The organism is Vibrio sp. 1402 (assembly GCF_033340275.1).
Genome location: NZ_JAWOWE010000011.1, coordinates 57,672 through 115,342, shown reverse-complemented (window position 1 = coordinate 115,342; position 57,671 = coordinate 57,672). Strand labels below are relative to the sequence as shown.

Below are 57,671 nucleotides of genomic sequence, written 5' to 3'. Positions count from 1 at the left end.
CATGGTGAGGTAAGCGCTAACCAAATCAGAGGCGGGCTCACCCATCATGTTGTCGGCTTGGCGGTAGGCGTACATTACTTCGACGCCAAATTGCGGGTTGTAGGCTTGCTCAGCAATTTCCACCTGAGTTTTATTGGCAGAAATGCTGACGTCGGCCATCTTAACCATCGGGTGTTGGCTGAGTTGCTGATAATGCTTGGTGGAACCCTGACTCGCAGCAAGTTTGCTGTTCAGTGTGTCCCAATTAAGTTGATTGCTCGCGTGCAGAGCCTGTTCGTTTGCTAACCAATCTGACCCCAACCATTCGGAGAGTTGAGAGATAAGACGACGTTGCATTTGTGCGTTGGCTTGCAGTTTCTCATCCAACTTGCTGACTTGAAGTTGGGCGTTAAGCAGATCTTGCGCTTCACTCTTACCAATCGAATAGTTGGTTTGAATAAAGCTTTCCATCTCCTTCATCAACTTGCGGTTCTCAAGCATGATTTGTTCAGCGCGTTGCTGGTAACCAAGTTCTAGCCAAAGTTGAGTCATGCTGTTGGCTACCTCAAGCTCACGAGCATGCACTTGAAGCCCAAGGCCGTCGGCTTGTTGGTTGGCTTTCTTCTGTTGCAAATCAAGGGTAGAGCCACGCTCAAACTGTTGCATTAAACCAACGGAGATGTTGGTCATTGGGTCTTCATCGAATTTGAAGCTGTCGACAGGCAAGCCACCAAAACCCACTTTCAGTTTTGGGTCCATCAAGGTCGCGCTCGCGACGCCCGTTTCACGCATGGCTGCAGATTGCGCTGAGTATTGCTTACGATTGCCATCGTTACTCAAAGCGACGTTGATCAGTTGGGCAAGCTTGGTCGTCGAAGCTCGCTCACTTGATGCGGAATTTTGTGCTGCGTGCGTCTCTTTACCAGCGGCGTTAACCAAGGTTGGCGCAGCGACCAGAGCCACCATAAAAATAGGTGCAGCTAAGCGGTATGGTTTGATATCCATAATCTAAATCCAGTGTTCGCCGGATCGATGGAGGTGCGGATTTTATTGCGGGAACAGTAAAGCCTTGTTACCTCATCGTTCAGGCGCATTAAAACAACCTGCGATACACGCGCAGGGTCGAATGCTAGGACAGATTTAGGCTATAGGAGGTCGGTATAGGTCGCGGCTGACGTGTACGACTGGGGAAGCAACTTCAGGAGTAATAGTTGCGCGATAGACGACGGGCATTGGGCTATTGATAGGATTCGGTAGGGGGACGAAAACTATCGTACACGCGGCAGTACAGCAGGTATGAACCATGCCGGAGCCTCCACCACAGTTCATGCTGGTTTCTCTTGCATCGCCATCTTCGGACATAGAACCGTCAGTCATGGAGACGTCCATCATGCCAGGCATACCGCAGTGTTCGCTGTCACTCATCATAGAAGGATGGTGAGCCATGCCAGTAGACATCATTTGAATATTCATCAACGGCTCACTGTTCACCACACTAGATACCAATAGTACTAGCGACGTGAAGAGAGTTAACCAGATTGTATGCAGCGATTTTAAGTGCATACCCTTTCCCATGTGTTTGATGAAAATGATGAAAACCCTTCGATTCTAAAGGTTAACCTAAGGGTAAGGTCAATCATTTATTACTCTTATTATCAAAATAGTCCAACCCTTCAGTTTTCGCACTTTTGAGGGAGTAAAACGTTTGTTAAACACCGAGTGTTGAAAGTTAGCGAAAGAAGCCCTCGCTTTTTATGACACGTGAAAAATGTGGTTTATAAGTTTTACATCACACTAACTTGTCTTACAAATGATTATCCTTATAGAATGCATGGTTTTACTTGTGCAGATTTGGATTTGCTTTGCTGCGGGGGTTGCATGATAGAAATTGTCATCGATGGAAAATATAGAATTGTAGAAGAGGGTCTAACCCTTTTAGAAGCAGCAAAAGTGTGTGGGGTCGAGATCCCATCGCTGTGCGGAATGAACAAAAGTAATGAAAAAGTACCGTGTGACTTGTGTGTAGTTGAAGTCGAAAGTGGCGGTACTAAGCGTGCGTGTGAGCTCGAAGTTTACCGCGGCCTTAATGTGGTCACGCAATCAGAACAATTAAGCGAGCACCGCAGAAAAGCACTCAACCGCATCATGACGGACCATTACGCCGATTGTGAAGCGCCATGTAAAACCGCGTGTCCTGCGGGCGTGGATATCCAATCGTACCTTTATCACATCGCACAGAACGACCATCAAAAAGCGATTGAAGTGATTAAGCGTACGCTTCCTATGCCGTTATCGATTGGCCGCGTATGCCCTGCATTTTGTGAGAGCGAATGTCGCCGTTCGCTAGTCGATGAGCCAATCGCAATTCGTCAGCTAAAACGTCATGCCGCGGATGCAGATCTGTCTGCGCATGAAGCCTATGTGCCAGAAAAGAAACCAAGCAAAGGTTTGAAGATTGCCGTCGTCGGCAGTGGTCCTGGTGGTCTCACGGCTGGCTACTATCTATCGAACGAAGGCTACGACGTTACGGTCTTTGAATCCATGCCAAAAGCGGGCGGTTGGTTGCGTTACGGTATTCCTGAATACCGTTTACCAAAAGACATTCTCGATAAAGAAATCGAACTGATGTGCCGTAATGGCATGCAAGTTCACACCAATCAAAAGCTGGGTGTGGATTTAACGCTTTCTCAATTGAGTGAAGAATACGACGCGGTGTGTTTGGCTGTCGGTGCGTCTCAAGCGGTCGAAATGCACTACACAGGCAGTGACCTTGAAGGTTGCTACTTAGGCGTTGATTACCTAAAAGATTACGTTACCGAGCAAAACTATGTAACAGGTCAGAAAGTCGCGGTGATCGGTGGTGGTAACACGGCAATTGACTGTGCTCGTACTGCGCGTCGCGCTGGTGCAGACACCACGTTGATTTATCGTCGTACACGTGACGAAATGCCGGCAGAATACTACGAGATTGTCGAAGCGGAACATGAAGGGGTGAAATTCCACTTCTTGACTAACCCTGCAGAAAACCTTGCCGATGAAACCGGACGTGTGAATGCGATTCGTCTAGAGCGCATGGCGTTGGGTGAGCCGGATGCATCTGGTCGTCGAAGCCCTAAACCAACCGGCGAGTTCTTCACCGAAGAGTTCGACACCGTAATTGCGGCAGTATCGCAAAAGCCAGACCTGAGCTTCCTAGAAGGTGAAGACTTATCTATTCCGCTTACGCGCTGGAACACCTCTGATGCAGATGAAAAGACCATGCACACCGGCACGGGTAACATCTTCAGTATTGGTGATTTCCGCCGTGGTCCAGCAACGGCAGTTGAAGCCGTGGGTGATGGCCGCGTTGCGGCAAAAGCCATTGTTCTGTTTTTGAATGGCGATATGGCCGATATGCCAAAGGCGGCGTTCAACTCGCGCAAAGAGAAGAAACTCTCTCAAGTCGATCCGCTTCACTTCGAGAACATCCAGAAAGTCGCTCGATCTATCATGCCAGAATTGACTCCAGCACAACGCGAGCAAAGCTTCGCTGAAGTGGAGTTGGGCTTTGATAACGAAGAAGCGATGCAGGAAGCCGCGCGCTGTCTAGAATGTGGTTGTCAGGCAAATACCGATTGTGCGCTGCGTGATTACTCCACCGAATATGAAGCCGAGCAAAGCTTTGACTTCTCCTTGCAGATTAAATCGCATCAAGATTGGTTAGATCTCCGTGCGAAAGACTTGCGTCATAAGTACGAAGTTGACCGTAGCTCTGAGTTTATTGAGTTTGATGCTAACCGCTGTATTAGCTGTGGTCAGTGCATCCAAGCGTGTCGCGACAAAGCCGTGCACGGTGTACTGAACTTCGTGTGCGATAAACAAGGTCGTCCGGCATTACGTCCTGACGATCGTCCGCACTTTGGAAGTAACAAGAATGGCTTAACCCTAATGGGTGATTCGAACTGCGTGCAATGTGGCGCGTGTGTTCAAGTGTGTCCAACGGGCGCGATGGTCGATAGTCGTGACCGTTCACAAGGTCGTACTGAAGATCTGAAAGCGGTCGACACCATTTGTACATACTGTGGTGTGGGTTGTAAGTTGACTATGTTCGTGGACGAAACAACCAATACGATTCGTTACGTGAAAGGCGGTGACTCGCCGGTGAACCAAGGCATGCTGTGTGTGAAAGGGCGCTTTGGTTTTGATTTCATTGGCAGTGAAGAGCGTCTTACCACGCCATTGATTCGTAAAGATGGTTGGTTGCAGCCTGCAAGTTGGGAAGAGGCGATTCAACTGATTGCGAGCAAGTTCTCTGGCATCAAGCAAGATTTTGGCAGCAACGCATTAGCGGGTTTCTCTTCAGCGAAAACCACCAACGAAGACAACTACGCGTTCCAAAAATTTGTCCGTCGTGAACTAGGCACTAACAACGTCGACCACTGTGCGCGTTTGTGTCACGCATCGAGTGTAACCGGTCTTGAAGCGTCACTGGGTAGTGGTGCAATGACCAACGACATTCCAAGCATTAAGCACTCTGATGTGATCTTTATTATTGGTTCGGATACCACATCGGCGCACCCGATTATCGCTTCACACATCAAACAAGCCATTCGTCATCACGGCGCTCGTTTGATTGTAGCTGACCCGAAACGTGTCGATATGGCAGAGCATGCTGAGTTGTACATGGCGCACCGTCCGGGTACGGATGTGATGCTCCTGAACGGCGTCATGCAACAGATCATCAAGAACGGTTGGTACGATCAAGAGTACATCGAAGAACGTGTCGACGGCTTTGATACCTTACTGCAAGAGGTGATGTCGCCAGCTTACAACCTCGATAAAGTGGAGTTGGTTACAGGCGTAAAAGCCGAAGACATTCAAGCAATGGCGCGCATGATCGGTACGGCAGATCGTACCGCTGTGTACTACTCGATGGGTATTACTCAGCACACGACAGGTCATGACAACGTGCGTTCTATCGCTAACCTGCAGCTGCTGTGTGGCAACATCGGTATTGAAGGTGGTGGCATTAACCCATTGCGTGGTCAATCTAACGTGCAAGGCGCGTGTGATATGGGCGCTTTGCCAAACAGCTTCCCGGGCTACCAAAAGGTATACAACCCAATTGTGCGTCAGAAGTTTGCGATTGAATGGAACGCGCCAAATCTGCCTTCTGAGCAAGGTCTAACCCTGACAGAAATCATTGATGCGGCTTGCCATCGTGACGTCCGTGGTATGTACATCATGGGTGAGAACCCAGTGTTGAGTGACCCGAACCAAGCGCATGTGATTGAAGGTTTAGAAACGCTCGACTTCTTGGTGGTTCAAGACATCTTCCTAACGGAGACTGCACAATACGCGGATGTGGTTCTGCCTTCTTGCTCGTTTGCAGAGAAAGCGGGTCACTTCACCAATACGGAGCGTCGTGTTCAGCGTGTGAATCCGGTTGTCACGGCACCGGGTGAGGCAAAAGAAGATTGGTGGATTATTCAAGAAATCGCCAATGCCATGGGCAGTGATTGGGATTACCACTGCGTGTCTGATATCACCAATGAAATTGCACGAGTGACGCCTCAATACGCGGGACTTCGTTGGGATGCCATTACGCCAAACGGTGTGCAATGGCCGAGCAACAAGAACAACCCGGCAGGTACTCGCATCATGCACCAAACCCAGTTTACTCGTGGTAAAGGGCAAATGGTGGGCGTACCGTTCCGTTATGCGGCTGAGCTGCCAGATGAAGAGTATCCACTGGTGCTTACTACAGGTCGTGTACTTGAGCAGTTCCACACTGGCACCATGACGCGCAAAACCAAAGGGTTGGATAACCTTGCTGGCCCTCGCGCAATGGTTAGCGTGGAAGACGCAGAAGCACTTGGCATCAGTAATGGTCAGCGTCTGACAGTGTCTACACGTCGCGGCAGCATTGAGATTGATGCCTTTGTGACTAAGCGTATTCAAAAAGGTGTGGTGTTCATTCCATTCCACTTTGTTGAATCGCCGGTGAACCGTTTAACGACAACGGCGACTGACCCGCATGCGAAAATCCCTGAGTTCAAGGTCGCAGCGGTTAAAGTGGAAGTGAGCGAGAAAACAACGCAGACAGAGTCTCTCGAAGATAGTTACCAACACGTTTAAATTCGGTGAGTCGCGTTGTTGTGGTCACTGACAATTTGAGCCTAGTTGATGGGCGGATAATCTAATCTTGATTTCCGCTCTCACTACATTCACTCGGATTGTCTTTTTCTTCAAACTCCTTTTACTTTTCTGTTATCACCGCGCTCCGGTTAGTTTTCCCTTCTTACTTCTTACTGTCTCTATGGCGTATTTTTGTTCAAGCCCATGATGAGAGTGCAATAAAGTTTGTTGTTGAGCTTGTCATAGAATTGACTGTCTCTGACTGTCCTCTGTTATTTGGGCAAGTTCTATAACCTAAACTTTGCTCGCTTCCTATACTGAATTAACGAAGCAAGATTTTTATAACAACAAGAGGAAGCTTGTATGACAAGAACAACCTCATTTGCACTCGTTTTATTACTTATGTGCGCATACTTTGGTTACAACCGTTATTATGTATACCCCCAGCAGTTGGAAACACAGGCGAAGTCCATGCTAATACAAATGGCAAATCGCGAAGAGTGGGTCGATGTGTTTGAGATGATGAATCGCGTAGACGCGCACAAGGGCCATTTGGAACTTGTTGCTGACGTGACATCCTCTGATGGTCAGCGTGCGTACAGTGAAGGTATTATCACGTATACGGATCGCGAAGGCGTTGTCTGTAAACAGGTAGTGTTCAACTTTAAAATAAACTCTTTGAAAAACTACAATATTTCCGATTTACGAGATTGTTCCTACGGCGAGTACTATTAATATTGTCTGAGAGTTGAGCTCGATAGCACAGTGTATGAATACACAAACAAAAAATAGCCCTTCGTTGGGGCTATTTTTGTTTTTAAGGAATGAACGCAATATCGTGGGATTAGTCGAGTGATTTTTTGAAGCGAAATGAAGCGACAATAAGGCCGATAACGGTGAATCCAAGTAACCAAACTGTATCTCGCCATAGCTCCATTAGGTCTGCACCACGCAACACCACACCACGAATAATGCGCATAAAGTGAGTGGCAGGCAGGGCTTCTGATATCCATTGTGCCGCGACGGGCATTCCTTCATAAGGGAACATAAATCCGGACAGAAGAATCGACGGCAAAAGAATAAACACCGTCATTTGCATTGCTTGAAGCTGTGTCGTCGCAATGGTGGATATCACCAGACCTAAGGTTAAACTCGCGGCGATAAACAACAGCGTGCCAAACAATATCTGACTAATGGCGCCGTTTATCGGCACACCAAATATCCAGTGCCCCAAGCCTAAAATGATAAACACCTGTATCAGACCAACAAAGATGTAGGGAATGATCTTCGCCACCATGAGTTCGATGGAGTGGATTGGCGTAGTAATCAGTAACTCTAAATTGCCGCGTTCCCGCTCACGAACAATGGCTGCACTAGTGAACAAGATCATCGTCATAGTCAGAATCACGCCCAATAAACCGGGGACAATGTTCACCGCCGAGCGCCGACTCGGGTTGTAATACAGCGCAACTTCAAAGGTTTTGGTTGGGGCAGGGCGTATCTCAAAATCAAAATCCGTTAACGGCATGGTTTGTAGCGAGAGAATCGCAGAGCTGATCATGGTGTCTGAACCATCCACAATCCACTGTCCAAGTTCTCGACCTTGCACCATACGTTGGGTTAAGTCGCTAGGCAGAATCAAAGCCGCTCGTACCAAGCCGTCTTGAATGGCTTGCTCGGCTTCTGATGCGGTAGCGAAGGTTTCGACCACATCGACCACTTGTGTGACTTTGACGGACTCGGTAATCACGCGCCCGGCAGTACTGCCACTTTGATCGACGACGCCAACGGGAATGTTGCGAATATCGGTATTAATGGCAAAGCCGAACAGCAGGAGCTGAATCAACGGGATCATCACGACCATGCCAAAGGTAATGCGGTCACGTGAAAGCTGACGGATCTCTTTGATCATTACCGCTTTCATACGGGCAATAGATTTCATCATTGGCGACCTTCTCCCGTAACACTGACAAACACATCTTCCAAGCTCGGGCGAGCAATGTTCATCTCGCAGCCCTCAAGCTCTGGAAAGGTTTGGGTTAACCATTCGATCGGTTGTTCGATGTGCTGGTGGATCAAAATGCGTAAGCGAATGCCGAGCTGTGCGGCTGAGCGTACCTCTTCACGCTGAATGACTTTCTCTTTGAGCTCGCGTAAGTTATCCGCTTTGACTTCGACGATGTTAACGCCCATTTGCGCCATGAGTTCTTCTGGCTCACCATCGGCGCGGATTTCCCCGGCTTCCATAATAGCCAGACGATGACAGCGCTCTGCTTCGTCCATGTAGTGCGTTGTGACCAAAATCGTGGTGCCTTGGTCAGAGAGATCAAACAATTGCTCCCAGAAATCGCGTCGGTTCTCTGGGTCAACCGCAGATGTGGGTTCATCGAGAAACAACAGTTCTGGTTTGTGCATGGTCGCTGCGGCGAGAGACAAGCGTTGTTTCTGGCCGCCACTCATTCCGCCGACGCGCTGTTTACGCAACTGGTCGAGACCGTAGGTGGATAGTTGTTCTTCGATGCGAGCTTTTAGGGCCTTGGTTTCCATACCAAAGATTTGTCCAATAAACTCAAGATTCTCTTGAACCGTCAGATCATCATAAAGCGAGAACTTTTGCGTCATGTAGCCAATCTTGAGGCGCAGAAGCTCAGATTGTTTTGGGATCTCTAGCCCGAGTACATCGACATTGCCTTCGCTTGGGCTAAGTAAGCCAGTTAACACACGAATAGTTGTCGATTTGCCACAGCCGTTAGGACCAAGAAAACCATAAATACTGCCTTTGGGCACATTAAGCGTGATGTTGTTGATGGCGGTGAAGTCACCAAACTTCTTCACCACATTTTCAGCTTGAATCACGTATTCGGTCATTGGCTTACTCCACCAAATCCACTTGCGCTGGAATACCCGAAGGCAAGGATTGTGCGGAGTCTTGTAGGTCGACTTCTGCTAGGTACATCAAACGCGAGCGTTCTTCCTCGGTGAGCGCGAAATAAGGCGTGAATGAAGGCTCAGTCGCTACCCAACGAACGGTGCCGCTATATGGTTGCTCAACGCCATCTACATGCACGTTAACCGTTTTACCCGGCACAAAGTTGACTCGATAATTGGCAGGAACATAAACACGGGCGTATGGGACGCGGCTCGCTTGAATTACGGCAACAATGCCATTCACAGGAACGCGTTCACCAAGGTTAAACGGTAGGTTATCTAACAAGCCATCTCGCGTGGCCGTGATGGTGAGTTCTGCCAGCTTTTGTTCTTGCAGTGCTACATCGGCTTTTGCAGCCATGAGTGCGGCTTTCGCTTGTTCAATATCTTCAGGACGAGAGCCAGCGGTCAGTTTGCTGAACTCTTCTTGTGAGGAGTCTAGCTCTGCACGGGCAGAATCTCTGGCTGCTAAAGCGGTGTCTTTTTCTGATTGACTGATGAGTTTCTTGCGAACTAACTCCGCTTTACGTTGGTAGTTCTTTTGCGCTTCAACCAATTGAGCTTCCGCTCTGGCAACGCGTGCTTGCGCTGCTGCAATGTCTTCTGGTCGCTCACCATTGGTCAATTTTAAAAGATAAGCGTCAGCCTTGGCTTGTTCAGCTACGGCGTGAGCTAAAACGGCTTCTTGGTTCTTTGTATCGAGCTGAACCAGCACTTCTCCTTCGGTGACTTGGCTGCCTTCCTTAATGGGTAGGGCACGAATTATCTCGCTAGAGGTGGCAGTGAAGGTTACGCGGTCACGTTCTAATGTGCCAAGGGCTTGCTGTCCGTCATCTTTGGAACAGGCAGTTACAAGAGTCAGGGCTAGGGTGCCAAGAATGATTCGCTTCATCATGCGACGCTTCCTCTAAGAAGGTGAGCTCGAACTCGTATCAAGCTATAGAAGAGTATGGGACTGCATTCAGTGTAACGTGAGTCAGTTTTGTCCGGCTAGGAAGTTAATTCCTTCAATATTCATCAATTGATTAATTATTGAAACTGGCTTTATCCTGCTGAAGCCGTGCTTTACTTGGCTCTTTTAAGTTGATTACATGAATATCATTTAAACAAAAATCTTGCCTTTCATGTAGAGCACGCCGTCGCCAGATACTCTTACTTGTTCGCCAGTAACTTCACAATGCAAAATTCCTCCGCGCTGAGAAGCTTGATAAGCAACCAGTGATGTTTTGCCTAATTCTTCTGCCCAGAATGGTGCTAATCCAGCGTGAATCGAGCCGGTTACTGGGTCTTCGTCACCACCATTTGCAGGCCAAAAGTAACGAGATACAAAGTCTTGTTGATCGCCTTTTGCGGTAACGACCACATCGTAAGGAGCGAGTGTCTTGAGGTGCTCTGAACGGTATTGAACCTCAAGTACCTCCTGTTGGCTGTCGACCACCACGAAATACGCTTGAGGGCTAAGCAGTACGCGTTCCACATCGCAACTTAAGCCTTCAATTAATGCTAGGGGAATCTCAGAAACGGCTTTTGGAGGACGAGCAGGAAACGTCATCTCGATCTTACCTTGCGCATTCTTCTCCACGGTGAGGGTTCCTACTTCCAGAGTATGAAATTCAATCGTGCCATTAATGCCAAGCTCATCAAACAGCACTAACGAAGAGGCCAGTGTGGCGTGTCCACAAAAGTCGATTTCAGTTATAGGAGAGAACCAACGAATCTCATATCGGTTTGCGCCAATGGATTTTAGAAAAGCCGTTTCCGACAAGTTGTTTTCTGTCGCGATATTTTGCATCAATTCTGGGGCTAGCCATTCCTCTAACGGTATCACCGCTGCTGAGTTGCCTTTGAATTGCGTATCGGTGAAGGCGTCCACCACGTTGATATCCAATTCCATTTTCCTTCCTTGTTCCGTGAGCGATTAATTAGCATAAACCAAGTGCAATTAAGAGAGTAAGAAATTTGTGTTAGAATCTTAAAGTGTCAAAATTATAGATTATTTTGTGTTTTTTGATACTTACTGACAAGAATTCGGACTGCTGGGTACTTACACTAGTGTTGAATTCATTGAAAGGAAGAAAAACATGAAAGCGATCTACAAATCAGTTTTGGCATTGAGTGTTTTTGCGGTCGGTTCTGCCCATGCATTTGAACTCGTGAGTAGAGATATTCAAGAAGGCCACCCGATGGCGAAGACATTTGAATACTCTGGTTGGGGATGTGATGGCGGGAATCAATCACCACAATTGATGTGGAAAGAAGCTCCAAAGGGCACAAAAAGTTTTGCGATCACCGTGTATGACCCCGACGCGCCAACAGGCAGTGGTTTTTGGCATTGGATAGCGTTTAATATTCCATCCACCGTTAGCGAACTGCCTCGAGGCATTGATATGAACAAGTTAGGCGGCAAAGAATCTCGTATTGACTACGGCACAACGGGGTTCGGCGGCGCGTGTCCTCCAAAGAATGATGGGATGCATCGTTACCAGTTTACGGTGTGGGCATTGCCAACTGAAGAACTGAAATTGGATGAAAACACGCCACCAGCCATTGTAGGGTTTACTTTGAATAGTGTTGCTTTGGGTAAAGCGACATTAACCACGACTTACACGCGATAATTGAATATAAGGGGAGAGAATGGGTCACCAATATCAGGTTACGCTGTTTCGTGCGGGGCAGCAGCAGAAGCTTCGTAATGTCAGGATTCACTCCCCAAGCCTTATTCAGATTGTTAAGGGGAGTAAACATCTTTTCTGGAAAGATGAAGTACTCGACATCCATCATCCAAATATCATGCTTTGTGAAGCAAATGCATCCCTAAATTTTGAAAATCTTCCTCTACAAGGGCGATTTCTTTCTCGAATGTTCAGTTTTTACTGTGTGCCTAGCGATGAAATGTTGGAGCTAAGCATGAGCAACGCATTAGGAAACTATGTACCCGTTGTTGAGACAGATAAAGCATTGCAAGCGACGTTAAATGCTTTGTTTTCGTTTGAGCGGGAAAGCTTAAGTGAAGCGACACAACGCTATTGGATTATGGGCCTATATCAGCAGCTAGCTGAGAGAGGGTTATTGCATCGGTTATTCTCGAGTTCACATATCTCTTTTAGTCAGAAACTTAGTCGTTACTTATCGCGCTCTCCAGGGGAGGAGCATCCATTAGACATGGTCGCGGGGCACTTTGCTATGAGCCGAGCAACATTGATACGCAAACTGAAACAAGAAGGTACCCAGTATCGTGAAGTATTGGCGGAAGTGCGCTTAAATCACGCACTTTACTTGATGCAAAATGGCTCGTATAACGTTGCTATGCTCGCACAGTTGTGTGGTTATCAGTCAGAGGGGCGTTTTAGCCAACGCTTTAAAAGTAAGTTCGGCCTAACGCCCAGCGAGTATATTAAAACGGTAGTGAGTTAATGTTTTACCGCTTTTGTATTTTTTGTGCTTTTTAGGTTAGCCATAATATTTGGCTTTCATTCGCAATGCTACATTCACCAAAGCAATCAACACAGGCACTTCGATCAGCGGGCCAATGACACCAGCAAAAGCTTGGTCTGAGTTTAGTCCAAACACCGCGATAGAAACCGCAATAGCCAATTCAAAGTTGTTGCCTGTTGCCGTGAAAGCAATCGACGCGTTTTTGTCGTAGTCAATGCCCATTTTCTTACCAACGAAGAAGCTGACAAAGAACATCAACACAAAGTAAATAGCCAGTGGAATTGCTACACGGAATACATCCATTGGCAGTTCAAGAATCATCTCACCTTTTAAGCTGAACATCAGTACGATGGTCGCAAGTAGGGCGATAAGGGTAATTGGTGAAATGCGTGGGATGAACACGTCGTTGTACCATTGCTCACCTTTCGCAGCGACCAGCCATTTACGGCTTAGAAAGCCCGCTAGGAATGGGATACCAAGGTAAATCAGAACGCTTTCCGCGATGTCCATCATCGAGATATCAACCACGAAACCTTCGTAACCAAAGACTGGTGGCAACACAGTGATGAATAACCATGCCATCACACTGTAAGTCACGATTTGGAAAGCGCTGTTTAGTGCAACTAGGGCTGCACCGTATTCTTTGTTACCGCCACCGATATCGTTCCATACCAATACCATGGCAATACAACGAGCAAGACCAATCAGAATGATACCAACCATGTAACCCGGATGATCACCTAGGAAAGTCAATGCAAGGATGAACATCAAAATAGGGCCGACAATCCAGTTCATGACCAAAGACAGCGTGATCGCTTTTTTATCTTTCGTCACTGTGCCTAGCAAGTTGTAGTTCACCTTTGCGAGTGGCGGGTACATCATCAAAATCAAACCAATCGCTAGCGGTACGTTTGTGCTACCAACTGACATTGACTCGTTCCACTCAGCAACTTGAGGGAATACTGCGCCAATACCTACACCGATTGCCATTGCCACAAAAATCCACACCGTTAGGTAACGGTCCAAGAAGCTCATTTTGTCGCTGGCACTATTTAAAACTTGAGTAGTCATAGTGTTCTCTTATTCGTTTATCGTCGAAAGGCGATAGTTAAAGGTATAGTTTATCTCTGCACGCCTGAACAGCGTGCAAAGGGCATTAATCAAATAACTTGGAAAATCCTAGATTGAACTGATCAAACGCGTCGCGTTGAATGCGGTAACACACCTTAGGTGGGTTTGGCTCGGCGCTGATAAAGCCTGCTTGCTTTAGAATACGCAAGTGCTCGGAAACAGTAGATTGCGCAAGACCCAGTTCAGAAACCAAATCACTGTTCAAACAACCGCCCATGGTATCGAGCGTGTGCAGGATATGCAGAATGCGCAAACGTGCTGGATGCGACAAAGCTTTTGCTTGCGCTGCTAGAGTTTGTTCTTTCTCGAGCTGTTGTTGCGTTGTCTGAAAAACGACTTCGCACGTGTCCTTGCACTTATCACTCATTCGCTGGCCTTAATAGTTAATCGTCGAATTGCGATAAAGTGTACGCCTGCTCTGTGGAAGATGCAACAAAACGATGAAAAAATTAATCGTGAAATAACGATGGATAAAAAGTTGAAAAAATATATCTTTTAAAAACAGTGATATAATTAAAAACTAAGTAGGTTACTAAAAGTTAACTAATTGCACTATATTTCTAGGTTACCATAATAAACCACATCCGACGCACAATGGTTACTGCGTCATCTTGTGAACTTATTTAAAGGTAATCCCATGAGCAACGTACTGATCATCAATGCACACGAACCATCACCATATTCAGAAGGTCGTCTAAATGCTTCTCTTGTCGACAAAGCACAGACGCTTCTGCAAGCAAAAGGCCATGAGGTTCGCGTTGTGACAATGCAAGATGAGATCAACGTAGATGAGCAACTCGCACACTTTGAGTGGGCTGATCGCGTGATCATCCAAAGCCCAATCAACTGGATGTCTGTGCCTTGGTCATTCAAAAAATACATGGACGACGTGTTTACTGCGGGTATGGGCGGCGCACTATGTGCATTCGATGGCCGTAGCGCAGAAGAACCAAAGAAAAACTATGGTACAGGCGGCACTCAAACCAACAGCAAATACATGCTGTCACTGACATTCAACGCGCCAGAAGAATCGTTTGATGATGAGAGCGAATACCTATTCCAAGGTAAAGGCGTGGACGATTTGATGCTCCACATGCACGCTAACTTCCGCTTCTTTGGTATGTCAGCACTGCCTACATTTGCTTGTTACGACGTGATGAAGAACGCAGATATCGAAAACGATTTTGTTCGTTTCGAAGCTCACATTAACGAAAACTTCTAATCCTTTTAGAAAGATAGTGCGAACTGAATGATGAATTGAGATGGACTGCTGCATGCGGTCCATTTTTATTTGTTTGCGGCGAGGTGACGTTTTTATTACTCTAAAGCACTAAATGTATCTAGCTTACTTTTCGTTACCTAGATTAGGTGCGTATCTTGAGGTGTATTGTGGAAAGCAGAATCAGTGTAGATAGCAAAGGTCGTAAGTCAGTGGCGAACGTATGTGCGGAGCCATGTGCTATCGAGAAAGGGATGCGTCTAATTGGTGGTAAATGGAAAGGTTCTCTGATTTATCATTTGAAAGACGGCCCAGTTCGTTTCAATGACTTAGCACGCATGCTAGGCGGTGCAAGTAAAAAGATGATCGACCAACGCCTTAAAGAGCTAGAAGCGGAAGGTATGGTGGTGCGCAAAGTGATCAGCGACCGCCCAATTGCCGTAAGCTATGAACTAACAGAGTTCGGCCGTACCGCACTTAAGATTCTTGATGATTTGCGAATTTGGTCTGAAAAGCATCAAATTGAGCTTCGTTAAGACCAAAGTAGTTAATCGCAAACGTTACTCTCTTTTGAAAGCTGATTAACAATACATCGCCGTTTATACCCAAGTAACTTAGATGTGCTTCATTTAAATCGTAATTTGTTTCGTAAAACAACGTACTCTTTCGAGTCAGGCATATCGAGGCTACTTGAGCATAATCGTACTTTTTAAGTTTTTGATTTTTAGTTATTATTTTATCATACTTAATAAGTTGTAGAATAAATCACTCACTTCAGTTGAATTTAAAAAAGCACTATTTAATTCCAGTTTCTTTTCAAAATCGGAATATTTATCGAATTCCTCTTTCTCAACTAAACCTATTGGTGATTTGTCGTTAACGTGGTTTTCATATTTTTTGATGGTATATAATTTAGACTTTTCGTCAAAATATTGAATTATCTTAATGTTAACGTCAGGTCTCTCCGTATTATACGTGATCGTAATTTTTTCATAATCTTTATTAATCGGAGTCGTAAGCCCTGTAGGGTAGATGATTTTAAACCCATTAATGTCATTCTTCTTCGTGCTTTTATAATGTTTTGAGTATGAAAAGTTTTCAATTGCACTTTTAGTGACGATAATTGACTCACCTTTCTTTAAACCGTATTCGGTACATTCATAATCGTCGACAACCGTAGAATTTCTTTTCTTTTCAATCAGGTAGGACATGCTTGCAGATGTCCCTCCGTGTTCCGGTTTTTGTTGGTTTACAGAACAATAGAAATGACCTTTGTCCACCGTCATTGCGTTGACTTGTTCCGGATTTGAAATGGTGGGATGTATATCTTTTGCTGGATCGTTGTCGCTTCCTCCTGAACCGCATCCAACTAATCCGATACAAACGGCCATATAAAGCAAAGAGATTTTATTCATACTGTATTTCTCAATTAAGATGTGTGATTGCAAATAACGATTAATTACATTTTTATAAAGTGAAATGTTTTTTATTTTAATTGAACGGTGTTTTATTGGTAGTTTAATCGTTTGCTTTTATTTTGTCTCTTACGGTATCTATGTTTTCATTTATGGTATGAATTATTAGATTTGCACAATTGTGAGTTGCAATAGGATAATAATCGCTAGCCAACTACTTGTGTAGGTACCGTTATGATTTATATATCCGTTAAGTCTAAGTTTTTAGTCTTAATTTCATGTATTTATCGTGAAAGTGACTTAGAAGTAAATAACTAACGTTGTTTGAGGGGAGCCTGGGCTTCACTGATCTTGTTTTTCATCAAGGCGTTGTATAATGAACAAGGACTCTATTTCCAACTTGTTGATACATATCAGATCTCACGGATCTGATATGCATTCCAAGTTATTCTCACTAAGGCAAGAATCCTAGCTTATTTAAGGATAGAAAGTTTACTTGGGTGTAGAAGATATTAGTAATCCAATGTGCCACGGATAGGGTAGTTATTGTTTGGATCGCGAATCCATGCCAATCCGCGTGATAGCGCGCCAAGCTCAGGGCGAACAAACGGGTTGTTTGAAATATCCACCACGTGTAAGTCGCCGTGTTCATTCACCACAAACAGACCTGGTTCTGCGAAATTATGATCGGTTTCCTGTTCAGATCGAGGAATAGATACATACAAGCCTAGCGTTTTCATTTGTTCTTCGGTCAGGCCGTAAGCGATAGGGAAGCTGATTTCGAGTTTCTCTAGATGCCCCTCTAGCTGTGCTTTTGAGTCGCCAGAAACGGCAAGAATATCGACGCCAGCATCAGCGAAAGCCTGTTTGTAACTCTCAAGCTCGTTGAGGTACTTAGTACAAAGAGGGCAGTGTTTACCACGATAAACGAATACTGCTCGCCAAGTCGCATCACCTTGCGGCTGACCCAACGTTACGCTTGAACCATCTAGCAAAGTGGCTTGAAGATGAGGGAAGCTGTCGCCCGCTTTAAGTTTCACTGAAGTTGCCATATTGACTCCCGAATTGGTGGTGTATATCCATGAATGCCCCTTTCTCAACAAAGCGATTGGGGGATGAGACTTCAATGTAGACTCTGTTTTGCGGTGTTTCAACTAGTTAACTTTTAGTAACCTGCAATAAGGTAGTAGAGTGCAAAAGATGAAAAAGCAGAACTTAAGATACAACGAAGTGGGGGTGTAGTATCAGGAGCTAAGTTCTGCTTGAGGTTAGGCTATGACCACTGGAACATATCGTTAAGATAAACCAGAGTCATCACTTCTATTTTATTACTCGATTGAGCTAGGCGTTGCTGAAAAAAGTACGCCATCATTGGCTTCTTCATTTTTTCCTCCTTTAGCTGACGAGTAAATTATGTGTATAAAAGGGGATATAAAAAAGAGAGTGCTTTTGTTGGCTTTTTTCCTAATAACGTAAATATATGGGGCTTTAAAGCCGAATTTGGAGGTTAATTGTGGAAAAGGGGAACAGATAATTAGGAAGTTTTCTTATTTTATTACCGCCAACTTAAGTAAACTATTCCTATCCACAAACTTCACAGATCTAAGGTTGATTCAGTGTCTGATCTCAATTTGTTTCGCTATTACCAACGATTACTCTCGTTTAGCGTTGGTGATGAAACAAAAACCACGTTACAGGACATTGCCGACATCATGTTCACTTCTTCTCGGCATGCTCGTAGCCTGCTAACGCAGATGCAGCAGAAGGCGTGGTTGAGCTGGCACCCGAAAGCTGGGCGGAACCAACGATCGACTCTTATTCTGAATATGGAGTTAGACGTTTTAAAAGAGAGCTTGGCTCTTGAACGTATCAAGTTAGGCAAGTATGAAAAAGCACTGGCGATATTAGATGAAGACGAAATGGCATTTGGCCGTTTGTTAAAAACAACGTCTGGTGCTTCTGTGCAAGAAGGACAGCTCAATATTCAATTAACCTATAAGCGAATGTTTGAGCGCGTCGTTCCACATCAACTTCAGCGTAGCAGCGAACGTTTCTTATTAAGGCAAATCTATTGTTGCTTAGTTTCGAGTGATCACAATGGGAAAGTGCAACCAGAACTCGCACATCACTGGCGTTATGACGAAGACACCTACGAATGGACTTTCTACCTTCGTCCAGGTCTGACTTTTCATAATGGTAATTCCATTGATGCAGAAACAGTGGTTAGCTTGTTTGCAAAGTTGAGTTCACTACAGTACTACGAAAAAGAGTTGGCACATGTTGCTAACATTACTGCGCCAACGCCATTGAAAGTTGTTTTTAAGCTTAATCGAGCTGACTTGGGCTTTGCTGGACTTATTTCTGGAGTGAAATACGGCATTCAACCAGTAAGCCAAGTTAACGTAGCGAATAACAAGCTGGTGGTCGGAAGTGGCCCATTCTCTGTTGTCGAGCACAATGAAAGTCGTTTAAAACTGCAAGCATTTAATGGTTATTATGCATGTAGAGTTCTAACGGATTTGGTGACTATCTGGATTGTTAATGACGAGCAAATGGAGAACCCGTCATTGGCAGCAAATACGTTGCAAAGGGATACTTCGCCCGAGGAGGATTTGTGTGGACACTATATGTCGACGCAAAACCGAGAAAACTCATCGGCGAGCAAGCGTAGTCGAATAGAAGATGGTTGCTTATTCGCCTTATTTAATCAGCACGCTAAGCACAAACTCTCTTTAGCGCAGCGCCGTTATATTAGTGAGCTAATTCAACCTGAGCACTTGGCCGAAGTGATGCGCCGCGAGAATATTGTATTTGGGAGTATACCCGCTTATAACCTGCTACCAGGTTGGAAGCCAGTGCTCCGTCCGTTCAGTGAGCCGCTTAAGTTACCTAAACACATTACGATAGCCGGATATAACTATACCGCGTTGCGTCGCTGTGCGCGGGCTATTTCTAATCGTTTGGTGAGTGTTGGCAGTAAAGTAGAAATTGTTATGTATTCCTATCGTGAGCTGAACGAGAAAGCTAAGAATGGTGAGCTAAATGAGACGATGGTCGTGACGAACATAAACCTAGATGATAATCGTCATGCCTCAGCGTTCACGAACTTCTTCAGCAACGCTGTGCTATTCCACACTTTGGGAGAGAAGAACGCACAATGGTTAGATGAACAACTACAGAGAGTCAGATCTTTCGTTCCACTTGAGGACTACCTTAATGCATTGGAGCCAATTGCATCGACGTTGATCAGCGAATACTGGATTGCACCCATGTTCCACCATACACAAACTTTGCGTTTCCAAGGTGTTTTAGAAGACGTCGCTCTTACTAACTGGGGTTGGCCAGATATTCGCTCGGTGTGGTCTGCGGATTAACTGCCTTAGTTACATAGCAAAGTGCTGCTTCACGAATTCAATGAAGGCTCTGGTTTTCGCTGATTGATAGATAAGTTGTGGGTACACCAAGTAAACCGCGTTGTGCTGGTGGTCAGTTTCTTCCGATAGAACCTGCACTAGACGGCCGTGCTCAACGTCTTGTTCGACAAAGTAACTTGCTAACCGAGCAATGCCATTGCCAGACAGGGCTGATTCTTTGAGTAAGCGGTTTTCATTGCTTGAAAGCCAACCTTGGGTTTGAACTGTTCCCGTTTTTAACGGCCACTCTTTTTGATGCAATGTGGTTAAGCATTGATGCTCTTGTAAATCATCTAATGTCTCCGGCGTACCTTCTTCTTGCAGATACTGAGGAGAGGCAACCAGCCAGTGGTGGTAGTCCAAAAGGTGATGAGCAATCATATTCTCTGGCGGCGTTCTTGTCGCTCGAAACGCAAAATCAACGCTGGTTTCTGTCAGATTAAACGCTTGATAGCTAGAAAGAATCTCGAACTCTACGTTTGGATGTAAAGCGCGAAACGCCACACACAAATCATGCAGCACCGCTTCAGCAAACATCTTGGGAGCGGTAAGACGAATCAGACCGTCTATTTGTTCAGATCGCTGACTTAAACTCTTTTCCATTTCCATTACGCGGCGTTTGAGATCTTCCGCTTGTGCAAAGATCGATTCACCTTCTGCCGTCAATCTCACGCTGCGTGTGGTTCGAACAATCAAAGGCGTTGCGAGTTCCGATTCCAATCGCTTGATTTGTTCCGACAGGTAACTTTTAGAGATACCAAGTTGCTCTGCTGCTCTAGAAAAGTTGAGCGTTTGAGCCACTTCAGCAAACAGCATCAGTTTTTCGATTCTCTTATAATCTGCCATCTTTATTGCTCGCTTTAATTGTTCGGTAACGAGGATAATGAATTCGATTTTACGGTATTAAACTAATTTTTACGAACGGTAAGATGGTTCGAGTTAATTTAAGAAATTGAAGATGCAGAAATCGGAAAAGTGAGAATAACGATGAACAATCCAACACTACCGCTCGCCAAAACCTTACCTAACGTTAGCCGCTTGGTCTTCGGCTGTATGGGACTTGGAGGGGAGTGGAATCGCAACCCATTAACCGCCCAAGATGAAAACCAAGCTTATGCCGCTGTAGAGGCAGCATTAGAGGTTGGCATCAATCTCTTTGATCATGCGGATATCTACAAATTCGGTAAGGCTGAAGAAGTGTTTGGGCGCATCTTAGCCAATGACTCAACCTTACGAGAACGAATGTATCTGCAATCAAAGTGCGGCATCCGTCTAGGAGATGAGCAAGGTGTTAAGCAGTATGACTTCTCTGCCAAATGGGTGACGGCTTCTGTTGAGGGCATTCTTGAACGCCTTGGCGTGGAAAATCTTGATGTTTTGATGCTGCATCGTCCTTGAATTTGAAGAACTGGGCACAACGCTAAAAGCCCTGAAACAAGCTGGCAAAGTTAACCACTTCGGTGTTTCTAACATGAACAGTGCTCAAATTGACCTTCTTCAACAAGCAACGGGCGAAGTTGTTGTGGCGAACCAGTTGGAAATGAGTCTGGCTAAGTCTGACTTTATTAAGCAAGGCATGGGGCTTCCTTCGTCGGAATCTGACTACGTTGCGGGAACACTGGAACATGCCCGTAAGCATAATATCCAACTGCAAGCGTGGGGCAGTATGGCGCAAGGAAGATTCTCAGAGCGTGGTTTACATTCTGATGATCACAACACCAGACAGACGGCGGAGATGGTAATGGCGCTAGCAGCTGAATATGGCGTGTCGTCTGAGGCGATTGTTTTAGCCTTCCTAACGCGTCACCCAAACCAAATTCAGCCTGTTATTGGTACTGCAAACCCACAGCGTATTCGCGCTTGTGCTCAAGTAGAGAGCGTCACGCTATCACGTAGCCATTGGTATGGCTTGTTCGAGAAAACCCTTGGTCATGAGATCCCGTAGGAGAGAAAAATGAAATACGTACAAGTTCAAACTCTGATTCAAACGGCATTGGAAATTGCGACTGCTCGCAAGCAGAACATTGCGGTTGCCGTGGTTGATACACATGGAGAATTGCTCGGTTTTGCCCGAATGGATGATGTGAGTGTGCAAGCAGGTTTGTTGGCACATAACAAAGCTTACACCTCGGCTAGAGACTGTCAGCCTAGCGGCAATCTGGGTGCTTGGGCTCGTGAGACGGGTAAGCAGTTGAGTTATTGGACTGACCCGAAGATCACAGGCTTTATGGGTGGTGTACCTGTAGAACAAGAGGGGAAAGTCGTCGGTGCAATTGGTATCAGTGGTTTGGCTGAGCAAGATGATGAAGCACTTGCGATGGAAGTATTAAACGCGCGTTGAGTATAATGTTTATCAGTAGGTGTGATGCTTTGTCCAGCTTTGTACTCACTGTAGGGACTCAAGTTCACAGGCTTCGTCGAGTCACAATGCTATCTAATAGCCTGAAGTAAGCAGAAGTTGAAATCGCGAACTATGATTAATTTATTTGAAAGCTTTGAGGCCTAAATATGTTTCATAAGGTATTCGTTTCGCTATTTTTTGTTCTCCTCTCAGGCTGTGGTACGAGTGACAGCGCGTTAAAAGAGAGCGGTTATGATGAAGCTTATATCCAAGGCTTTCATGACGGTCGGCATAGTGGTATGCAAGAGGCAGGGAATGATTTTGAACACTATATTAAGGACGAAACAAGGTATCAAACCGACTCAGATTATCGGCAAGGCTGGGATGCTGGTGAGGTAGAGGGTAACAAGTTACAAAAGCAGGCAACCGCGATAGGACAAGGCATGATTGATAATTCATATGAAGAACGTGATGTCTTTGATCCTGATAAAGTGGCGAAAGATGCAATAAAAGGCGTTGATACATCGGAATTGAAAAGCCTAGAGTAACGGACTGATATAAAGAATAAAACTCGTCATTTGACGAGTTTTATTTTTGTCTAAACGATTCATGTTTCAACGCTCAACAGGGCATTCATCGTTTGGGTATGAGCAATGTCGTTAATCACCTTTCTTGTTCTTTTGTTCAAGGACTAACGATAATAGGCGAACGAGCAGGGACTGAGCTTCCGGTGAGAGCAATCTCGCCACGGCCGTTAGGTCATTTGCTGTGACATGCTGAACATCACGTACATCTAAAGCAATATCTAGGTCAGTCAAATGAAGCGAACGCAATATGGCACGATATTGTGAGAGTTTAAGATCGGACTCTCCGCGCTCGATCCTTTGATATGTTTTTACGCTCATTCCAGCGATGTTTGCCATTTGCTCACGGGAGAGGCCATTCGATTTTCGTCTTGCGATCAGTGCTTGAATTATAGGGTCTACCTGCATGTGCTCTCCTGAAAGGACAGTTTTGACCTAAACGTAGCAAGAAGTGGACCAGTTTAACCACCACATATTTACCTGCTTTGCAATCAGTATAAAAATAACTGTCTTATAAAAACGTAAATATTTTAGTCAGTTATTAACTCAATGGAAAAGTATCAATCATACAAATCAATAGAAACGAAAGCTTCTATTCGCAAAATGCAACGCATTTTAGATCATTTATTTAGTGAAATTGATCAGCAACATCGTGAGACTAAAGAGAATGTTGTGACACTGATTCAACAGTCACAACAGCGATTGATGAACTACAAAGAGCTTTACCTTCACAAAGAATCGATAAGTGAAGTAGAGCTGCGGATGGCGCATGAAAACATGAGTGAGACTGAGAAGCAGGTCGCCGATATGGGTATTCCAGTGTTAACTTATATCATTGGCGCGCTAGATAAAGCGTATTAACACAGTCGTAAAGTCGGGCGATACAAGATTTACGCAATTTCGATCAATTGATGACATCTAAAAGAAAGGATGCAAATGCTGGGGAACCACACCCAGCATTCGGACACTCATTTACCTATATTTTCGAACCGTAAATCAGTGTTTAGAGGTATGTGAACCGAACAGTGTCGGTACGCAGCGAATAATAGCGATATTGTCCGATCTAGGCTACGTCCTTGGAATCTAACACCTTCACTTAAACTGTAAATTAATCTGTACACCCAGCCAAATTGAGCCATTGAGCACGTTCTTCCTTCTCTTTAAGCGATAAAAGACTAATTAGTGACGAAAAAAACAACACATCTTAGGTAAAAGATAAGAGTTGTTAAAATATATCGCTATAAGATTGACCTTTTGCTTTTCAATCGTCCTGCTTATGCCTTACAATCTTTTCGAACCAAATCCATTCATAACGAATGGGGTTGATGAATTAAGATGAACAATTTTGCTTCGAACCCAAAGTTGCGCACATTTCATCAACGATGACATCGCCAAAAACGACTCTCAAGTGTTCATGTGCAAATGATTAACCACCTTTTGTTGCGTGTTTTCTTAGCCATACAGGGCTCTTGTAACATAGTGCTCTTGTAACCAAATTTTGACTAAGTCGGAGCGTTTTGTTGTGTGCTTTAGATAAAGCACAACTGGCGAGAAATTAACGGATTGAATTTAGAGGTATTAACCGTGAACCTAAAACTTGTCGGCAGCTCCCTGATCGTTGCAGGTACTGCTCTTGGCGCTGGTATGCTTGCTATACCAATGGTGCTTGCTCAATTTGGCCTCCTTTGGGGCACTCTTCTTATGTTGTTCATCTGGGCTGGAACGACTTATGCTGCGCTGCTCCTTCTTGAAGCCAGTTGCAAAGTAGGTGGTGGTGTGAGCATGAATGCAATTGCTCGCGAAACGCTTGGTAAAGGAGGCCAGTTGGTAACCAACAGCTTGCTTTACGCCCTGTTAGTTTGTCTATTAATGGCTTACATCATTGGTGCGGGTGATCTCGTACAAAAAGTAACAGCCTCAATTGGGCTTCCAACATCTACGATCTCAAGCCAAGTCGGTTTTACTCTTTTAGTTGGTATCATTGTTTCGGCAGGTACAGGGGTAGTAGATAAGCTGAATCGCGGTTTGTTCCTAGGCATGATCGTAGCGCTGATCCTGACACTTTTTGCGCTTGCACCAAGCGTCTCGTTTGAAGGACTTGATGAGGTTGTGAGCGACGATAAAATGGCACTTATCAAAACCAGTTCGGTGCTTTTCACCAGTTTCGGTTTTATGGTCGTGATCCCATCGCTTGTAACTTACAACAAAGAAGCGAGTAAAAAACAGCTGCGTAATATGATTATCGTGGGCTCAACTATTCCGCTTGTTTGTTACCTATTATGGTTGTTAGCGGTTGTCGGCAATCTACCACCTAATGAGCTTGTTCAATACTCCAACGTAACAGAGTTGATCTCGGTACTAGGTCAGCAATACGAGGGCTTAGAGTTCATCCTATCCATGTTTACTGGTTTGGCACTACTAACGTCGTTCTTAGGTGTTGCAATGGCGCTATACGATCAAAATGCAGACCTACTGAAAGCAAGTAAGCCAGTGATTTTTGTTACTACTTTTGTGCTACCACTATTAGGTGCTGTATTTGCGCCAGAACACTTCCTAGCTATTCTCAGCTACGCGGGGATTATTCTTGTGTTTCTCGCGGTCTTTGTTCCATTATCAATGACCATGAAAGTGCGTCGAGTGCCGGTAGAAGATGACAATATTTATGAAGCTGGTGGCGGCGCAATGGGAATGAGCATGATCTTCCTATTCGGCTGTTTCTTGCTGTTTGCCCAAGCAGTATAAAATCACGCTAGCTTATTTAAAAACTGAGCCGCTCGTATTCAAACGGGCGGCTTTTTTGTATTCATAGCCGAACCCAGGCCACTCAAAGTCATCAGCATTTGTGATGTTTGACGTTTCTCTGATAATCACGGTTAGCGCTGACTTTTTAGTAAAACTCCTTAGCGAAAGGCTGACATGTACAGTGATTCACCCTTCTATTATATCGATGTTGATATGAATAAGAGGCTCTGTTGTGTCAAAGCAATTATCTTTTGCCATGGTTGGCGTTATGTTGTCTTTAGGTGTGTTGAGTACAGAAGCGGTGGCTGACCCGAAGCATAAGCATGGACATCGGTACGATCACCATCATGCGCATCACCACCATCATAAACACAAGCGCAAGCACAAGCATAAACACAAACATCGTGACGTTATTTATGTGGAGACCCGACGACCAAGGCGCAGTTACTATTACCATGACCGAATTCCTCGGAATAGTACCTACATAAAGATTGGAGATTTCACTTATCTAAAAGTGGACGACCGCTATTATCGTCGTTCTAATGATCGCTATATCCATGTCGAGTTCAATTAAACTTGAAAGGACATATAGTCGGTGTTCTTGTAATGTTGAGCTTAATAGCAACAACATGGCACATGTAACATCGACCAATACTAGGGTAGAGGGTTAAAAACAAAAACAGCGAGTCGGTGCTCGCTGTTTTTGCTTAAATGAGTGTTAGACAGTAAATCTATTTAAGATTTGATCTTGTTTATGTACATCTTCTTGTTGCGCCTGCATCGCGTCGTTGGTTCGATTTGCCGATTCGGCGACTTGAGTCGATAGGTCTTTAATATTCACCGTATTGTTGTTGATCTCTTCAGCGACGAGGCTTTGCTCTTCCGCTGCTGAGGCAATTTGCAAGTTCATATCGGAAATACGCTGAATCGCATCACGAATGCGTTGTAACGCACTATTTGCTAAACCCGCTTTTTCAACGGCCTCTATAGCACTACCTTTGCTTTGATGCATGGCATTTGCCACAGATGAAGCGCCAGATTGTAGTTGCTCAATCATAGTACGAATCTCTGTTGTCGACTCTTGAGTTCGTTGTGCCAGTGTACGTACTTCATCTGCAACAACGGCGAAGCCTCGGCCAGATTCTCCCGCACGTGCAGCCTCGATTGCGGCATTCAACGCGAGTAAGTTCGTTTGGTCCGCAATATCGTTGATGACTTTTAGAATTGTTTCGATATTGGCGGTAGCAGATTCCAACACTTGTACTTCTTCGACTGCAAGGTCAATGCTATCGGAAAGCATGTTTATCGTTTGTGTCGATTCACCAACGATAGAAGACCCCTCAACCGTTGCTTGGTCGGCTTCTTTGGCTGCACTTGCCGCACCTTGCGCATTATTAGCAACCTCTGTCGCGGTGACAGACATCTCATGCATCGCGGTAGCAAGTTGTTCTAGCTCTTGCAGCTGAGTGTGAATTGCGCCTGCCGAGTCTTTTGCGCCCTCAGCGGTGATTTGAGTTCCGTTTAAAATTTGATCAGAAATACGTTTCGACTCAATGATTTGCTGTTGTAAGTTCTCCATGAACGTATTGAAGTTTGTGGCAAGCTCAGAAAACTCTTGGTCAGTATCTGTTTCGAGGCGTTGTGTAAGGTCGCCTTTCCCTGATGCTACATCTTTAATCGCATTGTTTAGCGTGTCCAAAGGACGCATGAGAGTGCGAATCAACAGAGTTAGGGCGATAATAGATGCAATCACGGCAATGATTGAATAAATAATAGCGTTGTTACGAAGCTCTCCTACGGCAGAATAGGCAACAGCTTCATCGATAACCGAACCTACGTACCAGTTCTCGCCAGGAATGTGAGTCAGGTTAACCATGTAGCGGTTGCCATCAATCTCAACATGTTGTGCTGATTGCGTAAGTTCGATTTGCGGGAGGTAGCTACCGACCTTCTCGCCGTTATACTTACTTTGAGGGTGAGCAATGGTTGTGCCATCAGCGGTGATCAGAAATAAGTAACCAGCATCAAACAGATTCACTTGGTTGACCAGATCAGAAAGGGTAGTTAATTCGAGGTCATAAAACATACCGGCTAAAAACTGGCCATTTTCTTTTACTGGCGTACCAACAGAGATGATAACGTTTTTCGAGGACGCATCGACGTACGGATCGGTTACGACCAAATCGCCTTTGCTCTTAGCTGCAATAAACCAAGGACGCTGACGTGGGTCGTAGTCTGGACCCGCATCCCAGCCGTCGTCATTTTCAATCACAAAGCCATTACTTTCATAACCAAAACCGATGGCAAGGAAGCTGCTTTTTGGCGTCGGTCTTTCAAGTATGTTTTGAACATAGCTATGTGAACTGGGATCAAGCTCAATCACTTCAGTAATGGAGCGAGCGAGATCCTTCTTTGCATTCATTTCTGATTGCACAGTGTTACCAACACTGGTCAATATCTCGTTTACACTTGAGTCGATTTGCTCCTGAGTTTGGGAGCGGATGGTCATAACTTGTTGTGTCGACAATAACGACACGGTAATTAGCAGCAAAAATGAAGAGGCTGTGACAACCTTATGTCTGAATTTCATGAGCTTTCCTCTGATTCTCCCGGTTGGTTCCACTTTGCTTTCGCCTCTTTTAAACCGAGCGAATTGGGCATAAAGAGAAACCTATTGTGTTTGGTTATATTTTTATCGACATCTTTGTCAAAAACATGAACTCATTTGTCGTCTTTTTTAACTAAATTTAAACAAACCGACAATTTACGTTAAAACTTGTGAGTGTGATCATGTTTGCGAGCTCAATTAATGAAATCGTCATAATGAAAAGAATTGCTTAACAAACAGTGGCATTAACTGGCTTTACAGGTGAGGTGATGAAAATTTTGTTGGTGCTGAAAGGTGTTTTGTTGAAGTTTTGTCTTTGTAAATTATGAGCTTTTTACTAAAAGCCTAATGTGGACGGAGTTTTAGGTATAAAAAAGGCCCCGACGATGCGGAGCCTTTGTTAATTGACGTCTCGATTTTAGAAAATAAGATGAGCAACGCCAGCAATCACAGGTAATGTGATTAACGTACGTAAAATGAAGATTACGAAGAGCTCTACAATGTTTACTGGAATTTTGCTGCCTAACAGTAGGGCACCTACTTCCGACATGTAGATAAGCTGAGTTACTGACATTGCTGCAATAACAAAACGTGTCATTTCGTTATCGATTGAGGCCGCTAAAATTGCTGGAATAAACATATCCGCAAAGCCAACAACGATTGTCTGTGATGCTGCAACAGCTTCAGGGACTTGCAGTAGCTCTAGGTATGGGATAAACGGTTGACCCAGAATTGCAAATACAGGCGTGTATTCTGCAATCACCAATGCAACGGTACCAAGACCCATCACTACAGGTAATACGCCAAATACCATGTCGACTGCGTTGTGTACGCCTTCTTTAAATACAGACTGAACCGATGTGACTTGACCAGCACGCTTAAGAGCTAGATCCATACCCCAAGAGAATGTGGTGTGGCCTTCTGGCACTGCATCTGCGTCTTTATCTGGGTTGCTGCCGTCAATGTAGCGATCTTTCTTCAGACTAAGCGGAGGCAGGCGAGGAATGATAATCGCAGCTACGATACCAGCTAGACAGATAGCGCCGTAGAAAGGCAAAAATAAGTGCTCTAGTTTTACCTGAGCGATAACAACTAAGCTAAACGTGATCGATACTGCTGAGAAAGTGGTCCCGACAACAGCCGCTTCACGCTGAGTGTAGAACTTATTTTCGTATTGCTGGCTGGTTAGCAAGATACCAACACTTCCGTCGCCTAACCAAGATGCCATACAGTCAATTGCACTGCGGCCAGGTAGGTTGAATACCGGACGCATTATTTTACTGAGTAACGCACCAAATAGCTCCAGAAGACCGAAGTTCAAAAGAAGCGGAAGCAGTAAACCCGCGAAAATGAAAACGGCAAACAGAGTAGGTAGAAGACCAGTAAGAACAAGCCCGCCAGTGTTCTCTTCCCAAATTGCTTTTGGACCCACTTGGAAGAACGTCATTAACACGGCAGCGCCGCCGATTAAACGAACAACGAGCCAAAGTGGAGATGGGTTGAAGAGACCGTTTAAAAAACCATTACGTAAAATTGCAGCTGGCTTAAAAATTTTGCAAAGAACAGAAGCAACGGCCATGAAAGCGATGATACTGGTGACGATAGCAATCAAGGCATCGCCTAACACCGCTGGGATGACTTTTGCCATCACGGCAACGGGAATGGTTAGGCCGCCATCGTAAGAGATCGGAGCCATAAAGAGTAGAAGACCAATTAGGGAAGGGATGAAAAACATCCAAAAGTTGCCCTTAGGAGCTTCAGTAGCATTAGTGGTGTTATGCATAGTTGTCTCGTGTTACTACTAGTCAATACTTGCCATTTCCATGACATAAATATTCACTAAACATCCGTATTTAATCACAGTTTTGCGGAGGGTACCCGCAAACTGCATCCATTGCAATACTATTCATTAAATACATCTAGTTATTCAGCCGATTTGTCGGGTAATTGGTCAAATAACGTCTAAGTGTATGCGAATATGTTGCTTGTGTTAGAAAATTGTAGCACGAGAGGTGAATTGCGCAGTGAATTATGGGGCGCATTGTGACTGGAATAATAAAATGGTAAATAAATGTGATTTTGATCTAACTAACTTCTTGGCCAGAAATTCAGTTAGCCTTATCTATTTTAAGGTTGTTAGTGGTGTCAAAATACCGTTCAGCGTTTCTTGTACCGTTGCAGTGTGAACCTATTGAGCCAAATCCGATTGAAGCATGTCGCTTCAATCGGATCGAAATTTTATGCTTTTTGTTGACGGCTAAGTATGTATAGGTAACTCCAGTAAATCAGAGCTGTAGAAAAAGCCAATATTGCTGGGAAAACCAGCGTATATAAACCATATACCGTAAATAGAGCCGCTCCCGCGACGCCGCCAAACAAAAAGCCAAAGAAAATGAATAGGAATAATTTTGCTTTACGTCGGTCAAATTGACGACCTCTCAAGCTCTCTCCAATCATAATCCCTAGATCGGTGATGATTCCGGTCATATGTGTGGTTCTGACTACTGCGCCGCTAAACGTGGTGATCATTGCGTTTTGTAATCCACATGCTGCTGATGCTAGATATTGGCCGTACAAATCCCCTTGCACCAAAAAGCCCAAGCTGAGTAAGAGCAAGCTCCCTTCTATGCACAGTGCAACACCATATCTTCGCCCTAGTTTTAACGCACTGCTTTCAATAAAAAAGCCGCTAAAGGCAGCGCCAATCAAAAAGCTAAATACGATGAAGAGCAGGTGAATGGAGCTATCCACACCTGTTAGCAAGCTGTTCCCTAGCTGAGTTACGGTTCCCGAAAGATGAGTTATCGCTTGGTGTTGAAAGCCGAGAAGACCAACGGCGTTGACGCAGCCCGCGAGAAGAGCTAGTAGAAACGCGCCATATTCCACCCAACGAGGAAGTCTGGAAATCACAATAAACCCCCACCAAATATTAGGAGCCGATTATAGCGCTCACACCGAGTTACGAAACCCTTTACAGTAAAACTCGATTGATCATTCTCAAAAAAATCTCACTTATAGGGCGGTTGTCCGAGCCAAAGTAAATACGTGAACGCGGATTGCTCGCTAGCAGATGTGTTCCGTTGTGCATTCGAAACTCACCCACCCGTGTTTCATTTGTTCATAGACTGAAACGGTAGGTTGGTGGAACTCTTTATCGGTAAATAGACCGACGGGAATGATCATGATTTCTGGGTATGCAGCAACGAACAACCTCATTGTCGTGCCGCAGGATGGACAAAAGTCATACTGAACCTCACTGCCATCATCGCCAATTCGGGTATAGCTAGTGACTTCACCGTTTAAAGTGACATGCTCTTTTTCAAAGCGAGCTTGTACCCCAAAAACACTGCCAGTTCGTTTTTGGCATTCGAAGCAATGGCAGACAGACGTGTGGGTGGGCTCTCCCTTACAACGGATCTCAACTAAACCGCAGGCGCACTCGCATGTATGAATGGTTTTTGTCATCGTGATTACCTATTTGTCCCAACACACCGATAGACCTAGAGCACAGAGCTTGTGTCACTGGCTCGTTATTAGCTCTGGACTTGAAACTATTTGGATACAATCAGTTTAGTTTAATTTTGAAACACTTGAAGAGGTGAAATCATTTGGGTATACAATGGTATACTCGCTTTTCGTTTATACCTTGAAACAAGGAAGTCTTCATGACTCACAAAAAAATCCTGCCGATACCACTTATTCTACTTATTCCAATCGTTTTATTGGTTGTGGTTGTGATCGCAGGTGTTTATCGTTTTAGTTTGTCTGATGACGAGATCATGGCTAAGTTTCCTCAAACAGAAGTAGAAACTAACGTTATTGTGCAAGAGACGCTTGGTATCACTGCACGTAATCCTTGGACGATCCAAGTCCCCGAGCAAAGTGCGGTCACTTTTCTTGATGAGTGGGATAAAGAAAACGGCTATTTGATCGGTGACTATGATGCAGGTGCGACAAAAGGTCAGGTACTTGTTCCAACTGCGTCGATTAGCCAGCGTGAGATTGAAGGTGTTTCATGGGTTGTTGCACCGATGATTGTAACGACACAAGGTAGCGGTTCGTTTAACTATGTTGGCTTGTTCAAGTTTGACCCCGTGCCGAGCCGAGTTGTCCTTTTAGACAGTGTTTTTGTTGGTGACCGCGTGAAATTTACTCAGCTCGAATGGAAAAGTGATACAACTATCACGCTTTCATATTTAGCGCACGGTGACGATCAAGCAATGGCAGACACGCCAAATCAATTCAATTCATCCACATTACAGCGTGTAGGGAATAACTTACATATGCAACAGTGATGAATTTTTTTTGAGTTCTGTAAAAATTCAGTATTTTCTGCGCTAGATCTCGAAATTTCCTAGTGATTTCTTATTCGGGAATGCATAAGCTATGAGCCTTGTTTGAAAGGAGATAGTAATTCCCGTGTCTACAAATGAAATTACAAGACGGTTGCCGAATCTGACAAGTCGTAGAGCGCTGCTGTTATACTCCTTGCCAGTTTTAGTTGCGATTGGTGTTTCTCACTCTCTCAAAGAGTCATCTTTAACCAAAACCATCGCATTGAACCTACCTGAATCTCAGGTCGTTGAAAAAATTCTTGATGCGACAACTGCCGAAGTTGTCACTCCCCCGAACTTCGAATATCAAATCCAAGCAGGTGACAACCTAAGCACTATTTTTAGTCAGCTCGGTTTCGGTTACAGCTCGTTAATGAAAGTAATGGAAACGGATTTGAACTACTTGGCACTTGATACACTTAAGCCGGGCAATACGCTCCGTTTCTGGCGTGATGATGCGACAGGCGAGTTAGCGAAAATGGAACTGCAATTTTCTATTGCAGATAAAGTGGTCTACAAGCTGAATAGTGATGGTAGCTATGACTTTACTGATATTTCCATTCCTGGCGTGTGGAGCCAAGAACCTTTAGTTGGCGTTATTCAAGGCAGTTTTTCTTCTTCTGCGAGTCGTTTAGGTTTAACGTCGGCGGAAGTGAGTCAAGTCGTAAGCTTACTCAAAGAACAACTTAACTTTGGACGTGATCTTCGTGCAGGTGATCGATTTGAAGTTGTTCGCCGCTCACAAAGCATCAATGGTGTACCAACAGGTAAGAACGAAATTGAGGCGATTAAGATTTATAATCGCGGCCGCGAGATCACCGCTTACCTTCATACTGATGGTCAATTCTACAATGCCAAAGGTGAAAGCTTACAGCGCGCATTCCAGCGTTACCCTGTAAGTAGTCGTTGGCGTATCAGTTCTGGCTTCAATCCTAATCGTTTACATCCAGTAACGGGGCGTGTTGCGCCGCACAACGGCACTGACTTTGCTGTACCAACCGGTACACCAGTCGTTTCTACTGGTGATGGTACAGTGATCATGACTCGTAAACACCCATATGCGGGTAACTACGTGGTTGTTGAGCACGGCAGCAAATACAAAACCCGTTACTTACACCTAAGTAAGATTTTGGTGAAGAAAGGGCAAAAGGTTTCTCGAGGCCAGCGTATCGGTCTTTCTGGTAAAACAGGTCGAGTGACTGGGCCACACCTTCACTATGAGTTGATTGAATACGGCCGTCCAGTTAACGCTATGCGAGCAAATATCCCAATGGCGAGTTCTGTTCCTAAGAAAGAGATGGCTACTTTTGTCGCGAACAGAGATGAAATGGATAGACTATTACGCGATAAAGAGAAAGCAGTGCTGTAATAAAGTACTTCGCTCAAAAAACAAAAAGAGACTAAGCATAGCTTGGTCTCTTTTACTTTGTGCATTAACTAGATTTGAATTCTATGACAGCAGTCTGTTCAGTACGTTAGGCACTCCGCACTTCACGTTCATTTATCAGGTGTACGATTTCTTCAACACTGTGTGGACGAGAGTAAAAATAACCTTGGATGTAGTGGCAGCCCATTTCAATTAACTTTTGTAGTGCTCTATCGTCTTCTACGCCTTCGGCAATCAAATCCACATCGAGCAGCTCTGCCAATTGCGCTATCAAAAACACTACTTGTTCAGAGGTTGTATTTGAGAGCATGTTCTGCACAAAGGTAGCATCGATTTTGATGCTATCAATCGGATAATTGTGTATATAGTTCAAGCTTGAGTATCCCGTACCAAAATCATCCAGTGCGACTTTAAAACCCAAGTATCGCAACGAGTTAAGTACCATCTGTTCACGGCCACTTTGTGAGAGTAAGACGGTCTCGGTGAGCTCTATAACAAAGTCTTTTGCTTCGTGCTGATACTTTTCAACCATGTTGGTTAAGTGATTAATATAACGGTTGGAATCAACCAACTCATACGCTGAGCAATTGATGGAGAGTTTGACTTTATAGCCTAGGTTCGCTTCGAGTTCTTGCTTTGCGATACACGCGAGTTCAATAATCCGTTCACCTAACTCGATAATCAGGCCTGATTGTTCGGCAGCTTCAATGAACTCCGCTGGAGAGATATTTCCATAGATATTGCTATTCCAACGAGTCAAAATTTCAAAGTAATTCCAGCGGTCGCTCGTGATATCGACGATCGGTTGAACCACTACATACAACTCATCGCTGTCTTGTATATCAGTACTTAGTTGGATTCGCATTGCCTCAATAAGCTGCGTCCTACGGTGGTATAACGCACTAAGGTGTGTGTCGTAATGCTGAATCCGTGTATCGCGGTGTTTTTTACAATCTTTGAGAGCGAGACTGGCATTCAAAATCAGCTCATCGCTGTTCAACATATGTACTGGGGCACGTGCAATACCAATACTAACGGTGAAAGAAATCCGGTTAGATTTGTCGCTGTAGCCGCTTTCAATTTTGTCGAGTACTTCCTGACACACGGCGACAGGATCTTCGTCGTACGTGATGAAGGCGAATTCATCTCCTGCAACACGGAACGCATTGTTTGGCGACGACAAGCTCTGTTGAATGGCGTTAGCTGTGAACTTAATGATTTGGTCGCCGATATAGTTTCCGTTGATATCATTGATCGATTTGAAATTATCGATATCAAGATACGCCAAACTGAATGGGCGAGTCGCCTGCTGCGTTAATGTCTCCAAGGTATCAGCTAAACAGCTACGGTTGAGCAGTCCAGTTAGGTTATCATGCGATACCTCATAGCTAAGCTGATTAAGAAGCTTATCTGAACGTTCACTGACCCACTTTTCACGTAAGCTATGAATAATGACATTGGCATAAAATCGGTGGAAGTCGAGGATATCTTGCGCTTCTTTCGCGTGGATGCTTCGGGTAAAGGTAGACAGTAAAATTCCCAGAACTTCGCCATTTTGTGTCTTCAATGGCAGGCCAATGTAAGCTTGAATGCCATCTTCTTGAAACATCTGATCTTCAGGAAAACGCTTGTATACCTGGTCTTGATAGAAAATATGTTCGCCAATGTCTTTCGCCATTTTTTCACAGGGGGTGCCTGAAAGGTGGTAGCTTAGGTTGTCTGTAATTTTTCCATTGCTGGCGAAGGAAATGGTATGAGCCGAATGCTGAAGATGCGCAACTTCTACAACGCAAGTGCAATGGCTCTGCAAGTGTTGATGAATATCTAGCGTGACTCGGTTTAGCTGAGCCGTGCCGTTTAGCTTCAATATCTCATCAATTTTGTGGAAACTGATTTGTACCTGACCCATTGAGCATTTCACCTAGCGTTGTTATTAACATATCGTGTAAGACACGACGAATTATTATTTGATATGCATCAAATAAACTATCGGTTACTAAGGCAGATTTTTCAAATTTTGTGAACGAACAAATCATTATTTTCATGTTTTTATGCTTGAACCTTTTAAAGCTAGAGCGATAAAAACGCTAAGCTAGGCTCGCTTCTCCTCTTCTAATCGTGATTTGAGATAATCGAGGAATAGCTTAGTTCGGGTATGCTGATAATCCAGCTTTGGATAGTAGGCATATACAGTGGCTTTATCCGCTGTGATATCGGGCAGGATAGGGACTAACGCGCCGGATTTGAGATCATCTTTGATCATGACGTTGTTCGTCATCAAAATACCCATGCCTCTTTTGGCACCATGAAACAGCGCTTCTGGGTTGGTCGTGGCAAAGTTACCGGACAAGCTGATACGCTTACCTCGATTTGTTTTGATTTCTCGTGAGGGCTTTTCACCCCAAATCAGGACATTATGCTCTGTCAGATCCTCAACGCATTGTGGTGTGCCATATTTCTTTAGGTAACTAGGTGCGGCGTAAAACTGGGCTTTATGTTCGAAAAGCGCAGTGGCTTTGAAACTTAGAGAGTTCAGTTGCTCTAATTCCCGGCTAATAAACAGGTCTAAGCTTAGCTCTGGCAATTGGCCTGGTAGCGTTGTTGTTAATTGAAGTGTGATGTCTGGATATTTCTCAAGAAAATCATCAAGATAATGAACTAGAAACTTGGAACCAACGGCCAGCGTTGCCCCAATTTTTAATAGCCCTGCTGGTGATTGGTTGACTGAGCGAGTCTCATCTAATACCGATTGCCATGAATCAAGCTGACTTTTTGCTCGTTGATAAAACAGAGCACCAGCTTCAGTTTGGCTAATTGAGCGGGTTGTACGTTTGAGTAGTTGAACGCCAATTTTATCTTCTAGCCATTGAACTCGCTTACTGATAGCTGAGCTGGTGGTATTGAGTTTCCGCGCTGCTGCATTAAAGCTACCTTCTTCGACCACACGAATATAACTCTTCACGCTTTGAATCCAGTCCATTGTATCTCCTTGGGAATTAATTCCTTTCCAACTTAGCTGATTATCATCTTTGAGTATCAAATATACACTGTTTGCCATCAATCTGTCACAAAGTAGGAGGAACGTTTGCGTAAAACACCATTGTTATTAGCTATGATGATCATTGCCACAGGCCAAGTTGGCGTTAGTATTTATCTTCCTTCTTTGCCATTGATTGGTCATGACTTGAATTTGCCGCAACATTCGATTCAGAATCTCGTCACGCTATTTCTCGTTGGCTTCGGTATCTCTCAGCTTTTTTACGGCCCATTGTCTGATGCGATTGGTCGTCGGCCGGTGTTTATTCTGGGGCAAAGTGTATATCTAGTTGGTACGGTTATTTGCATCGCGTTTTCGGACAATATTGTTGCCCTTGAAGCGGGACGGTTACTGCAAGGCCTAGGAGCGGGCAGCGCTTCGGTACTTGGTCGGTCAGTACTGCGTGATAGTTATGACGGTATGCAATTAACCAAAGCGCTATCTTATATTTCAGTCACTGCTTCAGTGATGCCAATTATTGCTCCGCTGTTTGGTGGCTGGATTGCTTTTCACCTGAGTTGGCATGCTGTCTTCGTGTTTGTGCTGATTTACTTAATGGCAATTTTTACACTTGGTTTATTGGTGCTGCCAGAAACGCTGCCTTATCCGAAGAGAAAATTTAAAGTAGGCGAAGTAAGCGCGAACTATTTGCGTCTGTTAACGAATACACAAGTGATTGGTAGTGCGAGCTACAACTGGCTTAGTTATTTATCGGCTCTGGTTACGCTCTCCCTGTATCCATTTTTAATGCAACAAGAGTTAGGATTAACGGCGGCAGATTACGGCTCTTTGATGATCATACCATCAGTTGGTTTGCTGACGGGTAGCTTAGTGCTGAACTTGATCAATGCTCGTTACAAAGCTCAGCAAATCTTGCTGATGAGTTTCGCGATTGTTGCTGTTGCAGGCTTCATGTTGTTGGTTACCCCCTTCAGTGTATTTTCATTGCTGACGGCATTCACGTGTTTAAGTTTTGCTCAAGGAATGTCATTCCCGGTCTCGATCAGTTTGCTACTTTCACCACATAAGCAACAGGCAGGCGCGGTTTCTGCGCTATCTGGTTCTATTCAAATGTGTTTAGCAGGTTTGTTTGGTGGGTACTTAGTAGACTCATGGGTTACGAATCAGCAGCAGCTTGGGGTGTTTTATTTGTTTATTGCGTTACTTTCTTGCTTTGTTCTTGTACTAAGCCAATTTCGTAAAGTGCCAGAAGGGACGGTTCAAGCAGAAACTTCCATCTGAATATACTTGCAACCAGAAGGTCGGCTTTCTAAAATGCGCAGCTAAATTAAGTCTGGCCTGTTGTGTATACTGAATGACTTGGTTTGAAAGGAAGAGGGCGAACCTTGATACTTCTCTCAAGCTTGGAATATATTTCTGCCCAATGGCTATCCGATCTCTAATCGTTAGGTGAAAGAATGCAACAAAACGAATTTGAAACACTGGTAAAAGAAATTACTCAGCAAGAAAGCATGCCAAAGGCACTTGAAATCTTGAAGGCGTGTGAGGAAGAAGAAGTTGCACAAGCGGCGCAATCCCTAACGGGTCAGTTTGGCCTTGCAGAAGTTGATGGTGAGAAACGTATTTACCATATTACCACTCAAGAAGATGAATCCGGAGAAGAGCAAGAATACGTAGAGCACGTCATGAATGAAGGCGATCACTTGATCAAGTTTGCTGCGTGGTTCTTTGAAACATTCTTTGAAATCAAACAGAAAGATACGTACGTCGCAGCGGGTAAAACATACCAACAACCTAAGCGATAGACGCTCATTTCAAGAAATCCACGAAAATCAAACTGAAAGTTAATTACAAAATAAATGTGACTGGAGTCTTGTTTTTATCTAATTGTGGTGTAAAATTACTACATAGTTAAGTCAATACATTCAGGAGAAGGTCATGGGTAACGAACTTGGTGGTGCTTATATTGGCCAGATGATTGCAAAAGACGCGATGCACAAAGCGCTTTACGGTAAAGCGAAGAAGAAAAAAGCTTCTGTTTTTGCTCGTGTTATTAAAAAACTGGCGAAATAATTTAAAAAGCCCTGATTGAAAAATCAGGGCTTTTTGCTTTTCTCTGTTTTGTTGTTAGTAAGTAGCCAACATATTGCACAACATTGGCAAAACGCTACTCAAAGATTGATGACATTTAAATCTAGAATTACGCGGATTGGCTTGGTATCTCCACAACATTGTTAGGCACTTTATCTAGCCCCTTTGCTGATAACCACTTTTCTAAATCGTCAGCGCCTCCAATATATTTTCCATCTAACCAAATTTGCGGCACTGTTACCGGTGTTTTTTCGCCAATGATGGCTTTTACTTCAGGAATCATGCGGTATAAGGCGGCGCTGTCTTTAACTACATCATGGTACTCATACTGAACGCCAGCCTCGTCAAGTAATTGTTTGGCTTTGACACAGTAAGGGCAAGTTGCTTTACCATAAACAATGTTGCCTTTTAGCTCATCGCGTTTTACCCACTCAGCAATAACAGACTGTACAAGCACACCCCGATTCAATGCTTCTCCTTGGCTGATAACTTTCCCTTCGACAAGAAGAATGGGTGCATGCCAAGCACCAGCTTTTAATGGTTCCCACCAGTGCGATAACCAATCTTTTACTTCAAGTTCAACGGGCACATCGGCTAGTTCGTTTTCAAAAGTATCCTTTAAAATATCTTTGGTTAATGTACATTCACCACAAGGAATATTGACTTTGAATGGGCCCCAACTACCAGCCCAGCGATACAGTGTAATTTTGATTGGTTGACTCATATGGGTTCCTCATTTCCTTTCCTGAAAATATAGAACTTTTAAATTAGATTTTTCTTTCAACTAACTTTGTCTTTTTCGCTTCCCAATGCGTAATAAACGCAATAGATGCAATAATAATCGCAGCACCTAACCATAAACGACCAGGTGGCACCCAACCAAACACCAACCAACCAGCAACAACATTCAAAGGCAGTTTGGCGTGATCAAATGGTTGCACAAATGAGGCGTCTGCTACTGCATATGCTTTAACGATAGCCCATTGAGCGAGTGCTGTAAGTGCACCTGCGGCTAAAAGCACACCCCATATCGTCCACGTATCTGGCATAGTAAACGTCGGTATCGCTAACAAGATATTAAATGGTGTTATCAGCAGCAATAAATAGACAACCATGGTTGATGGCGGATCGTTTACCGACATTTTTTTAACCATTAATGAATACGCTGCCCAGAAAAATGCGGCGCCAACAGGGAGCAGGGTCGCCCATGTAAATGAGTCTGCCCAAGGCTCAAGAATGATCATGGCACCAACAAACCCCGTCAATGTCGCTAACCAGCGTGCAGTACCTACTTTCTCTTTGAGTAACAAGCCAGAACCAACTGTGGCAAATAACGGGGAGGTCATGAGAAGTGCAATACCTTGCCAAATTGGAACTGGGTAAGCGAGAGCCCATAACCAAAGTTGAATCCCGATAACAGAGAGAAAAATGCGGAATGCATGCCAGCCAAAGTGTTGGGTTCTTAAAGAACGTCTAATCCCAAGTGTACGTAGGTAGGGCAGAATAACAAATAAGGCGATTGCATATTGGAATAACGCAAATGTGGTGGAAGAGACACCAAAGTTGATGCTAGCAATTTGGGCGAAGCTGTTCACTATGGCGAATGCCAAGCCAGCTGTTAGCATCCAGGACGCACCTTGAACAGGATGATGATTCAATTGAAAAATTCCAGTTTGATAGAGGTGGCGGGATCATACGTCCTATTGTTTTTCGCGCCAATAAAAAAATGCCTCCCAGAGGGAGGCGACATTACCAATTCAAAGGACGTGCCTGTTATAACAGGTACAAAGAACGAGAAGCACAAACGCTGCCATGCATTTGCATAAATAATATTGCAGAACACGTGCCAACTTTTATCTGTTTGATTTTAAATGTTTTTTTGGTTTTTCTATGTTGTCGATTAGATCAAACGCACTAACTTAGTGAGCAATCGCATTAAAAGAGGGCAGAAGTAGGCGTCGTTACGGTCGTTTTTCATTGCTGAGCGATGCTTCGATAGTGTGAAAACTTATCGAGTTGTGTTGGGTTACATAAAAAATGGCCAGCAAAGGTGCTGGCCAAGTGGACTCGCTCTTAGGACAAGAGTGAATTAGAAATCGTAACGTACGCCTAGGCGCAGTGTATCTTCGCCTTCTGTTACTAGACCTGTTGTTGCATCTTTTGCTTCATCAAGTTGGTTGATGTAGTAAGACAGGTAAGTACGGAAGTTGCTGTTTAGTTTGTAGTAACCAACAAGCTCGATACCTTCAACGGTGTCGTACTTTGAACCGTTGTCTGGATCATTCTCTTGAGCTGTGTATAGAGCTGCAAGCGTCACTTTGCTTGCTACTTTGTAGCTTGCGACTAGCTCGTAAGCCGTAAAGTCTTCAGAGTCAGTCAGGGAACCTTGAGAATAAGTACCTGCTAGGTAAAGGTTGTCCATCGAGTAAGCGATACCACCTAGAATTTGATCTTCAGAGTTATCTTTATCTACATCGCCACCAGAGTATGCAAGACCAAAGTCGAGGCCCATTGGTAGTGAGTACATTCCAGAGATGCCGTATTTATCTTCGTTATCGCTAGAGTTTGCTTGGTAGGTTGCTTGAAGTTGTAGTGCATCAAACGCACCACGGTATGCGAAAACGCTGTCTTGCTTATCAGACGACGAATCAATAACTTGCTGAACACCAGAGAATTCAGTGATATCCGTCATGTCAGAGATGATGACTGCAGCCATGTCTTGACGACCTACAGAGAAAGCACCGATATCAGAGTCGACGCCTGCATACATGTAGCGGTTTTTGAATTCACTCTTGCCCGTTTTTTGTTCGGCTTCGTAAACACCGAAAGCAGAAAGGCCGTTGCCGATGTCTGTTTTACCTTTTAGGTTAAGACGAGCACGGCTTTTATCTTCCATAGAACCTTCAACTTCAGCACCGTCTGAACCGATGAAGTCACCACGAAACTCAACGCGGCCGCCAACTTTTAATTCAGTACCGTCGTTTTTGTATACAGTTGCTGCGAATGATGGTGCTGATACCAATGCTGTAAGAATTGCAGTAGTTAGTGCTGCCTTTTTCATTTTCTTATTACCCTAGTTGTAATCGATGGGCTTTCTTGCCCGATGTGTTGATGACGCTAAGGTAAAGGCTGAAAATGAAAGATAGATTTCTGTTAAGTTATGATTTGATTGCACTTTTATTGCTGGCGAGAATAAGTGCCCCTTCTCATACCACTTATAAAAAGAAAGGTTTATCTTTTTTGAGGTTTTTTCCTCTCCGTTGAAGACTGTGTTTTTTTCAAAAAGTTCCTGAATTGTTTCTTGACCCTAAATGTAAGTAAACATTTCAATTTGGCAGGGAAGTTTGGCCTAAAAATAGCGAATCATCAGCTATTTGTGAGCTAACTCTCTCTAAAGCATTTCTTATTGTAAGGTTTTTATTTCTCGATTTCTTGAAGGCTAAGTAAACGATTGCTTTTTAGGTTTTGTCTGAGATCTTTTCACTCGGTTGTCAGGAACTAATCAAATAAAGTGTTGGCAGTTGTTACACAAAGGTAAAACTAATCTGGTGGAAACGATGCCTCGGATAGCCTTTGTATTCCTCTCTTTGTTCATCATTTCGTTTTTACGAAAGTGAACCAAAGCCGGGTCTAAAACTGACTAACCAACTAATAAGTAATGGATTTAGAAATGAATAAAAAATTATTAGCAGCGGCAATCGCGGCAGCAACTTTCGGTACTCAAGCAGTTGCAGTGGAACTATATAATAACGATGGCACAACATTTTCGATGGGCGGCCACGTTTCTGTTAATTTAAATGGATCAGAGCAAGGTGACACGGATGTGGGTACTAACTCTCCTCGTATCAATATCTCTGCGACACAGGATTTGGGTAATGGCTTCACCGCAGACGCACGTGGTGAATGGGCGCTAAACTACTTAGACGGTGGTGAAGAGTCGTTTAAAACTCGTCTAGGTTACTTAGGTATAACGCATGAGGTTTATGGTCGTGCAGTAGGTGGTACGCAATGGTCACCTTACTACGATGTCGCAGGTATTGCAGATATGCCAATCGCGTTTGCCAACGACTTCATCTATGACGATCATGGAAACCTTGGCACTGGCCGTGCGGATAAAATGCTTTCTTACCGTAATGCCATCGAGTTGGGTGAAGCGGGTGTGATCAACTTTGGTCTTGGTTGGCAGGGTGCAAACGATGATTACACGCGCAACGATGCTGGAGTTATAACTGGCGGTGCTAAATACGATGACCGTGTGCAAGCTGCGCTTTCTTACTCAATCATGGGCGCTAAAATCGGTTATTCATACAATGGCGGTGATTTCCAGCACCCTGCATATGCAGGTAAGCACACGGCGGAATCACACGTTGTATCAGCATCTTACGGTGCGTACGGCCAAGGCCTATTCCTTGCTGCGGTTTATGGTTCAAACGAAAACATGAACTTCAGTGCAAAAGGCGACCGTTTAGAAGAAAGTGATGTGTACGAAGCGATCATCGCATACGCTCTGGCGAACAGCCTAAACTTGAGTGTTAACTATGAGATGGTGGAAGGTAAAGAGTTTAAGAGCTCTAAAACAGAAACTGCTCGTGAAGAAATGGCACTACAAGCAGAATATAACTTCACGCCTAAATTTGTTGGTTACGCGGGTTACCAGTTTGACCTAAATGACGACAATGGTCGTGAAACTGATGACAAATGGGCGTTAGGTGCTCGTTACTACCTATAATAGGGTTTAGCGAGAACTATTATTCAAGCTCATTGATCTAAAGCCAGCCTCGTGCTGGCTTTTTTGTCTATTTGTTTTACAAATACTTTGCTGTTTCAATTAGATGATACAAAACTCAAAACGGGGTGAATGTCTTATTTTTTACACTAGAGGTTGCTATTTAGTGTCGTTAAGTCAATAGGTTAGATTATGATGGGATTTTTGTTTTGCAGGGAAGAATGATGAGTGTTATTCAAGTTGAAGAAAAGAAAGTAGAAGTGGGTAAAGTGCTTTGTGTTGGACGAAATTACGTTGAACATATTCATGAGCTTAATAATGCAATGCCTGAGCAAATGGTGGTATTTAATAAACCCGCAACTTCCGTATCAACAACTCTGCGTTCATTCCATCAAGAGCCCCTTCATTATGAGGCTGAAATCTGCTTTTTGATCAAGGATGGACGTTATTCAGCGGTTGGTTTGGGATTGGATCTGACCAAGCGTGGTTTGCAATCCTCGCTTAAAAATCAGGGGTTGCCGTGGGAGCGTGCTAAGGCATTTGATGGCTCTGCTGTGTTTAGTCGGTTTGTCTCTTTGGATAACATTGATATCAATGATCTTAACCTTGAGCTCTTAATCAACTGTGTTCGTGTACAAAAAGGTCACGTTAACCAAATGCTCTATCCGCCGCTAACTATCCTGGATGAATTAACCAGTTACACAACACTTCAAGATGGCGATGTAGTGATGACTGGTACACCAAAGGGCGTTGGTGAGGTACATGAAGGTGACATCTTCCTTGGTCGATTAAAGTGTGGCGATGTCACCTTGTTGGAGATTGAGTGGTTGGCGGATTAAAGCCAAATTCGCAGAACGAGAAATACCACCATACTGATGACCGTCGTTAAAAGAACATTTTTAGTAAAATACGCGATTAAAGCAGCCAGTACGGCAGCCAGTAAAAATGGGTTTTGCACATTGACGCTGAGCTCCCCATCGGGAATGAAAACGATAGGTGCCCAGATCGCAGTCAGTACTGCGGGGCTAGCGTAATTGAGTACTTTTTGAGTGCGCGTCCCTAATCGCAATGGTAGCTTGGGTTCTAAAAACAAGTAGCGGCTGGTGAAAACAAGTACCGTCATCAGCAAAATAGCCAACATGATCATTAGCGTTTCTCCTTTACTTGTTCCACAAAGTAACCAGTAAGCATGGCTAAAATGCTCGAAATCATCAAACTTCCCTCAATTTGATAATAGGTTAGGGCAACTGAGCTCACCAAAGCTACAATAACACTCGCGAGCACCGCTGCATTTTTAATGGTGGGTACTACTATCGCGATAAAAGTAGCGGCTACAGCAAATTCCAAACCCATTTCGTTCAGTTCAGGGATTAGACTTCCCGCAATAATGCCCGTCAATGTCGCGACATTCCAAAACAGGTAAAAACTCAGACCAGCCCCAAGTGCATACCAGCGATTAAACTGTTTATCGGAATGGTGGCCTACAATCGCAAACAGCTCGTCAGTAAGTAAGAAGCCGAGTGATAATCGCCATTTTAGAGGGAGCGGTGCAATTTTACTGCGCATCGATACACTGTAGAGGAAATGTCGAGAGGTGATAAAAAACGTTGTCAGTAACATGGTCACTAGACCTGCTCCGGTTTTAATCATTCCCATCGCGACGAGCTGTGCAGAACCTGCGAACAAAATGGCGGATAGTGCTTGTCCTTCCAAAGGGTGAAGCCCAGTATCAATTGCGAATGAGCCTGCGAGTAAGCCCCAAGGGAGCACTGCGATACTCAGAGGCATCATCGCAAGTGTACCTTGCCAAAATAGCGTGGCTTTTGATTCTTTTTGTAACGGCAAAGTGTGGTCCATGGTTTCTTCTTATTTATTCCTAAATCAGATTACCAAGATAGCTCGGTAGTCGCATAGCGCCTTGTACAATATTGCTGCTTTAGCTGTGACGGACGTATTGGCCGGGAGTGACGCCCATGGCTTTTTTAAAGTGTCGATGCAGATGGCTTTGATCATGGAAACCGCATTCTTGTGCCACGTCTGAAATTTTTTGTCCCATTTTTAATAGCTTCTTCGCCATACGTAAACGTTGCTGAATTTGATAGGCATGAGGCGGAAAGCCAAATTGCTTTTGAAACTCTCTCAGCAGATGAAAAGGGCTTAATCCAGACAGTTTCGCGAGTTCTTCTAGTGAGACGTCCGTTTGTGGAAAGTCTTCCAAAAATTCTCTGACGAGCTGCACTTGTCGCTGAGCTCTGGTTGACTCTTTCAGTGGTGCCCGATGAGTGCTGTGTTTACTGGCTAGCTTGATCAACGTGCCGTAAACCAAAGTTTCTCTCAATAAACGGTTGTCTGATTTTTCTAGTGTTTCAAATACCAGTCGTAACTGACTAGCCAGCTCAGGATCGTAAACCACAGGTTGAGGGAAATAGGGCAGAGCTACATTTGGTGAGCCAAGCTCTTGTCCTAAAGTTTGAAACTGCTGAGGTACGGGGTACATTGCTTTGTATTCCCAGCCGCCTTCCGAGGCTGAATGCCCGTTGTGTACTTCATCTGCATTAACAAGGATGATGCTGTCCTGTGGCGCGATATGATTCCCGCCCGTCCTAAAAAATTGTTGTGCCCCTTTTTCGATGACACCAATAGTGTAACCTTCGTGGCTATGGCGTGAAAAATTCTGCTTCTCATACTTTGCATCGAGAAGCTCTAAACCTCCGAGCTCTTGAGCTATCTTGAAGGTAGCGATTTCCTTATTCTTTTCTTTCATCTTTATCCGGTCTGCTCAAGAAAATCATTTTAGAAGTGTAACGGATCCATCGTGCTTATTTTTGTACAAAATTGCTATTCGATTTTGATAAACAGGCGAATTGATTGCTATTTTTCGGCTGGGCAAACTATGATTTTTATTTTTTGATTTATCTTGGCTATTTTGGGCTGGATGATGTCATTTTGTTGGTATAACATTCGCCGCCTTGTTGTAGAAAAGCGGTTCCATCATGATTGATTTATCTGTACTTCCTGTTTATCTCACCGCAGTTGTCGCCTTATTGCTCTTACCAGGGCCTGATATGTTGCTGATAGCGAGCTCAAGTATGAGTTACGGTAAGAAGGTCGGTCTTTTTGCTAGCTTAGGCAATGCGACGTCTGGTGTTATTCTTACTTTGCTTGCTGCAATGGGCGTATCTACCCTGATTGCCATGAGCCCAATAGCCCTTAAAGTCCTTCATCTATTAGGTGGCGCTTACTTGCTAAAAATGGGTTGGGACTGCTTACGAGCTGAGGCATCTTCGGCTCCAGAGCTTGATGGTCAAAACAAAATGGCATCAACTTATTATCAGCGTGCTTTGATGAGTAATTTGCTTAACCCTAAAGCCTTGGTCTTTTTTGTAATGTTTTTGCCGCAGTTTGTCTCAAGCAATATCACGGCATCTTCCGGTGAGCAGATGCTAGCGCTAGGGTTATTGTTGAACGTTCTTGGCTTGTCATTCAATTTATTACTTGTTGGGTTAGCAGGCACATTGGGCAAAGGGCTGCTCGAGAACGAAAAATTCCGCACGTATCAGCATAAACTAATGGGGTTAGTGTTTGTTATTCTGGCGTTGTGGATGCTGAGTAGTTTCGCCTTGTAAAGTTATCATATTCCATCAGAAAGCCAGCAATTGCTGGCTTTTTGTTTTAGGATATTGGTGTTTCCTAAGGAGAGGATATATGAAGCTTGAATTTTGTTTAAATCCAGATCAAACAGACCTTGATTTTGTTCGTGAAGGTATTCGATCTTATAACCGACTGCATTTACCAGAAGGGGAAGTGCATGCTGTAGGCTGTTTCGCAAAAGATGAGAATGGCAAGATCATGGGTGGCTTGACTGGCGAAATGTTTAAAAATACGGTGTTTGTTGAGTTTTTGTGGGTAGACGCTGAAAGTCGAACCTCTGGTCTCGGTAGCCAATTAATGTCGATGCTAGAACAAAAAGTAAAGCCTCACGGGGTTACCCATGTTTATTTGGATACCTACAGCTTTCAAGCTCTTGAGTTCTATCTCAAATTAGGTTTTGAGAAAGTGGGGCAGTACTCAGGCTATCCTGCAGAAGGCATCCACAAGTACTTTCTACAAAAGGAAATTGTAGGCTAGGGAAAAGCACGGGTTAGCTTGACTTGTTCTAGTCAAAATCAAAAAAAGAGGCGCGAATTTGCGCCTCTTGTTGTATCAAATATCTATGTTTCTCTTTGACTTACAAACTTTGCTGGTGCGCTTCGATAAGTTCGTTCATCTTCGCTTCTGCTGCTTGCTGTGCTTGTTCATAGCTCATATCCTCAGGGAAGAGGTTGATGACTTCGTAGTAACATTTTAGTTTTGGCTCAGTACCAGAAGGACGAACAATCACGCGTGATTGATCTTCTAGGTGATAAATCAATACGTCACTTGCTGGTAAGTCAATGGATTCTTCAGAGCCGTCGTCAAACATGCGAACCGATGTTTTAAGATCTTCGGTTACTGCAACTTTTTTACCAGCAATCTCTGTTGGTGGGTTTGCTCGGAGTTTGTCGCCGATTGGTGGAGAGTTTGGGTCGAGAGCGATGCTTCGTTGTGCGTTGAAGTAGAAACCGTGCTCGCGGTACAGCTCTTCCAGTTTATCCCACAGTGTTTTGCCTTGCGCTTTAAGCTTGCCTGTTAGCTGTGAAAACGCGACGATTGCAGATAAACCATCTTTATCCCACACCTTGTTACCCACGGTATAACCGAGCGCTTCCTCATAAGCAAACAAGAATGGGTTGGTTTCTGTCTCTTGTTCCATGGCAACGTTAGTAAGCCATTTAAAGCCAGTTAATGTTTGATAGTATTGTGCGCCATGCGCCTTAGCGATGCTGCTCAGCATTCTTGAGGATACGATGGTGTTGCCAACCAAAGCGTTAGGTTGCTGTTCCAACAAGCAATCGCCAAACAGTGAGCCCACCTGATCACCCGTTAGCATTTGATACTCGCCATCTGGGCGTTTAACTGCCACGGCAAAACGGTCCGCATCTGGATCGTTAGCGCAAGCGATATCGGCATCTACGGACTTACCTAACGCCATCACCATATCCATTGCACCGGCTTCTTCAGGGTTTGGGAAGTTGACGGTTGGGAAGCTTCCATCAGGTTCGCGCTGTTCCTTAACACTTGCCACTTTTTGGAAGCCTGCGTCGGCAAGTAGCGTTTCCGCCATATTCGCGCCAACGCCATGCATTGCGGTGTAAGCAATAGATATATCGGTATTGTTGTCAGGAGTAAGCAGCGCGTTTTCATTCATTGTCTTACGGTAAGTTTGGTAGTAGTCGTCTTCCAACCAAACTAACAAACCGTGCTGTTTTGCATCATCGAGAGACATTAAAGGTAATGGCTTCGTTGTTGCGTCATCAATTTTCGCTGCGATTCCAGAGTCGTGCGGAGGAATAATCTGTGCGCCATTCTCCCAATATACTTTAAAGCCATTGTATTCTGGTGGATTGTGACTGGCAGTAACAACAACAGCGGCCGCAGCATTCAATGTACGGACACCAAACGCAACAATTGGGGTTGCTGCAACGTCATACGTTAGGTAAACCTTGATACCAAGGGCCGTCAGTACGGATGCGGTATCATGCGCGAATTGTTTTGAATCGGGACGACCGTCGTAGCCAATAACGACACCACGACTCGCGGCATCTTTGACTTGCTCAAGCAAATAGTTCCCTAAACCAGTGGCGGTCTCTTGAATCACCAAGCGGTTCATTCGGTTTGGACCTGCGCCCACTTTGCCACGTAAGCCTGCAGTACCAAAGGCAAGGCGTGAGCCAAAGCGATCAGTAAGCTCTTGTTCATTGTTCGTATCGACGAGGTGTTGTAGCTCTTCACGAGTCTTAGGATCAGGGTCTCGTTTTAGCCATTGCGTAATTAGTGCTGTCATATCAATCATTCCTTAGTAGGGGGAGCCTACTTTCTTGGACACTTCGTTTGGTAAGTATCTCAATGTTTTCTTTTAAATCAATGTAAATGGTTCTCAATTACATTTCAAAGAGGGCAATCGATAAACCGAATTAATTTTTCTTATCCGAACAAAATTTAATCATATTTAATTTCTTGAAGAACCTTGGAACTATAACTAGCCTTTTAACATAAATATAACAAACCGTGTCGAAATCGTAGTTTTTGTGATTTTTCGTAAAGTTGTTCGATATTTGCATCGGGACGCAAGGAAGCTCGCGTAGGCGTAGCGGCTGAGCAGAGGAGAGATCTTTTGAAAAGATTAACGACTACTCTAGCCTTATCACTGAATGTGATTTTAATCACATTTTCCTCTTTTGGTTGGTCAAAGGAAAATGACTACAACATGACAAAAGGGGTCACAGAGATAAGTGGGCAAGTGTATGAATTACATATGCTGATTTTCTATATCTGCTGTGTAATTGCTTTGATTGTTTTTGGTGTGATGTTCTATTCCATCTTCCGTCATCGCAAGTCAAAAGGAGCAGTTGCAGCACATTTCCATGAAAGCACAAAAGTGGAAATTATTTGGACGGTCATACCCATCATCATTCTTGTCGCTATGGCGATTCCCGCAACAAAAACTCTAGTAGCAATGGAAGACACAAGCCAATCGGATATCACGGTCAAGATCACAGGCTCGCAATGGAAATGGCATTACAGCTATTTTGGTGAAGATGTTGAGTTTTTTAGTTTGCTTGCCACCAGCCAAAAACAAATTGATGGAATCGAAGCTAAAGGCGCGCATTACTTACTGGAAGTAGACAACCCTTTGGTGTTGCCTGTGAATCGCAAAGTGCGTTTTTTGATGACTTCTGATGATGTCATTCACTCTTGGTGGGTACCAGACTTTGCCGTCAAGAAAGACACCATTCCAGGTTTTATCAATGAAGCATGGACAAGAATTGATGAGCCAGGCGTATATCGCGGTCAGTGTGCGGAGCTATGTGGTCGTGCACACGGATTTATGCCAGTGGTGGTGCATGCGATGGAAGAAGAAAAGTTCGATGAATGGCTAGCGAGTAAGAAGCAAGAACTCGCGCTTCAAAAAGCGGCGGCTCAAGAAGCGCTCTCTCAAGACTTATCTATGGACGAATTGATGTCGCAAGGCGAATCGATATACACGGCGCGTTGCGCTGTGTGTCATCAGGCAAATGGTGAGGGGATTCCGGGTGCATTTCCCGCGATTAAAGGCAGTCCTATTGCAACCGGAGACGTTACAGAGCACATAGATATTATTGTCAACGGTCGCCCAGGCACCGCAATGCAGGCTTTTTCTAATCAGTTAAGTGACAAAGAAATTGGCGCGGTTATCACATATCAACGAAATGCATGGGGCAACGATACTGGCGATACAGTGCAAGCATCCGATGTGAATGCCTTTAAGGCACAAGGCAGTGCTAAGGAGGAAATATGAGTAAGCCAATAGATAAGGCAGTGAAGTCTGCGCCAGCAGAAGCCAGTGCGAACAGTACCATTGCGATTGATGATGGTCACGAGCATCATGCACCCCAGGGCATCACTCGTTGGTTGTATTCTACAAGCCATAAAGACATAGGCACCCTCTACCTTTGGTTTAGCTTTGCGATGTTTCTAACAGGTGGTGCGATGGCAATGATCATTCGTGCCGAACTGTTCCAGCCAGGGCTACAGCTAGTCGATCCGCAGTTTTTTAATCAAATGACCACGGTACACGGTTTAGTAATGGTATTTGGTGCGGTGATGCCAGCATTTACTGGTCTTGCTAACTGGATGATCCCGATGATGATCGGCGCTCCAGATATGGCGCTACCGCGCATGAACAACTTGAGCTTTTGGATCTTACCTTTTGCATTTCTCATCTTGTTGAGCTCGTTGTTTTTACCTGGCGGCGGTCCTGATTTTGGTTGGACGTTTTATGCTCCGCTGTCCACGACTTATGGCCCGGATAGCACTGCGCTGTTTGTATTCTCTGTGCATATCATGGGTATCAGCTCCATTATGGGCGCGATTAACGTTATCGTGACGATCGTAAATATGCGAGCTCCGGGAATGACTTGGTTCAAGTTACCAATGTTTGTTTGGACTTGGCTAATCACCGCTTTCTTGTTGATCGCGGTTATGCCGGTACTAGCGGGTGCGGTGACCATGGTTCTTACTGACAAATATTTCGGGACTAGCTTCTTTGACGCAGCTGGTGGTGGTGACCCGGTAATGTTCCAACACATCTTTTGGTTCTTTGGTCACCCAGAAGTGTACATCATGATTTTACCGTCGTTTGGAATCATTTCCGCCATTCTGCCTGCTTTCAGTGGTAAGAAGCTGTTTGGTTATCATTCGATGGTTTACGCGACGTGCAGCATTGCATTGTTATCTTTCCTTGTGTGGGCGCACCACATGTTTACCACGGGGATGCCAGTTTTTGCTGAGCTCTTCTTCATGTATTGCACTATGCTGATTGCGGTACCAACGGGGGTTAAAGTCTTTAACTGGGTTGCCACCATGTGGCGTGGAGCTCTGACATTTGAAACGCCAATGTTGTTTGCCATTGCCTTTATTGTGCTGTTTACCATTGGTGGCTTCTCGGGACTGATGTTGGCGATTGTGCCGGCGGACTTCCAATATCATGACACTTACTTCGTAGTTGCCCATTTCCATTATGTGTTGGTATCTGGTGCGGTATTCTCGATCATGGCAGCGGCATACTACTGGCTACCTAAGTGGACGGGCAATATGTACGACCACAAGCTGAGTTTATGGCATTTCTGGTGCTCAATTATTTCCGTCAATGTCCTGTTTTTCCCAATGCACTTCCTAGGCTTAGCGGGCATGCCAAGACGCATACCGGATTACGCCATTCAGTTTGCTGATGTTAATCAAATAGTATCAATTGGTGGGTTTGCATTTGGGTTGTCACAACTGATCTTCTTATGGTTGGTGATCAAGTGTATTCGTGGCGGGGAAAAGGCTTCTGCAAAACCGTGGGAACGTGCGGAGGGCTTAGAGTGGACAGTGCCAAGCCCTGCGCCACATCATACGTTTACTACACCGCCTGAGATTGACTAGCAAAGAGTGGGGTGAGTGACATGAAACCGAATCCATCAAACAAGAAGCTCACAGTGAAGTTACTTTTGGCGACCCTGTTAATGTTTGGCTTCGGCTATGCACTGGTCCCACTTTATGACGTGATGTGCGACGCACTGGGAATCAATGGAAAGACAAGTGAAGTGGCCGCCATTCAACCGACAGGTATGCAACCGGACATGAGTCGAACTATTCGCGTGGAGTTTATGGCGCATGTCAGCCCAGATATGCCTTGGGAGTTTAGACCCAAAGTGATTTCGATGGATGTTCACCCAGGTGAAGTCGTACAAACCGAATACCTTGCATTTAATGAAAGCGGGCAGAAGTTGGTGGGGCAAGCCGTTCCTTCTGTTTCTCCCGGGACTGGAGCTGCTTACTTCAATAAGATTGAGTGTTTTTGCTTTAACCAGCAGCCTCTGGATGGTAAACAGCAAGCTCAAATGCCGTTGATTTTTTATATCGAACCGGGCTTGCCGGAGTCTATACACACGTTAACGCTGTCTTACACACTCTATAAACTTCCCCCTCCTACAGGCTCTTAGCCACTCAGGGAGAGAGATACAGACCAAGGTTGGTCAGTAAGGAGAGAAATTATGAGTAACAAGCCAGGAACATATTATGTTCCCGCTCAAAGTAGCTGGCCGATCATCGGTGCATTTGCTCTGTTTTTGGTTGCTGTTGGCGCAGGCATGACCGTCCAGGGGACACAAAGTGACGGTGCAGTGGGAACCATTGGTGGCATTGTGCTAGCGGTGGGCTTCTTGTTCTTGCTTTACATGTTGGCTGGTTGGTTTAGTAATGTGATTACTGAATCACTGAGTGGAAAATACAGCTCGCAAATTACTCGTTCTTTTCGCCAAGGAATGAGCTGGTTTATCTTTTCTGAAGTGATGTTTTTTGGTGCCTTTTTTGGTGCCTTGTTTTACGCCAGAATGATTTCTGTGCCTTGGTTAGGTGGGGCAGATAATAACTTCATGACCAACGAAGTCCTGTGGCCAACCTTCGAAGCGATGTGGCCACTCACTCTGACGCCGGGAGGAGAAACAACACAAGCTATGCCGTGGCAGGGCATACCCCTTACCAATACTATCTTGCTGCTATTGTCGTCTATTACGCTACATATGGCGCATATAAGCCTTGAACAAGACAAAAGAACGGCACTGATTGTTTGGTTAGAGATAACCATCGTACTTGCTGGCTTTTTCCTATATTACCAAGCGGTTGAGTATGTTCATGCTTATCAAGACATAGGGCTCACGTTGCAGTCCGGTATTTACGGTAACACGTTCTTCATGTTGACGGGATTCCACGGTTTACACGTTTGTCTTGGGACTATCTTCTTAATCGTGCTGCTGTTCAGAATCGCTAAAGATCACTTTTCGCCAAAGAACCATTTTGCCTTTCAAGCGGGCAGCTGGTATTGGCATTTCGTGGATGTGGTTTGGTTATGTCTGTTTGTGTTTGTTTACGTACTTTAGGCTCAGTGTGAACTCTTGGTTCGACTAATAAGGGCGAGGGTTTGGTGCTAGCCAACCCGAGCTGAGCGCAATAAGCAAAAGGACGACCACCAAAGCGGAGAACATGACTCGACGGCCTAAGTAATGACTCATGGGTTTGTCTCTTTTTTCAGGATTATCTGGGTCTTCACGAACCATTTCGATAAGCGCTTTTGCGAGGTTGAAGATAATGAAAAGCAGCAAAAGGACAAGCGTCAGTTTGAATAGAAATACGGTGGACATGGCACCTCCGGTTTCATCATTGTTGTTATCAAGACAATTATGGCTATCGAAACGGTTTTGGGTTGCAGTTGGTTTAACTGTGGTTGTGTTTTCTCTTTTGGTCAAACTGGGTTTTTGGCAGTTTGAGAGAGGGCAAGAAAAACAAGCATTGGAACAAGCCATTCTCGCGCGTGCGGATAGTGCGTACCAAGCACTAAGCGTCGTTCTTGAAGACAACGACTGGCGAGAGGAAAGTATCCTCGGGAAAAAAGTGGAAGTTAATGTTGTTCCTCAGGCGTTTCCCGTAATTTTGTTAGACAACCAAACGCATCAAGGCAGTGTGGGATATTTAGCATTTCAGATTGTATTGACGAGCGATGAGCCTAGTACCTATGCGTTATTGGAGCTTGGTTTTGTCGAGGGAAGAGCAGATCGCTCAATGTTACCAACGGTCACCAAACTCGATAATTCGATTTTCATCACAGGACGCCTGTACCGAAAATCTACTAATCCACTGAGCTCAGAGTTAATGCCGGAAGTTGGCGATGTTATTCGCGTGCAAAACCTAAACATCGCGCAATTGAATCAGCTACTGAATATTGAACTTATGCCCGCAGTCTTGCAGCCAGACAATTTAACTCGTTGGCCCTATGACTTTCCTTGGAATCCATTGCCACTCAATAGTGCCAAACATTTTGGCTATTCGATTCAATGGTTTTCGATGGCAGGTGTTTTCTTATTACTGACTTTAATTGTTTTTGTTCGTTGGCAAAAAAAGTTGCGTCACATGGAGGTGAAGCATGACATCTAAAGTAACCAAAGGACGACTAATGTTGATTGCGCTGGTTTGTACGTTCGCGCTTCCCGCTGTCATTGCAAAAGTCATTCTCACACAAGGGTGGTATCAAAGCGGAGTGACCAATAGAGGCGAGTTAGTCGAACCATACACGACGTTAGAGCAACTTGGTCAAGAGTCACCTCTCAAAGACCATGGTTGGCAACTCGCTTATGTATTGCCTAACGAATGCACTGAACAGTGTAAACAGCAGCTTTACCTGCTTCAGCAAAGCCATGTTGCTTTAGGTAAGTATCAAGAGCGAGTAGTGCCAGTTGTTTGGCAGACTGAGCATTCAGATCCCATGGAAGTATCGATGTTAGCGATGCAAATGAATGAATTGGTTACCGCAAAAGTGAAACCTGGGCAAATGTTGATCGTTGATCCTCTTGGGCAACTGGTGATGTCTTACTCGCCGAAACCAAATGAGGACTTAGTCCTATTGAATAAAGGTATGTTGGCGGACTTACGCAAGCTCTTAAAACTGTCACGAGTCGGTTAGAGGAAGTGCATATGAAATTAATTCAGTTGGTTAGATTCAGTTTGCTGCTAACTCTCGTGGTGATCATGTTAGGGGCATATACTCGCCTTTCAGATGCAGGGTTAGGTTGCCCGGATTGGCCTGGTTGTTATGGGCACTTTTCTGTGCCGCATCAAGAAGAAGACGTCATACGTGCTAACCTGAACTTCCCCGAGCGGGCAGTAGAGCATGAGAAAGCATGGCTTGAGATGATTCATCGCTATTTTGCGGGAACGTTAGGTTTAGTCATTTTTGCGATGGCAGCGATATCAGTAAGGTCTGAGCGTGTAAATTCAACCTTTCCGATGTTGCTAAGCGTATTGGTGATTGGGCAGGCACTTTTGGGAATGTGGACAGTTACTCTTAAATTAATGCCCGTCATCGTGATGCTTCACTTGCTCGGTGGTTTTGTTTTATTGGCGTTACAGGCGATTTTTTACTGCCAATTAAAAGCGCAAAACAATCTCTATTTCTCTCCATCTTCTAGCTCTCTGAGAGGCTTTTCATTGTTGGTTTTCCTGGTTGTTTTGGTGCAAGTGCTCCTTGGAGGATGGACTTCGTCAAATTATGCTGCGCTGATGTGTACCACACTGCCGATTTGTGAGGGAGACTGGATGAGCCATCTCTCATGGAAAGAAGCGTTTTCTTTCTGGCAAACTGGATTCGAGAATTATGAATTTGGTGTCTTGGAGTATCCGGCAAGAATGACTATACACGTCACTCATCGTATAGGCGCTATTGTTACCGCCACCGTGGTATTGGCTTATAGTATTGGGCTTATGAGGCAAGATTCTCATCATTCACAGAGAATCGGAGGGTGGTTGTTATTCACTCTGGTGTGCCAAATTATGCTGGGTGTAAGCAACGTAGTATTTCAACTTCCTATCTATGTCGCGGTGGCGCACAACCTTGGTGCCGCTGTTATGTTGAGTCTCGTTTGTGTTAGCCAGTTTTACTTGTGGCAGGGTAAAACGGCTTGGAATTACACCGCGAAAGGAGTTCGCTATGAGTAAAGAAATCGCGCTGTCGTTAAATGGGCGAAAGCGACTAAGTTCCGTTTATTTGAAGTTAACGAAACCTAAAGTGGTGGCGTTAATGTTGGTGACGGCAGTAGTAGGGATGAGCTTAGCCCCAGTTGATGATTTCCCCTGGTTGCAGGCGGTAGTTGGCCTAACGGGGATTGGTCTGATGGCAGGGTCTGCGGCAGCGTTTAATCATCTAATTGACCGCCGAATTGATGCGAGAATGGCACGTACACACAAACGACCATTGCCATCGGGTGAGACTAAACCATCATCGGTGATAGCCTTCGCTACAGTTTTAGGTGTCTTAGGGTTTGTACTTCTATATGCGATGGTCAACCCGCTGACGGCATGGTTGACTTTGATGAGTTTGCTCGGCTATGCGATGGTATACACAATGTACCTCAAACGTGCTACGCCCCAAAATATCGTCATTGCAGGGATTGCCGGTGCGATGCCGCCTCTTCTCGGTTGGACTGCTGTAACAGGGCAATTACATGCGAATGCTTGGCTGCTCGTGATGATCATTTTTATCTGGACGCCACCACATTTTTGGGCTCTGGCTATTCATCGTGTCGAGGATTACCGCAAGGTAGATATTCCCATGCTGCCAGTGACACACGGCATTGAGTACACCAAAACTTCTATTCTGTTGTATACGGTGCTATTGACTTTGGTTTGTGTCCTACCGGTTTTGGTTGGTATGGTCGGCGTGGTGTATCTTTTTGCCTCGCTACTACTCAATGTTGGCTTTATGTACCATGCATGGAAGCTAAAATATGCACCAGAGCCAAATACCGCGATGGAGACGTTTAAATTCTCTATCTATCATCTTTTGGCGTTGTTCATTGCATTGCTTTCGGATCACTATATTGGTTTTTAACCTTTCTTAAAACAGAAAACGCCGCGTGGTTCGCGGCGTTTTTGGTTTTGATATTTTGGCTTTAAGACAAAGCTTTCTAGATTTATTGAATTTCTAGCAGTTCAACATCAAAGATCAAAACACTTGCTGGTGGAATTGGGCCAGAGCCACTCTTACCATAGCCAAGCGTGCTTGGTACGAAA

56 protein-coding genes and 1 pseudogene (2 of these 57 cut by a window edge) are annotated in these 57,671 nt (G+C 44.6%); 30 read left to right on the top strand and 27 right to left on the bottom strand.

The window, feature by feature from the left end; translation table 11 throughout:
- Together R7044_RS18710 and R7044_RS18705 are read right to left on the bottom strand one after the other, a co-directional pair.
- Nucleotides 1-984: the 5' portion of a TolC family protein gene (locus R7044_RS18710; protein ID WP_045394664.1), read on the bottom strand. The gene continues 408 nt to the left of window position 1, outside the view; only the first 984 of its 1,392 coding nucleotides appear in the window; the start codon lies at nt 982-984; its stop codon lies beyond the left edge, outside the window.
- Between the two features lie 135 nt (nt 985-1,119).
- Nucleotides 1,120-1,542: a hypothetical protein gene (locus R7044_RS18705; protein WP_225455748.1), complete on the bottom strand. Its 423-nt coding sequence runs from the start codon at nt 1,540-1,542 to the stop codon at nt 1,120-1,122.
- 315 nt (nt 1,543-1,857) lie between these two features.
- On the opposite strand from R7044_RS18705, the gene fdhF reads away from it, so the two are divergent.
- Both fdhF and R7044_RS18695 read left to right on the top strand, forming a co-directional pair.
- Nucleotides 1,858-6,096, top strand: a complete 4,239-nt coding sequence (fdhF, locus tag R7044_RS18700; RefSeq protein ID WP_225455747.1) for a formate dehydrogenase subunit alpha — start codon at nt 1,858-1,860, stop codon at nt 6,094-6,096.
- Nucleotides 6,097-6,459: 363 nt separating this feature from the next.
- Nucleotides 6,460-6,831: a hypothetical protein gene (locus R7044_RS18695; protein ID WP_005375433.1), complete on the top strand. Its 372-nt coding sequence runs from the start codon at nt 6,460-6,462 to the stop codon at nt 6,829-6,831.
- A gap of 109 nt (nt 6,832-6,940) precedes the next feature.
- Here R7044_RS18695 and R7044_RS18690 read toward each other — a convergent pair whose 3' ends face one another.
- The 4 genes from R7044_RS18690 to R7044_RS18675 form a co-directional block, all read right to left on the bottom strand.
- Nucleotides 6,941-8,038, bottom strand: a complete 1,098-nt coding sequence (locus tag R7044_RS18690) for an ABC transporter permease (RefSeq protein ID WP_017635233.1) — start codon at nt 8,036-8,038, stop codon at nt 6,941-6,943.
- Entirely contained in the window at nt 8,038-8,964 is a 927-nt protein-coding gene (locus R7044_RS18685) for an ABC transporter ATP-binding protein (protein ID WP_203345636.1), read from the bottom strand. The genes R7044_RS18690 and R7044_RS18685 overlap by 1 nt, the downstream gene beginning before the upstream one ends.
- Before the next feature lie 4 nt (nt 8,965-8,968).
- A complete protein-coding gene (locus R7044_RS18680) occupies nt 8,969-9,919 on the bottom strand; it encodes an HlyD family secretion protein (protein ID WP_373924835.1) in 951 nt (316 codons plus the stop codon).
- Between the two features lie 207 nt (nt 9,920-10,126).
- Complete coding sequence (locus R7044_RS18675) at nt 10,127-10,918, bottom strand: PhzF family phenazine biosynthesis protein (RefSeq protein ID WP_172563885.1); 792 nt, start codon at nt 10,916-10,918, stop codon at nt 10,127-10,129.
- A gap of 187 nt (nt 10,919-11,105) precedes the next feature.
- On the opposite strand from R7044_RS18675, the gene R7044_RS18670 reads away from it, so the two are divergent.
- Together R7044_RS18670 and R7044_RS18665 are read left to right on the top strand one after the other, a co-directional pair.
- A complete protein-coding gene (locus R7044_RS18670) occupies nt 11,106-11,639 on the top strand; it encodes a YbhB/YbcL family Raf kinase inhibitor-like protein (RefSeq protein ID WP_053303787.1) in 534 nt (177 codons plus the stop codon).
- Between the two features lie 19 nt (nt 11,640-11,658).
- The gene (locus R7044_RS18665) at nt 11,659-12,438 is read left to right on the top strand and encodes a helix-turn-helix domain-containing protein (protein ID WP_225455746.1); all 780 of its coding nucleotides are present in this window, start codon (nt 11,659-11,661) and stop codon (nt 12,436-12,438) included.
- Nucleotides 12,439-12,474: 36 nt separating this feature from the next.
- Here R7044_RS18665 and arsB read toward each other — a convergent pair whose 3' ends face one another.
- Nucleotides 12,475-13,530, bottom strand: a complete 1,056-nt coding sequence (gene arsB, locus R7044_RS18660) for an ACR3 family arsenite efflux transporter (RefSeq protein WP_053303785.1) — start codon at nt 13,528-13,530, stop codon at nt 12,475-12,477.
- Between the two features lie 85 nt (nt 13,531-13,615).
- Nucleotides 13,616-13,957, bottom strand: coding sequence for an ArsR/SmtB family transcription factor (locus tag R7044_RS18655; protein ID WP_005375451.1), 342 nt, complete (start codon nt 13,955-13,957; stop codon nt 13,616-13,618).
- Nucleotides 13,958-14,227: 270 nt separating this feature from the next.
- Between R7044_RS18655 and R7044_RS18650 the strand changes: the two genes are divergently transcribed.
- Both R7044_RS18650 and R7044_RS18645 read left to right on the top strand, forming a co-directional pair.
- The gene (locus tag R7044_RS18650) at nt 14,228-14,812 is read left to right on the top strand and encodes an NAD(P)H-dependent oxidoreductase (RefSeq protein ID WP_158173166.1); all 585 of its coding nucleotides are present in this window, start codon (nt 14,228-14,230) and stop codon (nt 14,810-14,812) included.
- Between the two features lie 167 nt (nt 14,813-14,979).
- On the top strand, nt 14,980-15,345 hold the full coding sequence (locus R7044_RS18645; protein ID WP_005375456.1) for a winged helix-turn-helix transcriptional regulator: 366 nt from the start codon (nt 14,980-14,982) through the stop codon (nt 15,343-15,345).
- A gap of 195 nt (nt 15,346-15,540) precedes the next feature.
- Here R7044_RS18645 and R7044_RS18640 read toward each other — a convergent pair whose 3' ends face one another.
- Together R7044_RS18640 and R7044_RS18635 are read right to left on the bottom strand one after the other, a co-directional pair.
- Complete coding sequence (locus R7044_RS18640) at nt 15,541-16,224, bottom strand: hypothetical protein (RefSeq protein WP_225455745.1); 684 nt, start codon at nt 16,222-16,224, stop codon at nt 15,541-15,543.
- A 512-nt stretch (nt 16,225-16,736) separates the two neighbouring features.
- Nucleotides 16,737-17,276, bottom strand: coding sequence for a redoxin domain-containing protein (locus R7044_RS18635; protein ID WP_205391411.1), 540 nt, complete (start codon nt 17,274-17,276; stop codon nt 16,737-16,739).
- A 564-nt stretch (nt 17,277-17,840) separates the two neighbouring features.
- Here R7044_RS18635 and R7044_RS18630 point away from each other — a divergent pair.
- Entirely contained in the window at nt 17,841-19,598 is a 1,758-nt protein-coding gene (locus R7044_RS18630; protein WP_205391412.1) for an SgrR family transcriptional regulator, read from the top strand.
- A gap of 9 nt (nt 19,599-19,607) precedes the next feature.
- On the opposite strand, the gene R7044_RS18625 is transcribed toward R7044_RS18630, so the two are convergent.
- Complete coding sequence (locus R7044_RS18625) at nt 19,608-20,483, bottom strand: LysR family transcriptional regulator (RefSeq protein ID WP_205391413.1); 876 nt, start codon at nt 20,481-20,483, stop codon at nt 19,608-19,610.
- 141 nt (nt 20,484-20,624) lie between these two features.
- Between R7044_RS18625 and R7044_RS18620 the strand changes: the two are divergent.
- The 3 genes and pseudogenes from R7044_RS18620 to R7044_RS18610 all read left to right on the top strand — a co-directional run bounded on the left by R7044_RS18620 (nt 20,625) and on the right by R7044_RS18610 (nt 22,526).
- Nucleotides 20,625-21,582, top strand: a pseudogene (locus R7044_RS18620) (aldo/keto reductase family oxidoreductase).
- Nucleotides 21,583-21,591: 9 nt separating this feature from the next.
- Nucleotides 21,592-21,978 carry a GlcG/HbpS family heme-binding protein gene (locus R7044_RS18615; RefSeq protein ID WP_186585185.1) on the top strand — a complete coding sequence of 129 codons (387 nt, stop codon included), beginning with the start codon at nt 21,592-21,594 and terminating at the stop codon, nt 21,976-21,978.
- 167 nt (nt 21,979-22,145) lie between these two features.
- The gene (locus R7044_RS18610; protein ID WP_005375467.1) at nt 22,146-22,526 is read left to right on the top strand and encodes a hypothetical protein; all 381 of its coding nucleotides are present in this window, start codon (nt 22,146-22,148) and stop codon (nt 22,524-22,526) included.
- A 111-nt stretch (nt 22,527-22,637) separates the two neighbouring features.
- Here R7044_RS18610 and R7044_RS18605 read toward each other — a convergent pair whose 3' ends face one another.
- On the bottom strand, nt 22,638-22,970 hold the full coding sequence (locus R7044_RS18605; RefSeq protein ID WP_031780945.1) for a helix-turn-helix transcriptional regulator: 333 nt from the start codon (nt 22,968-22,970) through the stop codon (nt 22,638-22,640).
- Between the two features lie 141 nt (nt 22,971-23,111).
- On the opposite strand from R7044_RS18605, the gene R7044_RS18600 reads away from it, so the two are divergent.
- From R7044_RS18600 to R7044_RS18590, 3 genes are all read left to right on the top strand, one after another.
- Nucleotides 23,112-23,423: a hypothetical protein gene (locus tag R7044_RS18600; protein ID WP_005375472.1), complete on the top strand. Its 312-nt coding sequence runs from the start codon at nt 23,112-23,114 to the stop codon at nt 23,421-23,423.
- Nucleotides 23,424-24,146: 723 nt separating this feature from the next.
- Complete coding sequence (locus R7044_RS18595) at nt 24,147-25,304, top strand: amino acid permease (protein WP_225455744.1); 1,158 nt, start codon at nt 24,147-24,149, stop codon at nt 25,302-25,304.
- Nucleotides 25,305-25,536: 232 nt separating this feature from the next.
- Nucleotides 25,537-25,878 carry a hypothetical protein gene (locus tag R7044_RS18590; protein WP_080276968.1) on the top strand — a complete coding sequence of 114 codons (342 nt, stop codon included), beginning with the start codon at nt 25,537-25,539 and terminating at the stop codon, nt 25,876-25,878.
- A gap of 144 nt (nt 25,879-26,022) precedes the next feature.
- Here R7044_RS18590 and R7044_RS18585 read toward each other — a convergent pair whose 3' ends face one another.
- The 4 genes from R7044_RS18585 to R7044_RS18570 all read right to left on the bottom strand — a co-directional run bounded on the left by R7044_RS18585 (nt 26,023) and on the right by R7044_RS18570 (nt 31,377).
- Nucleotides 26,023-27,894 (bottom strand): methyl-accepting chemotaxis protein, encoded by a 1,872-nt coding sequence (locus tag R7044_RS18585; RefSeq protein ID WP_025768473.1) that lies wholly within the window; start codon nt 27,892-27,894, stop codon nt 26,023-26,025.
- A 436-nt stretch (nt 27,895-28,330) separates the two neighbouring features.
- Nucleotides 28,331-29,695, bottom strand: a complete 1,365-nt coding sequence (locus R7044_RS18580; RefSeq protein ID WP_225455743.1) for a YjiH family protein — start codon at nt 29,693-29,695, stop codon at nt 28,331-28,333.
- Between the two features lie 455 nt (nt 29,696-30,150).
- Nucleotides 30,151-30,822, bottom strand: a complete 672-nt coding sequence (locus R7044_RS18575; protein ID WP_005375484.1) for a YoaK family protein — start codon at nt 30,820-30,822, stop codon at nt 30,151-30,153.
- A gap of 153 nt (nt 30,823-30,975) precedes the next feature.
- On the bottom strand, nt 30,976-31,377 hold the full coding sequence (locus R7044_RS18570) for a GFA family protein (RefSeq protein WP_025768472.1): 402 nt from the start codon (nt 31,375-31,377) through the stop codon (nt 30,976-30,978).
- A 200-nt stretch (nt 31,378-31,577) separates the two neighbouring features.
- Here R7044_RS18570 and R7044_RS18565 point away from each other — a divergent pair, with 200 nt between their 5' ends.
- Nucleotides 31,578-32,207, top strand: coding sequence for a hypothetical protein (locus R7044_RS18565; protein ID WP_170890029.1), 630 nt, complete (start codon nt 31,578-31,580; stop codon nt 32,205-32,207).
- Nucleotides 32,208-32,331: 124 nt separating this feature from the next.
- Nucleotides 32,332-33,615, top strand: a complete 1,284-nt coding sequence (locus R7044_RS18560; protein ID WP_025768471.1) for a peptidoglycan DD-metalloendopeptidase family protein — start codon at nt 32,332-32,334, stop codon at nt 33,613-33,615.
- 106 nt (nt 33,616-33,721) lie between these two features.
- Here R7044_RS18560 and R7044_RS18555 read toward each other — a convergent pair whose 3' ends face one another.
- Together R7044_RS18555 and R7044_RS18550 are read right to left on the bottom strand one after the other, a co-directional pair.
- The gene (locus R7044_RS18555; RefSeq protein WP_225455742.1) at nt 33,722-35,542 is read right to left on the bottom strand and encodes a putative bifunctional diguanylate cyclase/phosphodiesterase; all 1,821 of its coding nucleotides are present in this window, start codon (nt 35,540-35,542) and stop codon (nt 33,722-33,724) included.
- Nucleotides 35,543-35,725: 183 nt separating this feature from the next.
- The gene (locus R7044_RS18550) at nt 35,726-36,613 is read right to left on the bottom strand and encodes a LysR family transcriptional regulator (protein WP_017635852.1); all 888 of its coding nucleotides are present in this window, start codon (nt 36,611-36,613) and stop codon (nt 35,726-35,728) included.
- A gap of 105 nt (nt 36,614-36,718) precedes the next feature.
- Between R7044_RS18550 and R7044_RS18545 the strand changes: the two genes are divergently transcribed.
- The 3 genes from R7044_RS18545 to R7044_RS18535 all read left to right on the top strand — a co-directional run bounded on the left by R7044_RS18545 (nt 36,719) and on the right by R7044_RS18535 (nt 38,704).
- Complete coding sequence (locus R7044_RS18545; RefSeq protein ID WP_017821607.1) at nt 36,719-37,912, top strand: multidrug effflux MFS transporter; 1,194 nt, start codon at nt 36,719-36,721, stop codon at nt 37,910-37,912.
- A 176-nt stretch (nt 37,913-38,088) separates the two neighbouring features.
- The gene (locus tag R7044_RS18540) at nt 38,089-38,436 is read left to right on the top strand and encodes a hypothetical protein (protein WP_005375501.1); all 348 of its coding nucleotides are present in this window, start codon (nt 38,089-38,091) and stop codon (nt 38,434-38,436) included.
- A 133-nt stretch (nt 38,437-38,569) separates the two neighbouring features.
- Nucleotides 38,570-38,704, top strand: coding sequence for a hypothetical protein (locus R7044_RS18535; RefSeq protein ID WP_017635854.1), 135 nt, complete (start codon nt 38,570-38,572; stop codon nt 38,702-38,704).
- Between the two features lie 127 nt (nt 38,705-38,831).
- Here the strand turns inward: R7044_RS18535 and R7044_RS18530 are convergent, their stop codons facing one another.
- The 3 genes from R7044_RS18530 to R7044_RS18520 all read right to left on the bottom strand — a co-directional run bounded on the left by R7044_RS18530 (nt 38,832) and on the right by R7044_RS18520 (nt 41,783).
- Complete coding sequence (locus tag R7044_RS18530; protein WP_005385185.1) at nt 38,832-39,446, bottom strand: glutaredoxin domain-containing protein; 615 nt, start codon at nt 39,444-39,446, stop codon at nt 38,832-38,834.
- A 43-nt stretch (nt 39,447-39,489) separates the two neighbouring features.
- Nucleotides 39,490-40,347, bottom strand: coding sequence for a DMT family transporter (locus R7044_RS18525; RefSeq protein WP_005375542.1), 858 nt, complete (start codon nt 40,345-40,347; stop codon nt 39,490-39,492).
- A 464-nt stretch (nt 40,348-40,811) separates the two neighbouring features.
- Complete coding sequence (locus R7044_RS18520; RefSeq protein WP_005375535.1) at nt 40,812-41,783, bottom strand: porin; 972 nt, start codon at nt 41,781-41,783, stop codon at nt 40,812-40,814.
- A 609-nt stretch (nt 41,784-42,392) separates the two neighbouring features.
- Here R7044_RS18520 and R7044_RS18515 point away from each other — a divergent pair.
- Nucleotides 42,393-43,451, top strand: coding sequence for a porin (locus R7044_RS18515; RefSeq protein WP_047101621.1), 1,059 nt, complete (start codon nt 42,393-42,395; stop codon nt 43,449-43,451).
- A 221-nt stretch (nt 43,452-43,672) separates the two neighbouring features.
- Entirely contained in the window at nt 43,673-44,287 is a 615-nt protein-coding gene (locus tag R7044_RS18510; RefSeq protein WP_017635857.1) for a fumarylacetoacetate hydrolase family protein, read from the top strand.
- Here R7044_RS18510 and R7044_RS18505 read toward each other — a convergent pair.
- The 3 genes from R7044_RS18505 to R7044_RS18495 form a co-directional block, all read right to left on the bottom strand.
- Nucleotides 44,284-44,595 carry an AzlD domain-containing protein gene (locus R7044_RS18505; protein ID WP_005385193.1) on the bottom strand — a complete coding sequence of 104 codons (312 nt, stop codon included), beginning with the start codon at nt 44,593-44,595 and terminating at the stop codon, nt 44,284-44,286. The genes R7044_RS18510 and R7044_RS18505 overlap by 4 nt on opposite strands.
- Nucleotides 44,595-45,305 carry an AzlC family ABC transporter permease gene (locus R7044_RS18500; protein ID WP_005375526.1) on the bottom strand — a complete coding sequence of 237 codons (711 nt, stop codon included), beginning with the start codon at nt 45,303-45,305 and terminating at the stop codon, nt 44,595-44,597. The genes R7044_RS18505 and R7044_RS18500 overlap by 1 nt, the downstream gene beginning before the upstream one ends.
- A gap of 79 nt (nt 45,306-45,384) precedes the next feature.
- Nucleotides 45,385-46,212 (bottom strand): AraC family transcriptional regulator, encoded by an 828-nt coding sequence (locus R7044_RS18495; protein ID WP_005385198.1) that lies wholly within the window; start codon nt 46,210-46,212, stop codon nt 45,385-45,387.
- 229 nt (nt 46,213-46,441) lie between these two features.
- Between R7044_RS18495 and R7044_RS18490 the strand changes: the two genes are divergently transcribed.
- Complete coding sequence (locus R7044_RS18490) at nt 46,442-47,074, top strand: LysE family translocator (RefSeq protein ID WP_005375522.1); 633 nt, start codon at nt 46,442-46,444, stop codon at nt 47,072-47,074.
- A 79-nt stretch (nt 47,075-47,153) separates the two neighbouring features.
- Nucleotides 47,154-47,576 carry a GNAT family N-acetyltransferase gene (locus tag R7044_RS18485; RefSeq protein ID WP_005375519.1) on the top strand — a complete coding sequence of 141 codons (423 nt, stop codon included), beginning with the start codon at nt 47,154-47,156 and terminating at the stop codon, nt 47,574-47,576.
- A 100-nt stretch (nt 47,577-47,676) separates the two neighbouring features.
- Here R7044_RS18485 and R7044_RS18480 read toward each other — a convergent pair whose 3' ends face one another.
- A complete protein-coding gene (locus R7044_RS18480) occupies nt 47,677-49,371 on the bottom strand; it encodes a phospho-sugar mutase (RefSeq protein ID WP_225455741.1) in 1,695 nt (564 codons plus the stop codon).
- A gap of 330 nt (nt 49,372-49,701) precedes the next feature.
- Between R7044_RS18480 and coxB the strand changes: the two genes are divergently transcribed.
- Genes coxB through R7044_RS18460 form a run of 4 tightly spaced genes read left to right on the top strand, consistent with a single transcriptional unit; the run spans nt 49,702 to nt 53,989 of the window.
- Nucleotides 49,702-50,865, top strand: a complete 1,164-nt coding sequence (gene coxB, locus R7044_RS18475) for a cytochrome c oxidase subunit II (RefSeq protein ID WP_017821602.1) — start codon at nt 49,702-49,704, stop codon at nt 50,863-50,865.
- The gene (gene ctaD, locus R7044_RS18470; RefSeq protein ID WP_017821601.1) at nt 50,862-52,493 is read left to right on the top strand and encodes a cytochrome c oxidase subunit I; all 1,632 of its coding nucleotides are present in this window, start codon (nt 50,862-50,864) and stop codon (nt 52,491-52,493) included. Before coxB ends, ctaD begins: the two co-directional genes overlap by 4 nt.
- Before the next feature lie 20 nt (nt 52,494-52,513).
- Complete coding sequence (locus tag R7044_RS18465) at nt 52,514-53,053, top strand: cytochrome c oxidase assembly protein (protein WP_047101617.1); 540 nt, start codon at nt 52,514-52,516, stop codon at nt 53,051-53,053.
- 51 nt (nt 53,054-53,104) lie between these two features.
- A complete protein-coding gene (locus tag R7044_RS18460; RefSeq protein WP_005385214.1) occupies nt 53,105-53,989 on the top strand; it encodes a cytochrome c oxidase subunit 3 in 885 nt (294 codons plus the stop codon).
- A 24-nt stretch (nt 53,990-54,013) separates the two neighbouring features.
- Here the strand turns inward: R7044_RS18460 and R7044_RS18455 are convergent, their stop codons facing one another.
- On the bottom strand, nt 54,014-54,250 hold the full coding sequence (locus R7044_RS18455; protein ID WP_005375504.1) for a DUF2909 domain-containing protein: 237 nt from the start codon (nt 54,248-54,250) through the stop codon (nt 54,014-54,016).
- On the opposite strand from R7044_RS18455, the gene R7044_RS18450 reads away from it, so the two are divergent.
- Genes R7044_RS18450 through cyoE form a run of 4 tightly spaced genes read left to right on the top strand, consistent with a single transcriptional unit; the run spans nt 54,249 to nt 57,489 of the window.
- On the top strand, nt 54,249-55,040 hold the full coding sequence (locus R7044_RS18450) for an SURF1 family protein (protein WP_199267669.1): 792 nt from the start codon (nt 54,249-54,251) through the stop codon (nt 55,038-55,040). The two genes, R7044_RS18455 and R7044_RS18450, sit on opposite strands and share 2 nt — an antisense overlap.
- Entirely contained in the window at nt 55,030-55,566 is a 537-nt protein-coding gene (locus R7044_RS18445; protein WP_017635864.1) for a hypothetical protein, read from the top strand. Before R7044_RS18450 ends, R7044_RS18445 begins: the two co-directional genes overlap by 11 nt.
- Nucleotides 55,567-55,577: 11 nt before the next feature.
- Nucleotides 55,578-56,597 (top strand): COX15/CtaA family protein, encoded by a 1,020-nt coding sequence (locus R7044_RS18440; RefSeq protein ID WP_158155329.1) that lies wholly within the window; start codon nt 55,578-55,580, stop codon nt 56,595-56,597.
- On the top strand, nt 56,590-57,489 hold the full coding sequence (gene cyoE, locus R7044_RS18435) for a heme o synthase (protein ID WP_005375639.1): 900 nt from the start codon (nt 56,590-56,592) through the stop codon (nt 57,487-57,489). Before R7044_RS18440 ends, cyoE begins: the two co-directional genes overlap by 8 nt.
- Nucleotides 57,490-57,571: 82 nt before the next feature.
- On the opposite strand, the gene R7044_RS18430 is transcribed toward cyoE, so the two are convergent.
- On the bottom strand, nt 57,572-57,671 hold the 3' end of the coding sequence (locus R7044_RS18430) for an FKBP-type peptidyl-prolyl cis-trans isomerase (protein WP_054578695.1). The gene runs 374 nt beyond the window's last position; the window shows 100 of its 474 coding nt (coding positions 375-474); the start codon falls outside the window, past its right edge; its stop codon occupies nt 57,572-57,574.

Coding starts and splice junctions, on each gene's coding strand:
- R7044_RS18520 (WP_005375535.1), bottom strand. CDS start 41,783: ATGAAAAAGGCAGCACTAACTACTGCAATTCTTACAGCATTGGTATCA.
- R7044_RS18510 (WP_017635857.1), top strand. CDS start 43,673: ATGAGTGTTATTCAAGTTGAAGAAAAGAAAGTAGAAGTGGGTAAAGTG.
- fdhF (WP_225455747.1), top strand. CDS start 1,858: ATGATAGAAATTGTCATCGATGGAAAATATAGAATTGTAGAAGAGGGT.
- R7044_RS18680 (WP_373924835.1), bottom strand. CDS start 9,919: ATGATGAAGCGAATCATTCTTGGCACCCTAGCCCTGACTCTTGTAACT.
- R7044_RS18675 (WP_172563885.1), bottom strand. CDS start 10,918: ATGGAATTGGATATCAACGTGGTGGACGCCTTCACCGATACGCAATTC.
- R7044_RS18500 (WP_005375526.1), bottom strand. CDS start 45,305: ATGGACCACACTTTGCCGTTACAAAAAGAATCAAAAGCCACGCTATTT.
- R7044_RS18695 (WP_005375433.1), top strand. CDS start 6,460: ATGACAAGAACAACCTCATTTGCACTCGTTTTATTACTTATGTGCGCA.
- R7044_RS18530 (WP_005385185.1), bottom strand. CDS start 39,446: ATGAGTCAACCAATCAAAATTACACTGTATCGCTGGGCTGGTAGTTGG.
- R7044_RS18460 (WP_005385214.1), top strand. CDS start 53,105: ATGAGTAACAAGCCAGGAACATATTATGTTCCCGCTCAAAGTAGCTGG.
- R7044_RS18605 (WP_031780945.1), bottom strand. CDS start 22,970: ATGCAGGTAGACCCTATAATTCAAGCACTGATCGCAAGACGAAAATCG.
- R7044_RS18685 (WP_203345636.1), bottom strand. CDS start 8,964: ATGACCGAATACGTGATTCAAGCTGAAAATGTGGTGAAGAAGTTTGGT.
- R7044_RS18670 (WP_053303787.1), top strand. CDS start 11,106: ATGAAAGCGATCTACAAATCAGTTTTGGCATTGAGTGTTTTTGCGGTC.
- R7044_RS18610 (WP_005375467.1), top strand. CDS start 22,146: ATGTTTCATAAGGTATTCGTTTCGCTATTTTTTGTTCTCCTCTCAGGC.
- R7044_RS18540 (WP_005375501.1), top strand. CDS start 38,089: ATGCAACAAAACGAATTTGAAACACTGGTAAAAGAAATTACTCAGCAA.
- R7044_RS18515 (WP_047101621.1), top strand. CDS start 42,393: ATGAATAAAAAATTATTAGCAGCGGCAATCGCGGCAGCAACTTTCGGT.
- R7044_RS18450 (WP_199267669.1), top strand. CDS start 54,249: ATGGCACCTCCGGTTTCATCATTGTTGTTATCAAGACAATTATGGCTA.
- ctaD (WP_017821601.1), top strand. CDS start 50,862: ATGAGTAAGCCAATAGATAAGGCAGTGAAGTCTGCGCCAGCAGAAGCC.
- R7044_RS18615 (WP_186585185.1), top strand. CDS start 21,592: ATGAAATACGTACAAGTTCAAACTCTGATTCAAACGGCATTGGAAATT.
- cyoE (WP_005375639.1), top strand. CDS start 56,590: ATGAGTAAAGAAATCGCGCTGTCGTTAAATGGGCGAAAGCGACTAAGT.
- R7044_RS18465 (WP_047101617.1), top strand. CDS start 52,514: ATGAAACCGAATCCATCAAACAAGAAGCTCACAGTGAAGTTACTTTTG.
- R7044_RS18690 (WP_017635233.1), bottom strand. CDS start 8,038: ATGAAATCTATTGCCCGTATGAAAGCGGTAATGATCAAAGAGATCCGT.
- R7044_RS18580 (WP_225455743.1), bottom strand. CDS start 29,695: ATGCATAACACCACTAATGCTACTGAAGCTCCTAAGGGCAACTTTTGG.
- R7044_RS18555 (WP_225455742.1), bottom strand. CDS start 35,542: ATGGGTCAGGTACAAATCAGTTTCCACAAAATTGATGAGATATTGAAG.
- R7044_RS18525 (WP_005375542.1), bottom strand. CDS start 40,347: ATGCTAACAGCTGGCTTGGCATTCGCCATAGTGAACAGCTTCGCCCAA.
- R7044_RS18550 (WP_017635852.1), bottom strand. CDS start 36,613: ATGGACTGGATTCAAAGCGTGAAGAGTTATATTCGTGTGGTCGAAGAA.
- R7044_RS18480 (WP_225455741.1), bottom strand. CDS start 49,371: ATGACAGCACTAATTACGCAATGGCTAAAACGAGACCCTGATCCTAAG.
- R7044_RS18505 (WP_005385193.1), bottom strand. CDS start 44,595: ATGATCATGTTGGCTATTTTGCTGATGACGGTACTTGTTTTCACCAGC.
- R7044_RS18570 (WP_025768472.1), bottom strand. CDS start 31,377: ATGACAAAAACCATTCATACATGCGAGTGCGCCTGCGGTTTAGTTGAG.
- R7044_RS18485 (WP_005375519.1), top strand. CDS start 47,154: ATGAAGCTTGAATTTTGTTTAAATCCAGATCAAACAGACCTTGATTTT.
- arsB (WP_053303785.1), bottom strand. CDS start 13,530: ATGACTACTCAAGTTTTAAATAGTGCCAGCGACAAAATGAGCTTCTTG.
- R7044_RS18490 (WP_005375522.1), top strand. CDS start 46,442: ATGATTGATTTATCTGTACTTCCTGTTTATCTCACCGCAGTTGTCGCC.
- R7044_RS18635 (WP_205391411.1), bottom strand. CDS start 17,276: ATGGCAACTTCAGTGAAACTTAAAGCGGGCGACAGCTTCCCTCATCTT.
- R7044_RS18625 (WP_205391413.1), bottom strand. CDS start 20,483: ATGGCAGATTATAAGAGAATCGAAAAACTGATGCTGTTTGCTGAAGTG.
- R7044_RS18495 (WP_005385198.1), bottom strand. CDS start 46,212: ATGAAAGAAAAGAATAAGGAAATCGCTACCTTCAAGATAGCTCAAGAG.
- R7044_RS18665 (WP_225455746.1), top strand. CDS start 11,659: ATGGGTCACCAATATCAGGTTACGCTGTTTCGTGCGGGGCAGCAGCAG.
- R7044_RS18640 (WP_225455745.1), bottom strand. CDS start 16,224: ATGAATAAAATCTCTTTGCTTTATATGGCCGTTTGTATCGGATTAGTT.
- R7044_RS18650 (WP_158173166.1), top strand. CDS start 14,228: ATGAGCAACGTACTGATCATCAATGCACACGAACCATCACCATATTCA.
- R7044_RS18600 (WP_005375472.1), top strand. CDS start 23,112: ATGGAAAAGTATCAATCATACAAATCAATAGAAACGAAAGCTTCTATT.
- R7044_RS18655 (WP_005375451.1), bottom strand. CDS start 13,957: ATGAGTGATAAGTGCAAGGACACGTGCGAAGTCGTTTTTCAGACAACG.
- R7044_RS18535 (WP_017635854.1), top strand. CDS start 38,570: ATGGGTAACGAACTTGGTGGTGCTTATATTGGCCAGATGATTGCAAAA.
- R7044_RS18445 (WP_017635864.1), top strand. CDS start 55,030: ATGACATCTAAAGTAACCAAAGGACGACTAATGTTGATTGCGCTGGTT.
- R7044_RS18440 (WP_158155329.1), top strand. CDS start 55,578: ATGAAATTAATTCAGTTGGTTAGATTCAGTTTGCTGCTAACTCTCGTG.
- R7044_RS18705 (WP_225455748.1), bottom strand. CDS start 1,542: ATGCACTTAAAATCGCTGCATACAATCTGGTTAACTCTCTTCACGTCG.
- R7044_RS18585 (WP_025768473.1), bottom strand. CDS start 27,894: ATGAAATTCAGACATAAGGTTGTCACAGCCTCTTCATTTTTGCTGCTA.
- R7044_RS18455 (WP_005375504.1), bottom strand. CDS start 54,250: ATGTCCACCGTATTTCTATTCAAACTGACGCTTGTCCTTTTGCTGCTT.
- R7044_RS18565 (WP_170890029.1), top strand. CDS start 31,578: ATGACTCACAAAAAAATCCTGCCGATACCACTTATTCTACTTATTCCA.